Source organism: Allobosea sp. CCNWLY174 (assembly GCF_037120455.1).
GTDB lineage: Bacteria > Pseudomonadota > Alphaproteobacteria > Rhizobiales > Beijerinckiaceae > Allobosea > Allobosea lupini.
The window spans coordinates 221,936-277,407 of record NZ_JBBBBQ010000003.1; the positions used below are offsets into that span (position 1 = coordinate 221,936).

A 55,472-nucleotide genomic window follows, 5' to 3' on the forward strand; every position below is an offset into this window, starting at 1 on the left:
CGGTTCTGACGCGGCTCGTCGCCCGAGATCAATGCTCGGGCTGCCACGGCTCCATACGCAGGACGCTGCCACCCAGCCGGGCAAAGGCGCGCTGGCGACAGGAGAAGACGATGACCTGCTGGGCACTGGCCTGGCGATGCAGCGCGTCGAACATCTTCTCGATGCGATCGTCGTCGGAATAGACCAGCGCGTCGTCGAGGATGACGGGCGTCGGCTGGCCGCCCTTGGCGAGCAGCCGGGCGAAGGCCAGCCGCGTCAGGATTGCGAGCTGTTCGCGCATGCCGCCGCTGAGGACGCCGACCTGCTCGTCGAGGCCGTTGCGCAGCACCGAGCGGGGCAGCAGCGTGTCCTCGTCGAAGGTGACGCTGGCATCGTCGAACAGCAGGCCGAGGAGCGGGCGCAGCTCCTGCAGCACCGGCGCGAAATAATGGTCGCGCGCCTGCGAGCGCGCGGCTTCGAGCGCACCGCGCAGCCGGGTCAGGATAGCGACCTCGCGGGCGAGCACGGCAGTGCGCCGCTGCGCCTGCGCGAGCCTGTCGCGGGTTTCCTGCCAGGCCTCCTCGATCGCGGTCTCAGTGCGGGTCTGGATGCGGCCATCGAGGCCCGCCGCCTCCTCGCGCAGGCGGGTGATCTCCTCGCGCGCCGCGTCCATGACCGTGCGCAGGCGCAGCTGGCGGGCTTCTGCTGCCGCAAGGTCGATCCTGCGCGCCGCGAGCTCCTCGACCTGCCGCTGCGTTGCCTGCCAGGCGAGGTCCGTCTCGGCATGCTCCGCGGCAAGGCGCTCCTCGCGCCCGCGCCATTGCGTCTCCGGACCCAGGCTCTCGGCGAGCGCGGCACGGGCGGAGGACAATCCGGCGGCATGGCGTTCCGCCTCGACCAGAGCGGAGGCCGAGGTCTCGGTCCGGGCCTGCGCGGCTCGGGCCGCCTCGCGCATGGCGCCGACGCGCGCTTCGACGGTCCCAAGCTGCCGGCGTGCCGCGTCCAGATCAGCGGGCACTTCGTCCGCGCTGGCCGCTTCGGCCTCCAGGCGCGCGATCTGTTCCTGCAAGGCTGCGAGCCCGCCGGGCGCGAACAGCTGGAGGCGCCGGCGCGCCAGGTCGAGATCGGCCTTGAGGTCGCGCGCCTGCACCTCGCGCTGACGCGCTGCGGCGAGACTGTCGAGCTGAAGCTCATCGAGCAGTGTTTTCCGCTTGGCCTTCGCGCGGGCGAGGCTGCGGTCAACTTCCTCGGCTTGCGGCGCCGTCACGGTCAGGAGGCCGATCGCGGGGATCTCGATCTGCGTCGTGCCGGCAAGTGGCCGCTCCTCGGCCTGCGCCAGCACCACGCCCGCGATCGAGATTCTGCCTTCGGCGCCGGCGGCGTAGTCGATGCGCAGATGCGGTGCCCGCGCCTCGGCCCTGGCCTGCAACTGCAGGAGCTGGCCGTCGATCTCTTCCAGCTCGGCGATCTTGCCGGCAGGCAGGATGAGACTTTTGAGGGTCGCCTCCATCCGCTCGATCTGCTCGCGGGTCGCCTGCGCCTCGCGCTCGCTGTCGCGGGCCGTGGCCAGCCGGCGCGCCGCCTCCTGCGCGCGCAAGGCCCGCTCCAGGCGGGCGAGCAGGTCGCGCTGCTCGCGCTCCTCGCGTTCGGCGCTCTCGACCGCAGTCGCCGCCTCGCGCACGACGCCGGCGGCACCCTGATGGCGGGCGCGGGCGGCGTCACGCTCCTGCGCGGCGCCGGCTTCGGCGTCGCGAAGGCTGGCAAAGCGGGCGAGCGCCTGCCGAAAGCCGCTCAGGGCCTGCTCGGCAGAGACGCGCCGGTTCAGCGCCAGCGCGGCCTTGCTTTCAGCCGCCTTCAGCGATTCAGCCTGGGCCTTGGCGGCGGACAGCTCCGCCTCGGCCTCCGCGAGCGCAGCCTGGCGTTCCCGCGCCATCTCGGGCGTGTCGATCTCGGCGAGCCGCTCCCGGATCGTGCGGCGCCGGTCGAGGGCCGCGCGCAGATCGGCGACCTCGGCGCCAAGGCGGCGCTCCTGTTCCGCCAATTGCTCGCTCTCGTCGATGGCGCTGGCGTAGGGACCGCCTGTCTTGGGCCTGCCGGTCGCGGTCACCAGCCGCAGCAGCTCTTCCTCGCAGGCGGCGAGGGCTTCGGTCATGCGCCGCCCGCCGGTCAGCGCCTCGACCTCGCCCTGGACCGAGGTCAGCACGGTTTCCCGTGCGCGCCTCTCCGTCTCGTCCTCGGCCTTGGCGCGCCGCTCGATGCCGGTCACGCCCTGGCGGACCCAGAGCAGGCCGGCCGGCCCGCTGATGCCGCCCTTCACCAGAGCGGAGATGAAGCGCTCGGCTTCGTCCGCCTGCGCGATCAGGCGGCCGCTGTCGCGCTCGCGGACCTGGGCGCGGCGGCCGCCATAGAACTGCTTCGTCAGCCGGAAGGCGCCGTCGGCAGTGGTGAGGTCCGCCTCGACCAGCGGGTTGCCGCCGCTATAGGGCCGCAGCGCCTGGACAGAGCCCGGCGTGCCGGTATGCGGCTGGAAGAACAGCGCGTGCAAAGCGTCGAAGCAGGTCGACTTGCCGTGTTCGTTGGCGGCGCAGAGAACGTTGATGCCGTCGCCGATGTTCTCGATGCGCACGCCGGTGCCGGCGAAGCGGCGCACATTGTGCAGTCGCAGGGCGGTCAGCTTCATCAGGACGCCGTCGCGCAATAGGAGAACAGGCGCATCAGCGCCTCGCGCGCCACCTCGCGCTCACCGGAGGAGCGGCCGTCGTCCCGGCTCTCTGCGAGCAGCATGTCGGCCGCCTGCCGCAAGGCGCCGGCATGGTCGATCCGGTCGAGATCCTCGCTCTCGCATTCCGTGACCAGCTCCTGCGCCTCCAGCTGCAGCAGGGCGAATTCGGGCTCAATCGCCTTGATATCGGCCTCCAGCCGAGCCCGGGCCGGCGGTCGCGTCCGGCCGGTCGCGAGGATGCGAAGAAGTGTCTGGCGCCGCGCAGGACCCGCCGGCAGCAGCGCTGCCAGATGCGCGCCGGGCTCGTCGCCCGCCAGGCAGTCGAGCACGAGCGTGCGCCAGTCGAAGCATCCGGTCTCGATGGGCTCGACCACGGGCTCGGTTCCCGCCGCTGGAATCGTGACCAGCAGGGCACGGCCCGAGGCGTCGTGCTTGAACCGGTCCGGCTCCGGCGCGCCGCTGTACCAGGTGCGCGGTCCGATCCGCATCTGGCCGTGCCAATCGCCGAGGGCGAGATAGTCGAGACCGGCGCGGGTCGCCCGGTCGGGAGCGATGACGTCGCCGGCGCCGCCATCTTCCGAAAAGCTCTGCACGGCGCCGTGGGCGAACCCGATCCTGATCGTGCCCGGCGGGGTCGCTGCCCCGTCCAGCCATTCGGTGAGGTCGCGACCCGGCCGGCGCGTCGTGCAGGGCGCCGGCAGGAGGACGACGTCCTCGGCGAGCCGGACAGGAGCCGGCTCGGTCGCGAGGAAGACGTTGGCGGGCCGCGATGTCGCCAGGCCGGCCCAGAGTGCTTCCGCGGCGAGCGAATCATGATTGCCGGGCAGCAGGATCCAGCGCAGCCCGTCATGCCCTGCCATGGCGGCCAGCGCCTGGCGAAGCACGGCCGGGCTCGGCGTTTCCGTGTCGAACACGTCGCCGGCCAGCAGAATCGTCTCCGCCGCTGCAGTGCGAGCCTGGGCAGCCAGCCGGTCGAGCACGGTGTGGCGGGCCTCGCGCAGCCGCCCGCGCAGCTCGTCCGGCATCGAACCGAACGGCTTGCCGAGATGCAGGTCGGCGCTGTGAAGGAAACGGACCATCCGACGTGGTCTACCTGCCGCTTCCGGCCGTGACCAGATGCCGGCTGCCCGCCTCGCTCTGGACCGGGCCGATCGATGAAGCCGGGAGCTCCATCAGCGAGATCGCGCTCCGCGCCTGCTGAACATCATAGACTTGCACTATACTCTTACCCGGCCGGCTGGGCGAGAGCCGGCGCAGCAAGGAGACGGTGACTGAGGAAGGAGTTCGAAATGGCGCGCCCGACACGATTCGAACGTGTGACCTTTGCCTTCGGAGGGCAACGCTCTATCCAGCTGAGCTACGGGCGCTTTCCGTCGACGCTGGATAGCCGATCCCCGCTGCTTCGGCAATGCGGGAATTTGCGATGATGCGGTTCACGCTGCAGGATCGGTCCCGCACCAGACTCCCACATATCAGGTGACAGCACGGGAGGCCCGCCGATTTGGAGAACGGAGTGGACGGCTTCGAGATCGAGGAGGTCTTCACCGAGAACGGCGACCTCCTCGTGCTCTCTCTGGGGTTCGCGTCGGCGGGCGATCCGCTGGACATCCTGCATATCGCATGTGGCCGGCAGCGCGGCAGCCGTCAGCCGCCGCGGGTCGAAGACCTGCTCTACCTCGAACGCACCGATCAGGATCTGGCCTGCGATGGCCGCGAGGTGATCCGGCTGGCGGCGCGTCTCGACCATGTCGAGCTCGCGCTGAGCGAGGAAGGCGCGCGGCTGCTGCAACTGCCGCGTCTCGTCCAGTTCCGCTTCGACAGCCGTCCCGAGCTGCTTGCGATCGCGCTGGCGCAGCTGAAGGCGATGGCGGCCGCAGGACAGGATTGCATCGTCATCGACGGGCCGGCGTGACCGCCCGTCGGCGCGCGGATCCGCCTCAGGCCTGCTCCTCCTTCGGGCGCGTCGATGGCCGCAGGCGCTCGCGCAGCCCTTGGAAGACCACATAGAGCGCCGGAATCACGAAGATGCCGATGAAGGATGCCGCGAGCATGCCGCCGAAGACGGGCGTGCCGACGTCGCGCCGGGCGAGCTTCGACGGCCCTTCCGCGATCACCAGCGGCAGCAGGCCGAGGATGAAGGCGAAGGAGGTCATCATCACCGGGCGGAAGCGCAGGCGCGCGCCTTCGGTCGCCGCGTGCAGCAGCGGGTGCCCCTTCTCGCGCAGCTCCTTGGCGAACTCGACGATCAGGATGCCGTTCTTGGCGGCGAGGCCGATGAGCACGACGATGCCGATCTGGGCGTAGAGATCGAGCGTCAGCTTCGCCACGACGATCGCGATGAAGGCGCCGAGGACGCCGACCGCGACCGAGAGCAGCACCGGCACGGGGATCGTCCAGCTCTCGTAGAGCGCGACCAGGAAGAGATAGGCAAAGAGCAGCGCGAAGGCGAGGATGATCCCCGTTTGCCCCTCGGCCCGTTTCTCCTGGAAGGAGACGTCGGTCCATTCGCCGCGATAGCCCGGCGACAGGGTCTTGGCCGCGACCGCCTCCATCGCCTTCAGCGCCTGGCCGGAGGAGACGCCCGGGGCGGGCGAGCCCTGCAGCGTCACCGCCAGGCGGTTGTTGTAGCGGATCAGCGCCTGCGGGCCGACCACGACCCTGGCCTCGACGAAGGAGCGCAGCGGCACCATGTCGCCGGACTTGCTGCGGACATTGATGCGGTAGATGTCGTTGACCGAGGCGCGGTCGGTGCCCTCGGCCTGGACCTGGACCTGCCAGGTGCGGCCGAACAGGTTCATGTCGTTGACGTAGTAGCCGCCGAGCGAGGCCTGCAGCGCCTGGAAGACGTCGCTCAGGGCGACGCCGAGGATCTGGACCTTATCGCGGTCGATGTCGAGATAGATCGACGGGGCCGAATCCGAGAAGGTCGAGAACACCCGCCGCAATTGCGGGTCCTGGTTGGCGGCCACCGTCAGGCCGCGCAGCGCCTGGCCGAGCGCCTTGGCGTCGGAGGAGCCCATGTCCATCAGCACGTAGCTGAAGCCGCCGCCGCTGCCGAGGCCGATGATCGGCGGCGGCGCGACCGGGACGACATTGCCGTCGCGCACGCTGCGGAACTTCTGGGCAAGCCGGGCGATGACGGCCGAGGCCGAATCCTCCGGGCTGGTGCGCTGGTCGAACGGCTTCAGGGTCACGACGAAGAAGCCGGCATTGGGCTGGGAGTAATTGTCGATGAAGTTGAGGCCGATGATCGTGGAATAATCGGCGATCGCCCTCTCGGTCTTGAGGATGCCCTCGACCTCGGCGGCGAGCGTCGAGGTGCGGCCGATCGAGGCGCCGTCGGGCAATTGCGCGACGACGAAGAAGGCGCCCTGGTCGTCTTCCGGCAGGAAGCCGGTCGGCGTGACCCGGCCCATGGCGTAGATGCCGGCCCCGAAGGCCGCGGTCAGGGCAAGGCTGATCGCCGAGATGCGCACGAGACGCGCCACGCCGTCGCCGTAGCGGTCGCGCGTCCAGTCGATGCCGCGCATGATGTAGCCGATCGGCCCGCGCCGCGGCCCGTGATGCGGCTTCAGCAGGATGGCGCAGAGCGCCGGCGACAGGGTCAGCGCGTTGATCGCCGAGAGCACCATCGCGACCGCGACGGTGACGGCGAACTGGCGGAAGAGCTCGCCGGAAATGCCGGGAATGAAGGCGACCGGCACGAAGACCGAAAGCAGCACCAGCGTGATCGCGACGATCGGGGCGACGATCTCGCCCATGGCGCGCTTGGTCGCCTCGGCCGGCGAGAGCTCCGGATGCTCCTCCATCACGCGCTCGACATTCTCGATCACGACGATCGCGTCGTCGACGACGATGCCGATGGCGAGGACCACCGCGAGCAGCGAGACGGTGTTGGCGGAATAGCCGATGGCGTTGAGGACGATGAAGGCACCGACCAGGCTCACCGGCACGGCGATGGTCGGGATCAGCGTCGCCCTGAGATTGCCCAGGAAGATGTAGACGACGAGCACGACAAGGACGAAGGCCTCGATCAGCGTTTTCTGGACCTCGTGGATCGTGGCGGTGACGAAGGCGGTCGGGTCGTAGGTGACCTTCCAGGCCAGGCCGTCCGGGAAGGACTTCTCGAGATCGCCGATCGTCTTCTTGACCGATTCGAGGGCGGTGAGGGCGTTGGCGCCGGGCGCCTGGTAGACGCCGATCAGCACGGCCGGGCCGCCGTTCAGGCGGGTGTCGCGGTCGAGATTGGCGGCGCCGAGCTCGAGGCGCGCCACGTCCGAGAGCCGCAGCACGGAGCCGTCGGCATTGGTGCGCAGCACGATCTTGCCGAACTCCTCCGGCGACGTCAGGCGGCCCTTGGTCTGGATATTGAGCTGGAGCTGCTGGTCGTCGGAGATCGGTCGGGCGCCGATGCGACCGACCGCGGCCTGCGCGTTCTGGCCCTGGATGGCGGCGATGATGTCGCCGGTGGTGATGTTGAGGCCGGTCAGGGCGTCGGTGCGGACCCAGGCGCGGATGGCGTAGTCCTGTGCGCCGAAGAGCGATGCGTCGCCGACGCCGGCCGTGGACTTGATCGCGTCGAGCAGGTTGATGGTGACGTAGTTCGAGACGAAGAGCGTGTTGTAATTGCCCTTCGGCGCATAGACGGCGATGACGCCGAGCAGCGCCGAGGACTGCTTCTTGACGACGACGCCGCTGCGCTGGACCTCCTGCGGCAGCTTCGACAGAGCGAGCTGGACGCGGTTGTTGACGTTGACGTTGTTGATGTCGGGGTTGGTGCCGAGCTCGAAGGAGACCTGAAGCGAGTAGCTGCCGTCATTGCCGCTGACGCTCTTCATGTAGAGCATCTTGTCGGTGCCGACGATCTGGGCCTCGATCGGCTGGGCGACGGTCTGCTCGACCACCGCGGCCGAAGCGCCGGGATAGGACGCCCGCACCGAGATCTGCGGCGGCACGATGTCGGGATATTGCGCGACGGGAATCGCGAACAGGGAGATCAGGCCCGCGATCGTGGTGACGAGCGCGATGACGATCGCCAGCCGGGGCCGGTCGACGAAGACGGAGCTCAGCATGAGGTCAGCTCCGGCCGGTCGTCAGGGTCACCGGCGAGGCCAGCACCGGCACGCCGGGCCGGAGGTTCTGCAGGCCCTGGATGACGATCTGCTCGTTGCCGGAAAGGCCCTGGTCGATCGCGATATAGGAGCCGGCCTCGGCCCCGACCTTGACCCGCTTCACCACCGCCTTGCCGTCCTCGACGGCGAAGACATAGGAGCCCTGCTGGTCGGCGATCAGCGCCGATTGCGGCACCAGCACCTTCTCCTCGCTTTGAGGCGCCTGGACGCCGACGCGAACGAGCGTGCCGTCGAGGAGCTTGCCCCCCGGATTAGGCAGAGTGGCGCGGACCAGCACGGTGTCGGTGGAGCGCTCGACGGAGACGTCGACGAAATCGACCCGGCCCTTCTGGTCGTAGGTCGAGCCGTCCGAGAACTTCAGGCTGACGAGCGGGGCGGAGCCGTCCGCCGGCAGGCGGTTCGTCTTCAGCGCCAGGAATTCGCGCTGGCTGACCGGGAAGGTGACATACATCGGGTCGTCGCTGACGATCTGGGCCAGGACGCCGCTGTCGGGTCCGACGACATTGCCCTTGGTCACCTTGGTGCGGCCGATGCGGCCGGCGATCGGCGCCTTGATCTCGGTGTAGCCGAGATTGATCTGAGCGGACTTCAGATTGGCTTCGGCGACGGTCAGGTCCCCCTGCGCGCCTTTTTCCTCGGCGACGCGCTGGTCGCGGATGGCGACCGAGCCGGCATTGGTACGCAGCAGCTCCTCGGCGCGCTGGCGCTGCACCGTGGCGTTCTGGAGCGCGCCCTGGGCCTTCTCGAGCGCGCCCTGTGCCTGCTCGACCGCCGCTTCGAACGGCGCGCGCTCGATGCGGAAGAGCGGAGCCCCCTCGGCGACGGTCGCGCCGTCCTTGAACAGGACCTCTTCGAGATAGCCGGTGACGCGGGCGCGGATGTCGACACGGTTGACCGCCTCGATCCGCCCGACGAAATCGGCGGTCTGGGTGATGGCGCGCTTCTCGGCCATGACGGTGCCGACAGGGATGGCGGTGGGTGCGGGCTGCTGGGCGAGGGCGCCCGTTCCAAGCCCGAAGGCGGCCGCAAGCGCCATGACGGAGAGAGGCAAGGTCGAAGAGATCCGCTTCGTGCGTGCCATCCGGGAACGCTCAGACATCGGCCACTCCTCTTCGCCGTCTCGCTCCGCCACTGTTGTCAGCACCGGGCGCAAACCTATCCCGCGTCGATACTGTGCGTTTTCTGTCAGGAGCGCTACGGTCTTGTTACAACCGGCGGACGCGTTCGGAATGCGTGCCTTGCGACGATGCGAAGGTGCTCACGACACCCTGTCGAAGCTGTCGGCGCGGGCGAGATCCCAGTTGCGACGATAGAAGGCGTGCTCGCACAGCCCGGTCAGCAATTCGCCTGGCTGCAGGAAGACGTGCAGGTCGGAGAACAGGCGGATCTCGGTGGCGCTGACGCGGCGCACCAGATGATGCGGGCCGAGCTCTTCGGGATGGGTCAGGCCGGCCGCCGCCAGCATGTCGGCCAGCGCGTGCAGCGTGTTGGCGTGGAAGCGGTGGACGCGCTGTGCCTTGTCCGGCACGACGAGAGCCCGCTGGCGCACGGCATCCTGCGTCGCGACGCCGGTCGGGCAGCGGTTGGTGTTGCAGGACAGGGACTGGACGCAGCCGAGCGCGAACATGAAGCCGCGGGCGGCGTTGGCCCAGTCGGCGCCGATGGCGAGGACGCTGGCGATATCGAAGGCGCTGACGATGCGCCCGGCGACGCCGACCTTCACCTTGTCGCGCAGGCCGGCACCGACCAGCACATTGTGGACGAAGAGCAGGCCCTCGCGCATCGGCAGGCCGATATGGTCGCTGAACTCGACCGGGGCGGCGCCGGTGCCGCCCTCGGCGCCGTCGACGACGATGAAATCGGGCACGACCCCGCTCTCCAGCATCGCCTTGACGAGCCCCATGAACTCCCAGGGATGGCCCAGGCAGAGCTTGAAGCCGACCGGCTTGCCGCCGGAGAGTTCACGCAGCTGTGCGATGAAGGCCATCATCTCCAGCGGGGTCGCGAAGGCGCTGTGGCTCGCTGGCGAGACGCAGTCTTGCCCGACCGGGACACCGCGCGTCGCCGCGATCTCGGGGGTCACCTTCGGCGCCGGCAGGATGCCGCCATGGCCGGGCTTGGCGCCCTGGCTGAGCTTGATCTCGATCATCTTGACCTGAGGGTCGACGGCCTGTCTTGCGAAGCGCTCGGGATCGAAGCGGCCCTTGTCGTCGCGGCAGCCGAAATAGCCGCTGCCGAGTTCCCAGACGATGTCGCCACCGCCCTCGCGGTGATAGGGGCTGATGCTGCCCTCGCCGGTGTCATGGCTGAAGCGGCCGAGGCGAGCGCCGGTGTTCAGCGCCCGGATGGCATTGGCCGAGAGCGAGCCGAAGCTCATCGCCGAGATGTTGAAGACGGACGCCGAATAGGGCTGCCGGCACTGGTCGTTGCCGATGGTGATGCGAAAGCTCTCGGGATCGGAGACCGGCGCCGGCCGGGTCGAATGGCCGATGAACTCGTAGCCTTCGCGATAGACGTCGAGCAGCGTGCCGAACGGGTGATCGCCGGCGAGGTTCTTGGCGCGGCGATAGACCAGCGAGCGCTGCGACCGCGAGAACGGCGCCGCCTCCTCGTCGGCCTCGAACAGGTATTGGCGCAGCTCTGGCCGGACCAGTTCGGCGAACCAGCGGATATGGCCGATCACTGGATAGTTGCGCCGGATCGCGTGCTCGGTCTGGGAGAGGTCCCAGAGGCCGATCAGCGCCAGCGCCAGGGCCAGCAGGCCGGGCAGCCAGAGCCAGGGATGGCTGAAGGCCAGCGGGATCGCCACGAGCGCGACGAGCATGCAGAGGGTGAGGGTGCTGAAACGGCTCAGTCGCAACGTCATATTCAAGGCCCATCCGAAGGAGGACGCTATCTCCCCGTAGTCTCGAGCCGGTGTAAAGGCATCTTGGCCCGGCGCCGGGACGTGATCCGGGCTCCGGCCTGTCGTCAGCCATGGCCGTAGGCATCGGCGCCGTCTTCGCTCGCTGGCTCCTGCTTGTCGAAGGCTTCGAGCCAGCGCGACAGGCCGGGCAGCGGCGGGCCGGCCCGCAATTGCCGCAAGCTGACACGCACGGTGTGGCGGGCGAATTTGTTTGCCGGCTCGCGGAAGCTCGCGGCGTCGGAGTCGGAGCGGATCGCTGTCACCACCTGTTGCTTCAGCGCCGTCAGCTCCGGGTCGCCGGTCGCGGCGAGGAGCGCCTGGAAACGCTCATGTGCCGCGTCGTCCCAGGGCCGCGGCCGGCCCATCGCATCCTTCAGCGGATGGGCCGGGACGAGATGGGCAAAGGGGACCCAGCCCTCCGGAACCGGCTCGGTCGCCGCATGGGTGCGGCCGCTGCGCAGCAATTGCGGCAGGACATGGGTGTGCGGCCCTTCCGGGCTCTTGCCGTCGGCCGGCGGGATCGGCTGGTAGACCTCGCAGCGGCCTGGACGCGCGATGAAGACGCGATGCGGCCCCTTGGCGACGATCGCGCCCATCGCCGGAATGCCGGCCTCGAACAGGCTCCTGCCGGCGGCGGAGCGCAAGGTCGCGATCAGCGCGGGATCGCCGGTGCGGATGCAGATGTCGACCTGCAGCGTGCCAAGGCCCATGTCGAACAGGATGTCGCCGGTGTCCTGTGGCCGCAGAGCCGCTTCGTCGGGCCCGAGCTCGGTCAGGACGCTGCGCCGGTTCATCGCGCAGCAGGCTTCCGGCAGGCAGAGCGCGACGCGATGGCTCCAGCCCTGGCCGACCGCGGTCTCCGAGGCGACGAGCCTGACCTCAGAGAGATCGTCGAAGCCGATGCCGCCGCGAGCGGTGACGGCGAAGAGCCGGCCCGGCCCGTCGCCGAAATCGACCGGCTCATCGGGATCGCGCAGGAATTCGGCAATGGCGCCGAAGGTGCCGAGAGACCACTGCGTCGTCTGGGTGGCGAGTTCCTGATGGATCAGGCTGGTCACGTCGTCTGCCGTCATCGGCTGGCTTCCTCATTGGTCAGGGCCTGCCAGGGCAGGACGAAATCCTCGCCATCACGCTTGCCGCGCGCGACCGCGATGCCGAAGGCGCGAGCGAGGTAGCCGTCGTCGAGCACCGTGGCCGGCGGCCCATCGGCGAGGATGCGCCCGCTTTCGAGCAGGACGAGCCGGTCGCAGAAGCGCCCGGCCAGCGAAAGATCGTGCAGTACGACGACGACGCCGGTGCCGGCAGCGGCGATGCGCCTGAACAGCGCCATTGCCTCAAGCTGATGGCGCGGGTCGAGCCCGACCAGCGGCTCGTCGGCGAGCAGCATCTCCGCTTCGACCGCCAGTGCCCGCGCCAGCAGCACGCGCATGCGCTCGCCACCCGAGAGGCTACCCAGGCTGCGCTCGCGAAAGGCGCTGGCATCGGCCGCGGCGAAAGCGTTGGCGATCGCGGCGCGATCGGCCTCGGTGAGGTCGGCGAAGGGGCGCCGATGCGGCAGGCGGCCGAGCGCGACGACGGCTTCCGCCCACATCTGCCATTGCACGTTGCCGCCCTGAGCGAGGAAGGCGAGCCGCTGTGCCAGTGCGCGGCGTCCCAGCGTCCTGGCGGGCTTGCCGTCATAAAGGACCGTGCCTGCTGCTGGCGGCAGCAGGTCGGCTAGGATGCGCAGCAAGGTGGTCTTGCCGGCGCCATTGGCGCCGATCAGGCCGACGAGCTTGCCCGGCCGTAGCGCAAGATCGATCCCGGTGAGGATCGGCTTGCCGTCGAAGGCGATCGCGATGCCGTTCGCTTCAATACGCATCACGCCTCCCGCCGCAGGCGCTGGATCAGGCTGAACAGGAAGGGCGCGCCGATCAGCGCGGTTACGACGCCGAGCTTGAGTTCGGGCCGGATCGGCATGAGTCGCAGCGCCGTGTCGGCGGCGAGCAGCAGGATCGCGCCGCCGAAGCCGCTGACCAGCAGGAGCCGGCCGGGCTTGTGGCCGACTAGCGGGCGTAAGAGGTGCGGCACGACGAGCCCGACGAAGCCGATCGCGCCGGTGACGGCGACGGCGCTGCCGACGGCGAGGGCCGCGCCGCCGATCAATCGCACCCGCAGCCAGGTCAGGTCGAAGCCGAGGCTGCGCGCGGTGTCCTCGCCGAGCGTGAGGCCGTCCAGCGCCGGCGCGGACGAGAGCAGCAAGGCCCAGCCGACCAGCATCAGCGGCAGCACCAGCCAGACATGGACCAGGCTGCGATCGGCGAGCGAGCCCATCAGCCAGAACACGATCTCCAGCGCGGCATAGGGGTTGGGCGCGAGATTGAGGGCGAGCGAGGTCATCGCCCCGGCGAAGCTGTTGATGGCGACGCCGGCGAGGATCAGCGTCATCGTGCCGGCGCCGCGGCCATTGAGGGCAAAGAGCAAGAGGACCGCGAGCAGCGCCCCGGCGATGCCGCCAAGCGGCAAAGCGAGCGCGAAGGCTCCCGCAAAGCCGGAATAGAACACGGTGACGGCGCCGAAGGCGGCGGCGCTGGAGATGCCGACGATGCCGGGCTCGGCCAGCGGGTTGCGCAGCAGCCCCTGCATCGCAGCGCCGGCGAGGCCCAGGCTGAAGCCGACCAGCGCGCCGAGGATGGCGCGCGGCAGGCGCAGTTCGACGAGCACGAGCGCGGGCAGGCTCTGCCGGCCGGCGAGCCAGTCGCTGAGCGCGGCGACAAGGTCGAGCCGGGCATAGCCGACGGCGAGAGACAGCGCCGCCATGGCGAGCGTCGCGGCAGCGAGCAGGGCGATGAGCCGCCAATAGGACATCCGTTCGGATGTGGACGATGGCATGGCAGCGCTGCTCATGGGCTTTTCCCAGCTGTCGTCGGCGCGCTTGCGTCGAGCAGCAGTTCGATCGCGTCGATCACCGCCGGGCCGGCGCAGGTCCAGAGCTTCGAGGGCAGGGCGACGAGCTTCAGCCGGTCGCCCAGGCGGGCGAGGACCGGGTGATGCAGGATCTCGTGCGCCAGCGAGGGCGGGCCGTCCGGCGTGGTGTTGAGGATCAGGATATCGGCCTTGCCGAGCGCGACGGTTTCGAGCGCGATCTGGCCGTAACTGTCGATGCCGAGCTCGGCGGCGAGGTTGGTCAGCCCCGCTGCCATCAGGATCTCGTCGACGAGCGAGCCGCGCCCGGTTGTGAAGCCGTTCGGGCGCAGCACGATCGCACGCGGATGCGCCGGGCGAGGGCGATCCGCCAGCGCGGCGAGACGCTTGTCGATCTCCGCGATCAGGGCTTCGCCGTTCTGTTGCTCGCCGAGCAGGTTCGCCATGTCGCGGATCTGCGCGCGCATCTCGGCAAGGTTCCCCGGCACGCCGAATTCGCGGACCTGCACGCCGACGCGCTTCAGCAGCGCGACGGTCGAGCGTGTCGTATAGGCGCCGGCGATCACGAGGTCTGGCTTGTGCGCCAGCACCTCCTCGACCAGCCCGTGATTGGCCGGAATGCTGCGGGCGCGCGCAGCCATGTTGGCGCTGCGCGGGTCCTGCGACAGCCAGGTCACCGAGGCGATGTGTTCCGGCGATGCCAGCCGCAGCACCAGCTCGTCGGTGCACATGTTGAGCGAGACGATGCGCTGCGGCTTCGCGGGGATGTCGTCGGCGTGGGTGGCGGCATTCGCGACCACCAGGCAGAGAATAGCCGCACTCAGACGGAGAACGGTCTGCTGAAGAGTCGTCAGTATGCGATGGCGGCAAGAGTATCCGCGGGGAACCCCTCTCCCGGATGGGATAGGGGTGAGGGACCGCCGCTGATTATTGGCGCGCGACGGCGCCGCTGCGACTTCAATGGGCGAGGGCAGGCCCTCATCCCTGCCCTTCTCCCACACGGGAGAAGGGTTCCCCGCGTTCTTCATCGGACGACCCGCGTCATCTTTCGCCGCAAGGGCGAGCATGACTGCGGAGCTCGACAGCCTCACAGGCTCACCCTGATCCCGCCGAAGGCGCTGAGGCCCGGCACCAGGAAGCCGACCGGGTTCTCGTAGCGCTTGTCGAACAGGTTATCGACGCGGCCGAACACGGTGAGCTTCTCGTCGACCTTGTAGTCGGCGGCGAGGTTGACGATGGCGGCGCCCGGCGCGCGCATCCTGGAGATCGAGAAGTCGCGGTTCCCATCCATGCGCTCGCCGACATAGATCAGCGTCGCCGACAAGGTCAGCTTCTCGATCGGCACCCAGCTCGCGGTGATGCTGGCCTTGTGGCGTGGCCGGCGCAGCAGCTCCTGATGCGCGGTCTCATCCTTGGCGAGGGTGAAGGTGTACTCGGCGCGGACCTTGAACTGCGGCGTCAGTTCCAGCGCCGCGAAGGCCTCGACGCCCTTGGTCGTGGCGCGGCCGATATTCGTATAGGAGGTGCGCGCGGCGTTGGTCAGGATCAGGTTGTCGATGTCGTTGTGGAAGTAGGTCGCACCGACATTCACCTGCCCGTTCACCAGCGGCTGCTCGAAGCCGACATCCCAGCCGCGGCTTTCCTCCGGCTTGAGGTTCGGGTTGCCATAGAAGTTGAAGGCCGGGCGGGAATCGCTGAAGCGTTCGCTCAGCGTCGGCGCCTTGAAGCCGGTGCCGTAGCTCGCCTTCAGCTTGGTGTCGGTGCCTGGCACGATGAAGACCGGTGCGATGCGATAGGTGGTGTGGCCGCCGAACTTGTCGTCGTCATCGTAGCGGATATTGGCGGTGGTGAAGAAGCGGTCGGTCCAGTTCGACTGCAATTCGACGAAGGCGCCCCGGTTTCCGTTCGAGACGGTCTTGTTGGGCGTGTCGAAGCGTTCGTTCTCGTATTGCAGTCCCATCACCAGTGTCTGGCTCCGGGTGAGCTTCAGGTCGCCGCGCCAGTCGTATTTGATGCGCTCGCCGAGGTTCTCGGTCGGCACGTCGAGGATGCCGAAGGCGTTAGGCCGGCGATTGGAGCGATCCTGGTTGCTGTAGGAGACGCCGAAGCGGTTGACGAACTGCCCGCCCAGCGGGTCCCAGACGATCTCGCCGCGGGTGAAGGCCTGGCGATAGTTCTGGCTGGATCGGAAGCTGCTGGGCAGGCTCGGGAAGCCGGAATCGCCGGTGAACAGCAATTGCCCGTCGATATAGCGACCGACCCAGTTGACGCTCAGCGTGTCGGACAGCCTGGCGCCGAGGCGGGCGGAATAGCTCCAGTTGTCATAGGAGTTGGGATTGCGCCGCCGGCCGGCGGGAACCAGGTCCGGTGGTGTCACCGGTGTCGAATCCGCCCGGAAATGGCTGATGCCGAAGGCATAGTCGAAGCGGTCGTCGCCGCCGCTGACCCCGAGGCTCTTGTTGAAGGTGCCATAGGAGCCGGCTTCGACCGAGCCGGTCACCTTGGGCGGCCCCTCGCCGCGCTTGCTGGTGATCGAGATCACGCCGCCCAGCGCATTGGCGCCATAGAGACCGCTCTGCGGGCCGCGCAGCACCTCGATGCGCTCGATGTCGGTGGTCAGCATCTGGCCGAAGTCGAAGGAGCGGTTCGGCGTCGAGGGATCGTTCACCTCGATCCCGTCGATCAGCACCTTGACGTGGTTGGAGTTGGTGCCGCGCATGAAGACCGAGGTGAGCCCGCCCGGCCCGCCGGTCTGGACGATATTGAGGCCGGGGACGGCGGCGAGCGCCTGCGGCAGGGTGCGGCGCTGCTCGCGCTCGATCTCCTTGGCGGTGACGACGGTGACGGAGCTCGCGATCTCCCTTGCCGGGGTCGGAACGCCGGTCGGGCTGATCACGATCTCGTCGAGCGCGATCGGCTTCTCGCCCGACTGCGCCAGCGCGGAAAGCGGCGTTAGCAGGGTCGAGGCGGCGAGCAGGGGGAAGGCAACTGAGAAACGCCCGCTCCTGGCGGGCTTTGGCAAACGGAACACGGGAAACCTCGGCGGTAACGTCAGTGGCACGTCACCGCGAACGAGATGTCCCCACCCGCTCCCGAAACCGGGCGCGCGCAGTTCTACCACCCATCAGCGCACCCCGGCCGATGTGTTCGCGTGTGACCACGGCTGACGGCAGGTCTCCTGGCTCGCGGGTCGCTGCCCTTCGCCGCCTTCCCAGGGCCGAGGTCCCAGTGGCGTATGGCGAAAGGCTCGCCGCTTACAGTTGCGGGGGCAGCCGCAGCATGAGATGGCCAGGCCATCCGCACTGCGTTCCCTTTTGATCCCGTGAGGGAACCGTCACGTTCACGAGTAGGGCGGACGAGCCGCAACGTCAATTCGCTTGCCGCCTTCGCGACGAGGTCGGTTATTCAGCCGCCTTGAGCGGGCGCTTCGGACGCGGTTTGACGGCGGGTTGAGGGGCCTGCGCATAGGGCGCCAGGATCGCCATGATGTCCCGTTCGCGCGGCTTGGCCTCGGCTACCAGCGCGCGCTCCGCCACCGAATCGAGATGACTGTGCATCAGTCTCGTGACTTTTTCGACGTCGCCGGTCGTGAGGGCGTCGATCAGCAGGCGGTGCTCGTTAACGCCGCATTCCGAGGAATGCGGCCGGCTGTACAGCGACAGGATCAGGCAGCAGCGATAGGACAGCTCGCTGACATAGCGGATGAGGATCGGGCTCTCGGTCATCTCTGCGAGCAGGATGTGGAACTCGGTCGCGAGCCGGATCGAGACCGCGTCGGGCCCGCCACGCGCCTCATCCTCGGAGTCGACATGGGCCCGCAGCGTCGCAAGCTGCGCTTTGGTCAGCCGGCCGGCGAGCTGGCGCACGACGAGCCGCTCCAGCTCGATGCGGATGTCGAAGGTGTCGCGCGCCTCCTGCCAGCTCGGCGTCGCCACAACGGCGGAGCGATTGCGGCGCAGTTCGACCAGCCCTTCGGCAGCGAGCTGGGCCAGCGCATGGCGCGCCAGCGTACGGCTGACACCGAAGCGTTCGCCGAGCGCATCCTCGGGCAAGGCCGCGCCGGGCTCGAGCGCGCGCTCGATGATCGCGCGGCGCAGCGCCCGGCAGATCATCCCGGCCTTGTCCGATGCGCCGTTTCCGGCCTCTTCCCGCGCCATTGCCGATACCAGTGGTTGAACGTCCTTCGTCTTAGCGTCTGCGCCTTGCAGTTCGCAATGCAGATTGGGATGCCGGGGAACCGGGCAGCCCCTCTAACGTTCATAAGGCGACCCAATGCGGGCCGGGGGGCTTCGCCATGACAACGACACCGGCTCCGAGCCGAAGGGGGGTCCAGCCAGAGGCGGGCGCCATCGCTGCGGCCGACCTGGCCGGGGCGGACATCGTCAAGGTGGCGGCGGCGCTCGTCTCGGCTGCGGTGATCATCGCAGCACTCTACTACGGGCAGGACATCCTGATCCCGCTCGCTTTCGCCTTCCTGATCGGCTTCGCGCTCAATCCCCCGGTGCTGTGGCTGCGCCGGCGCGGGCTGCCCAAGGTGATCGCGATCGTGGCGGTGATGACCGTCGTGCTCGTCCTGCTCGCCGGCCTCTTCCTCGTGCTGGGAACGCAGGTCCGTTCGCTCGGCGAGCAACTGCCGAGCTATCAATCGACCATCCACAACAAGCTCAACGATCTCAAGGCGCAGTTCAGGGCGCCGGGGATGCTCGATGGCGCGCTCAACGCGATCGCGTCCCTGCAAAAGGAAGTCGAATCGGTGCAGGGCGCCGGTGCTCAGCGGGTCGAGATCGTGCCAGCGCCGGGCACCCAGATGCAGGTCGCGCTGGTCTGGCTCGGCCGTGTGCTCGAACCGCTGGCGACGGCCGGTATCGTCCTCGTCTTCGTGGTGCTGGCACTGCTTGACCGGACCGACCTGCGTGACCGGCTGCTGCGCATCCTTGGCGGCAACCTGCACCGCTCGACCGATGCGATCGAGGATGCCGGCAGGCGGATCAGCCGCTATCTTCTGATGCAGCTCGTGGTGAACACGACCTTCGCCATCCCGCTGGCGCTCGGCCTGTGGCTGATCGGCGTGCCCGGTGCGCTGCTCTGGGGCGTCGTCGCAGCCGTGCTGCGCTTCGTGCCTTATCTTGGCGCGCTGATTTCCGCGGTCTTTCCGCTGGCGCTGGCGTTCGCGGTCGATCCCGGCTGGCACATGGTGCTGTGGACGCTGGCGCTGATCGCGGGGCTCGAGCTCATCAGCAACAATATCGTCGAGCCGATGCTCTACGGCACCAGCACTGGCCTCTCGGCGATCTCGCTGATCGCCGCCGCGACATTCTGGACCGCGCTCTGGGGTCCGGTCGGCCTGATCCTGTCGACGCCGCTGACGGTGTGCCTATTGGTCCTCGGCAAGACCCTGCCGCAATTGCAATTCCTCGACACCCTGCTCGGCTCGGTGCCGGTGCTTAGTCCGACCGAACGCATCTACCAGCGCCTGCTCGCGGGCGATGTCGACGAAGCCATCGAGATCGCCGAAAGCGAGATCGAGACGCTGGCGGTGGTGCCCTTCTATGACGCCGTCGGCGTCGCGGTCCTGCGCCTCGCCAGCGACGATTACGGTCGGCAGGCTACTGCGGCGCACCGGCTGCGCATCGCGGAGGGGATGGAGGCGCTGCTGGAGGAGTTGCGCGAGGCTCATCCCGCCGCGGCTGCCGAGGGCTTGGCCCCCAAGGTGGTCTGCATCGGCGGCAAATGGGAGATCGACGGGATCGCCGCGCAGATGCTGGCCCATGCACTCGATCTCGAAGGCATCCCGGCGCAGGTGCGCAGGATCGCCCATGTCACGACGGGCGCAGTCGCCAGGCTCGATCTCGACGGGGTGCCGATCGTCTGCCTCAACTATTTCAGCGGCGAGCCCGACAATGCCGCCCGGCAGTTCTGCCGGCGCCTGCGGCAGCGCTGGCCGGAGTTGAAGATCGTCGTGGTTCTCTGGACCGTGCCGCCCGAGAGGCTGGCAGGGCAGGCGAGCAAGGGGATCGGTGCAGACGAGATTGCGGCCTCGATCCAGGAGACGATCGGCCGGGTCCAGCGCCTATTGCCAGAGACAGCGAGCGAACCGGCTGTGGCAGCGATGCCGGCCGACGATGCCGAGCGCGTGGCGGCGCTCCAGGGCACGGCGTTTCTCGACGAGGCGCTGCGCGACGATCTCGATGCGATCGCCAAGCGCGCGGCCGATGCCTTCGACGTCGACGTGGCGATGATCTCGGCGATCGATGCCGAGCAGGAGATCGTCATCGGCGGCAGCAGGGAGCTCTCCGGTTTCGGCCGGGACAAGACCGGACGGCCGACCCTGCCACGCCGGGCGGCGATCTGCGACCATGTCGTGGCCAGCGGCGAGACGTTGGTCGTCGCCGATACCGAGCGCGATGCCCGCTTCACCGACAATCCCGTCGCCAAGGCTTGGGGGTTGCGCTTCTACGCCGGGGCACCGCTGCGCTCGTCCGACGGCCATGTGCTGGGAGCGCTCTGCATCCTCGATGCGGAAGCCCGCAATCTCGACCAGCGCGAACGCGAGCTGCTTGAGAAGCTCGCGGCCGATGTCGTCGAGACGATCAGCCGCGCTCGTGCCGGCAGCTCGCGACAGCAGTCCGGCGAGCCGGAAACCGAGGCAAGCGCGACCGTCGCGCAGCAGGTCCCGGACTGATCGCTGCCGCGTGCCTCAGAAGCTGTAGGCCGCCTTCACCTTCAGCAGATGCTGGCTGAAATTAGTGATGTCGAGATCGCCCGGCACGCCCTTGGCCTTTCCGGCAATCTGGACGTTGTAGGCGGCCGAGATGGCGAGCTGCTTGCTCGCCTGCCAGAAGATGCCGGGGCCGGCGAAGGTGGCGTAGCCGGCTTCCTTGCCGAAGCCGAGTTCGTTGTGGCGGCGCTGATGGCGCACTTCGCCGCTGAGATAGAGGCCGTCGAGCACTTGCCAGGCGAGCGAGCCGCCGACCGTGAAGGTCGAGGAGCGCAGATAGGGGCTCGGCCCCGTCCAGGTCAGGTCGTGCGAGAGGTTGAGCGCGGCGTAGAGCTTGCCGGGGACGAGCGTCTTGTCGGCGAAAATGCGCAGGCCGGTGTTGTAGGTGGTGAAGTTGCCTGCGCCGGTCGGATCGGTGCGGTTGAAGCTGGGATCGACGATGACGGTGAGGCCGATGCCGTGCAGGTCGCGGCCGAGCAGGCGGTATTTCATCTCGACGCCGGCACCGGCGCTGCGGCTGTCGGCCTTGGCGCCGGCGATGGTGGCGTCGGTGTACCCGCCGAGGAGGTAGGGGCCGACCTCGAAGCAGGGGAAGAGCCCGTAGGAGCCCTGCAGCTGCAGGCCATGCGCGGCCTGGCGGCCGTCGCGGACGCCGAAGCCGCCATTATAGGTCAGGCTGGCGCCGAAGGAGCCGACCTCGGCGACATCCGAGCCGGTGGTGAAGCCGAAGGCATCGGTCGGGATGCCCTCGCTCTCGCTGCAGGCCGAGAGCACCGGCGGCGCGGCCGGGGCGCCCTTGCGCGAGGGCAGGTCGGCCGCGAAGGCGGGCGAGAACAGGCTCGCAGCGGCGAGAGCGACGACGGCGGGCTTCAGCATGGCTGGCGATCCTGTTGACGAACCCACTGTCGAGTAAATGCGAATGAGTCGCAATATGCACTCTTCGGTGACTGCGCTATACCGGCGTATTGTTGCTGCAATGCAACAGGCGCTGGCGGCTCAGCCTGGGACGCCCACTGTGCGCAGCCGTGCGAACGCCACCGGCGCGATCTCCGCCAGAGCTGCGATGGGCTTCCAGGCGGCGGCATGGACTTCCTCTTCCTGGGCGATCAGCGGCAGGGCGGGATCGGCGACGAAGAGATATTGCAGGTCGTGATGGATATGCGGCGGCTCGCTGCGGCGCGGATTGCCCGGCACCTCATGGCTGTCGATGGCGAAGGGCAGATCGCCGTCGCGATGCCAGGAATGCAGGACGGCAGCGGCGACGCCGGTCTCCTCCACCGCCTCGCGCAGTGCCGAGTCGTGGAAGCTCGCGGCCGGCTCGTAATGGCCGCCGGGCTGGAGCCAGCGGCCGATCACGACATGGTCGATCAGCAGCACCTGCGCATGGTCGGGCGAGAGCACGAAGGCGCTGGTGGTGACATGGCCCGGCATGGTCTCGCGCCGGTCGAGGATATGGCGCTCGGAGATCTGCCAACGCAGCAGTGCCAGCCGTTCGCGCGGGCCTGCGACCTCGGCGAGATAGCGGGAGACGGTCGAATCGAGGCGCGCAAGGAAGCTCATGGCCATGCGCATCGCATGTCCCGGGCCAGCCGGAAAGGCTGCATTCCGATCAGGGCAGCTTCAGCCGGTATTCCTCGAAGCCGCCGTTCTTCACGCTGTCATAGCCGACGAGGACGCGCAGTTCGCCGCGCTCCTGGGCCAGCACGGCGAGCGCCTCCGCCTTGCCGTCCTTGCGCCGGGGCAGCTGGCCGAGCTCGCTGGCGCCGGCTGAGTCAGCGGGGTCGAGCAGCATGATCGCATAGGGTACGTCCTGCTCCTGCGCCGGGCCGACCAGGACGAGCAGGCGGCCATCGGCGAGCGGGGCGAGATCGCGCACGCCGCGGTGAGCTCCGGCGGCAAAGGCGAGGAGCTGCGGCTTGCTCGTTCCCGGCTCGCTGCCCGGCTTGAACAGTTCGGCGACGCTGCCGCCGACGAGGAAGGCGCGCCCGCCAAGTGCTGGCGCGCGCAGGCCGAGCCAGAGCCGGTCGCCGACCACCGCGAGGCCTTCGATGTTGAGCCCGTTGCTCGTCTCGTCGAGCGCCTTGCCGACGAAGGGGGCGACCTCGTCGGCCGCGCCGAGCAGATCGGCGACGCGCCAGCTCAGCTCGGGCGTGCCCGCCTCGCCGTTGCCGGCAGCGATCCGGGCCAGCAGGAAGGATGAAGGCCGGTATTCGCCGCTGCGCCGCGAGCAGCCATGCGAGCCGACGACATAGAAATGGCGGTCGGCAAAGGCGACGCCCTCGCCGTCGAAATCCTCGAAATCGCCCTGCTGCGGGCAGCCGATCGTCGGCTGGCGCCCGCTTGCGCCGGCGGGGGCGCTATCCTTGATCAACGGCAGGCTCGGGCCTGGGACGATCCCGCCCTGCTTCAGCGTCGCGAACTGGGCGGCCTTGTTCTCGTCATTGATCACGAGGCAGCGATAGTCGCCGCCGGCAGGCGGGCGGCAGGCGATGCCGCTGATGTCCTTGGCGGCCTTGCGCGGCTTCTTGCCGGCGAAGTCGGAGGTGGCCTCGACCTTGCGCTCGGGCTTCAGAGCCTCGGCGCGAGCGGCATCGGTTGCGAAGAGGCCGAGCGCGAAGGCGGACAGGATCACGAGCCGCATGGTCTTGCTCCGATGGAAAGAGCGGAAATAGGGGGGACAGGGGCGGTTGCAAAGGCCGGAGCGTCAATTCTTGCGCCGGGCGAGGACGGCTGATTGGAGGAGCGATTTTCGCCTTTCGAGATGAGCGCGCGGTCAGTTCCGCTGCCCACGTCCAAGCGCTGTCCCCACCCGAGGCGATCCCGCAGGCGTTGTACCGATTGAGCGGCCGCGAGGCTTGGCAGGCGCGTGCGCTGCTCGCTATCGTGGGGAATGGGCCAGGAAGCGGCAGGCGAGGATGCTCGAGCCGCTATCTTCCGCGCTTGTAGTCGAACGAGGTGGCGGTGGCGAATGTCGAGCCCGGCGGCAGCTCATTCTTCGGCAGGGCGCCTTGGCTGCTTCTCATGCTGTCGGCCGGGCTCGCCGCCTATTTCGGGCTGTCTTCGCTGCTGCTGCCGTTCTTCGGGGCGCCGGACCTCTACACGGGAATCGAGCGCTGGATCGTTCCGGCAGCAGGCGCGCTCCAGCTCGCAGCCGCTGCGGTGGCCTTCATGTTCATCGCCCGGCGCGATCTGCGCGGCGCAACCCTCGCCGTGGCCGCGTGCTGGATGCTGGGGTGCCTGGGGGCTCTGCCAGCCGTCATCTGCAGCGGGTTCGACGTCAACGCCGAACCGCGGCTCACATTGGCCTACTTCCTCGCATTGCCCGTGATCGCGGTCTCGGCCGCGGCGCTGGCGTGGGGGAACCGCCATCCGATCCTGGCCGCCTTCATCGTGACCGCGCCGACATTGGCCGGCCTCCTGTTCACCATCGCCTTCGCGATCATGATCGCGCTGCACGGCTTTTGAACCGCGACGCCGGCTCCGCTTGCGCGCATGACCGGACCTCCGCAGCAGATTGAACAACTGCGCGGAGGCCCGCCGTCATCACGGCCAGACAGGTGCGCCGTCCAGCCCCGCGGTTTCCGGCAGGCCGCAGATCAGGTTCGCATTCTGCACCGCCTGGCCGGCCGCCCCCTTGCCGAGATTGTCGACCACGCCCATCGCGATCACCAGATTGCGCTCGGGATCGGCCGCATAGCTGACGAAAGCGAGGTTCGAGCCGGTCGCCCATTTGGTCTGCGGCGGCCTGTCGGTCACGCGGACGAAGGAACGCCCGGCAAAGAAGCGCCGGGCCGCGTCCAGGCACTGCTCCGTGGTGGCGCGCCCGCGGCAATAGATGGTGGCGAGTATGCCGCGGGTCATCGGCACCAGATGCGGCGTGAACACCAGCCCGGCCGCGCTGCCGCCACTCAGCCGCTCGATCGACCTGGCGATCTCGGGCATGTGGGTGTGCTTCAGCAGCCCGTAGGGCACCAGGTTCTCGTTGCTCTCGGCATAGCCGAACTTGCTGTCGCCGCCGCGGCCGGCACCGGAGATGCCGGTCTTGACGTCGATAACGATGTTGCCGGGCTCGATCAGCTTGTTGGCCAGCAGCGGCGCCAGCGCGGTCAGTGTTGCGGCGGGAAAGCAGCCGGGATTGGCGACGCGGGTCTGCCCCTCGATCTGGGCCGGCCAGATATCGGCGAGGCCATAGGCCCAACCCTCGACATAGCGATGGTCGCCGCCGATATCGACGATCTTCACGTGCCCAGGGACGCGCGCCAGCGCTTCGGCCGAGGCGCCCGTGGGCAGCGACGCGAACAGCACGTCGAGCTTCGGCAGGGTCGCAGGATCCCATTTCTCGATCACCAGTTCGGCCAGCTTGGCCGGCATGCCGGGGAAACGGTCGACCAGACGGCTGCCGGCGCTGCTCTCGCCGGCGGCGTAGACCAGCTCGAAAGACGGGTGGCTCGCGATCAGGCGCAGCGCCTCGCCGCCGCCAAAACCGCTGATCCCGACAATGCCGACGCGAATGCTCATGGTGATGTCCTCTTGGGGGTCGGGCAAAGAAAAACCCCCGGAGCCGAGGGCTGCGGGGGTTCAGGAATGCGGGTCGAAGTCGCTTCGGCTGTGGCCTATGGTGAGGCCTTCACGCGGAAGGACGCTGATCGACGCGCAGCCAAGAAGCCGCCGCTCGGATGAAGCGGCGTCGGCGTCGGTCGCAAATGGTCCGGTTCCTGAACATGCCTTGCGACACTGTCGGCACCGATAGTCGTCGTCAAGTGGGATGTCTGCTGGCGACCCATCTCGGGACATACAAGCCGGGAGGTACCGGCGGCCGGAGTTGGCCCATTGCCGACGTCTGGAGTGTCCGCTCTCGGGCAGTGTAGTTTGCAGGTCTAGGTTGGGCGTTTGCCGGACGTCGAACGCGTCGCGGCGCAGTAGGGAGGTCCCCATGAGAAGCTTCGCAGTGTCGATCCTCGGGCTCGGGTTAGTGATGGGCGCCCCCGCCTTTGCCCAGGCGCCCGTGCCTGTAACGGTCGACAACTTTGTGCGGGCTGAAACCGATCGCTATTTCACCAATTCGGTCAATGGCGGTGGATTTGGTGCCTGGCACCACATCCGGGATCTCATCCCGATCGATCATCAACCCGTCATCCGTGGAAACCGGGATACATTGTATTCCTCGCGTGTCTTCGATCTTGATGCCGGTCCGGTCACCATCACGCTGCCCGATGCCGGGCAGCGGTACATGTCCTTGCAGATCATCACTGAGGACCAATACACGTGGACCGAATACGGTCTTGATGAACGCACCATCGATAAGGCGAAAGTCGGAACACGCTACGTGCTCGCTGGCGTTCGCACCCTGGTTGACCCGAATGACGCGGAGGATTTGAAGCGCGTTCATGCGCTTCAGGATGCGATCAAGGTTTCTCAGCCGGGCGGGCCGGGGAAATTCGAAATCCCGAACTGGGACAAGACCAGTCAGACGAAGGTTCGGGACGCGCTTCTGGTTCTTGCGACAACCGTTGCTGATACGCGCCGCGCCTTCGGCAGGAAGGGTGACGTCGATCCGGTTCAGTATCTGATTGGCGCCGCCTCGGCCTGGGGCGCCAACGCGCCTCAAGATGCCATCTATCTCAATGTAGTCCCGCCGAAGAACGATGGCGGCACGAACTATACGCTGAAAGTGAAGGACGTGCCGGTCGACGGTTTCTGGTCAGTCAGCCTTTATAACGGCGAGGGATATTATCAAAAGAACCCATATAACGCCTACACCCTGAACAACATCACCGCAAAGGCCGATCAGGAGGGCGCGGTGTTGGTCCGGTTCGGTGGATGTGACGGCAAGGTGCCGAATTGCCTGCCCATCATGAAGGACTGGAACTACATGGTACGGCTCTACCGGCCGCGCTCAGCTGTCCTCGACGGGACTTGGAAATTCCCTGAGGCACAGCCGGTGAACTGATCTCCTCCACGCGTTCGCCCGTGGGAGGCGGCAGAAAGGCCGCCTCCCACCCGTTGCGGACAAATGCTGACATCTATGATCAGAAAAAGAAAGCAAACTCGCGCCGCCCATATGAGCGGCGCGAGACGTCAACTCAGCCGAGCTTGCTATAAGCCGGCACGGTCAGAAACTCCTCGAACTCCGGCGCCAGCGAGAGCTTCGAGAACAGGTCGATCGCCTCGGGGAAGCGGCCCTTGTCATAGGCCTCGGCGCCGAGCTCGCTCTTCACCCGCGCCATTTCCTCGGGCAGGCAGCGCTTGAAGAGGTCGGCATCGACCTTGGCGCCGCCTTCGAGCGCGACGCCGTATTGGACGAACTGCCAGATCTGGGCGCGGCTGATCTCGGCGGTCGCGGCGTCCTCCATCATGTTGTAGATCGGCACCGCGCCGCGGCCGCGCAGCCAGGCTTCGAGATACTGCACGCCGACGCGGATGTTCTCGCGGAAGCCCTCCTCGGTGCGGGTGCCCTCGTGCACTTCGAGGAGGTCTTCGCGCCCGACCTGCACATCTTCGCGCAGCTTGCCGAGCTGGTTCGCCTGCGGCATCAGCCGATCGAACACCGCCATCGCGACGGGAACGAGGTCGGGATGGGCGACCCAGGTGCCGTCATGGCCGTCGCCGGCCTCGCGCTCCTTGTCGGCCTTGACCTTGGCGAAGGCGGCGGCATTGGCCTCGGGATTGTTCTTGACCGGGATCTGCGCCGCCATGCCGCCCATGGCGAAGGCTCCGCGGCGGTGGCAGGTCTTGATCAGCAAGAGCGAATAGGCGCGCAGGAAGGCCTTGGTCATCACCACCTGCAAGCGGTCGGGCAGGACGAAGGCCTTGTTGCGGGCGAGCTTCTTGATGAAGGAGAAGATGTAGTCCCAGCGGCCGCAGTTCAGGCCGGCCATGTGCTCGCGCAATTCGTAGAGGATCTCGTCCATCTCGAAGGCGGCGGGCAGGGTCTCGATCAGCACCGTCGCCTTGATCGTGCCGGTCTTCAGACCGAGCGCGGTCTGGGCGGCGACGAAGACGTCGTTCCAGAGGCGCGCCTCGAGATGGCTCTCGAGCTTGGGCAGGTAGAAATAGGGGCCCGAGCCCTGCGCCAGCGCCGCCTTGGCGTTGTGGAAGAGATAGAGGCCGAAATCGACCAGCGAGCCCGAGGCGATCTCGCCGTCGATCTCGATATGGCGCTCGGGCAGGTGCCAGCCGCGCGGGCGGATGATCAGGACGGCGGGCTTGTCCTTGAGCTTGTAGGCCTTGCCCGAGGTCGCATCGGTGAAGTCGATCTTGCCGGCCCAGCGGTCTTTGAGGTTGATCTGGCCCTCGACCATGTTGGCCCAGACCGGCGAGGAGGCATCCTCGAAATCGGCCATGAAGACCTTGGCGCCGGAGTTCAGCGCGTTGACGATCATCTTGCGGTCGACCGGACCGGTGATCTCGACGCGGCGGTCCTGCAGATCGGCCGGGATGGCCGCAACCTTCCAGTCGCCCTCGCGGATGTGCCTAGTCTCAGGCAGGAAGTCCGGGGTCTCGCCGGCATCGAAGCGCTTCTGGCGCTCCTTGCGCAGAGCGAGCAGGCGCTTGCGGGTCTCGTTGAAGCGGCGCTGCAGATCGGCGACGAAAGCGAGCGCATCATGGCTCAGGACCTCGTCATAGCGCTCGGCGAGCGCGCCCTTCACGACGACGCCGGCAGGAAGCTTCAGGCTGGTCGGGGCGGTCATGGCTGTCATCTCCCAGAGCTGCGATCGGATGAATGCATTATGGGGCTTCATGATTATTGCTGGAACCGCAGAGAATGTCAGATGATCTGATCAGGAATGGAAACAATCCGTAGCGGACGCGAAAGCGGCCCTGACGTCGCCATTGCAAATGCGTGTCACGGCGCGGGGCGTGCCGGTTGACGATCAGGGGATATGTTCATGACCGCCATCCGCCTCGGCCTTCTGACTGCCGCATTCGCCGCGTGCCTATCGGCTGCGCCGGCCTTCGCCCAGAACCGTTGCGCCGTCACCGACCCGACGGGCACGCCGCTCAACATCCGCGAGACGCCGAATGGCGAGATCATCGGCCGCGTCAGCAATGGCGCCGGCATCCGCGTGATGAATACGTCCTTCGACGAGCGCGGCCGACCCTGGGCCCTGATCAGCCCGCGCGGGCGGAATCATGTGGTGGGCTGGGTCTACCGGGAATTCGTGTCCTGTTATTGAGCAAAGAGCGTCATGCTGGGGCTTGACCCGAGCATCTTGGAAACCAGTGCCTTCTCGTCCTGAGATTCTCGGCTCTTCGCTGCGCTCCGGCCGAGAATGACGTGTGGAATTACTGCCCTGTTAGCTCCGTAAACCGCTTCAGAAACGCCCCCTGCGCCACTTCCGTCGCCTGCGGCTCGATCAGCGCCAGCACCTCGCGCGGCAAAGCCTGAGGCCGCCCGAAGAAGCGCAAGGCCTCTTCGCGCTCGAAGCCGGCGAGCTCGGTCGCTTCCAGGAAGGCCGAGATCTTGTCGGCGTCCTTGGTCTTGCGCTTGACGATCGCCGGCGTTGCCGCCGGCAGGCCGAAGCGCAGATGGATCGCCGCCAGCAAGCGCAGTTCGACGCCCTTGTAGGCATCGCCCATCACTGCCTTGAACGGCGAGATCATGTCGCCGATGACGTATTCCGGCGCGTCGTGCAGCAGCGCCATCAAGCGCCAGTCCCGCGGCCAGTCCGGATTGAGATGGCCGGCGATCGCCTCGACCAGCAGGCAATGCTGCGCAACCGAGAAGGAATGCGCGCCGCGCGTCTGGCCGTTCCAGCGGGCGACGCGCGCAAGGCCATGGGCGATATCCTCGATCTCGACATCGAGCGGCGAGGGATCGAGCAGATCGAGCCGCCGGCCCGAGAGCATGCGCTGCCAGGCGCGCGGCGGAGCGGGTGGTTTGGCCATCAGGCGGCGGGGCGCGTGTCGCGGGCGAGCGCCGCGCATTCCTGCCAGCGGAAGCAGCCGGTGAGGTGGTCGTTGACCATGCCGCAGGCCTGCATCACCGCATAGACGATGGTCGGGCCGCAGAAGGTGAAGCCGGCCGCCTTGAGCTCCTTGGAAATCGCCTTGGAGACGGCGGTCTCGGCCGGAACCTGCTCATGGGTGCGGAAGGCGTTCTGGATCACGCGTCCGTCGAGATGCTTCCAGAGGAAGTCGGCGAAGGGGCCCTTTTCGCTCAGCCTGAGATAGGCCTGCGCATTGCGGATCGTGCCCTCGATCTTGCCGCGATGGCGCACGATGCCGGCATCGGCCAGCAGCCTTTGGACATCGGTCTCGCCGAAGCGGGCGACCGTCTCGGGCGCGAAACCGGCAAAGCCGGCGCGGAAGGCGTCGCGCTTACGCAGGATGGTGATCCAGGACAGGCCGGCCTGGAAGCCGTCGAGCATCAGCTTTTCCCAGAGCGTGCGGGAATCGTATTCCGGCACGCCCCATTCGGTGTCGTGATAGGCAAGATAGAGCGGATCGCTCCCCGGCCAGATGCAGCGATATCGGCCGTCGGGTCCCTCAACCGCCGCCCGCCCGCCGGTGACGTCGGTCATGCCGCAGCTCCGAATTCAGGCTCGCCCGGATAGGGGAAGCGGATGAAGGACGGCTTGGGCGCCAGCGTGAAGGCAAGGCCACCTGCGTCTAGTTCGTGGCCGGCGGCGAGCGCATCCGCCACCCGGTCGAGCCGCAACAGGGCAAGGCCGCGGCCGTTGGCGCAGGAGCCGACGCGGCCGAGCGTCTTGCCGCCGGCGCTGGCCTCGACGCCGTCATCCGGGTTGAGGCCCTCGCTGAAGACGACCGGCACGACGCGCGAGCGGGCGGTGCCGCGGTGCTGCATGCGCGAGACCACCTCCTGGCCGATATAGCAGCCCTTCCTGAAGGACACGCCGCCGAGCTGGTCGAACAGCGCTTCATGCGGGAAGGTGTCGCCATAGAGGAAATCGCGCCCGCCATCGGGAATGCCGAGGCCGATGCGACGGGCGTGGTAGTCGTCCATCGACGCATCGACGAGCTCGTCGGCGCCATCCAGATCGACGATGGCGCGCTCGCCGAGCTCGGGGAGGCGCGGATCGGCATAGACCAGCCCGGCATCGGCCGGCAACCTGCCGCCATCGGTCGCGGCGATCACCGTCGCTCGCTCGCTGAGATCGTCGAGCGCGACCTTGGCGCGCAGCTTGTAGAGCTTCAGCTTCTTCATCAGGTCGGGGATCTGGAGCAAGGGCGTATCGAGCAGGAAGCCGCCGCCTTCCGCGTCCGGCACGGCGACAACCAGAAAATCGCCGATGATCTTGCCTTGCGGTGTCAGCAGCCCGCCGTATCCGGCGCGCTCGGGCGTGACGGTCTCCATCGCGTTGGTGACGATGTTGTCGAGGAAGTCGCGGGCGTCGTCGCCGCTGACGCGGATGACGCCGCGGTCGACCAGTCTGGTTACCGGCATGGTGGGGCTCTCTGAGCGATCGCTGTTTCGGCATGGGGCGCCGTTCGCCCCGATAGTTAGGGTGCTTCGGCCAAAGGCTCAACCGATGCGATCGGGGTGACAGGAAACGGGTGCCGTACGCCGCGCGGCCGCCCCGGTGAAATTTTTTCCGAGGACCTGTCGATCCGGCGTTTTTCCATTCGACGTGTCAGCAAGAAGCAGCGGAGGCCGCTGGTCATTGCGGCGCCCGCCCGAGCTTCGAAAGACGCAATGCGGGACCAGGCTCCCGCGCGTTCGGGAGAGATCAGATGAGACAAGTCGTTGCTGCCACCTTCGTGTCCCTCGATGGCGTCATGCAGGCGCCGGGCGGCCCGCAGGAGGATCCGCAGGGCGGCTTCGGCCATGGCGGCTGGACCTTCCATTACTGGGATGAGGCGATGGGCAAGGTGATGGACAAGGCCCTGTCCGACGAGTTCGACCTGCTGCTCGGCCGCCGGACCTACGACATCTTCGCGGCGCACTGGCCCTATGCCGGCGACGATCCGATCGCGGTCAAGTTCAACGCCATCACAAAATATGTCGCGACCTCGGAGCCGCAGACGCTGAGCTGGCAGAACAGCGTCGCGCTCCATGGCGATGTCGCGGCGGAAGTCGCGGCGCTGAAGCGCCAGGATGGGCGCAAGCTCTTGCTGCAGGGTTCGAGCGAATTGATCCAGGCGCTGCTGGCGAAGGACCTGATCGACGAGATCACGCTGCTGACCTTCCCGGTGGTGCTCGGCAAGGGCAAGCGGCTGTTCGGCAAGGGCGCCATGCCCGCCGCCTTCAAGCTCACCGAGAGCAGCGCGTCCAGCACCGGCGTCCTCATGGCGACCTATCGCCGCGAGGGCGAGGTCACCACCGGCTCCTTCGAGTTCGCCGAGCCGAGCGCCGCCGAAATCGCCCGCCGCGAAAAATATGCGGCCAGGGGCTGAAAAAAATTCGCAGGCCTGTCGATCGGGGCGCGCCTCGTTCGACGTGACGACAGAGGGCGGGAATTCTCCCGCCCCATACCGAAGCGAAATCAACCAAGACAGAGAGGAGAAGACCGATGCGTGTGATGGTTCTGGTCAAGGCCGACAAGGACAGCGAAGCGGGCGTGATGCCGAGCGAGGACATCCTCACCAGGATGGGCGCCTATAACGAGGAACTGGTGAAGGCCGGCGTGATGCTGGCGGGCGACGGTCTGCATCCGAGTTCGAGGGGGGTGCGCATGCGCTTCTCAGGATCGCAGAGGGTGATCACCGACGGCCCCTTCGCCGAGACCAAGGAGCTGCTCGCCGGTTTCTGGATCTGGCAGGTCCGCTCTTTCGACGAGGCGGTCGAGTGGCTGAAGCGCGCGCCCTTCGACGGCGGCACCGAGATCGAGCTGCGCCCGATCTTCGAGATGGAGGATTTCGGCGAGGCCCTGACGCCGGAGCTGCGCGAGCAGGAAGAACGCCTGCGTGCCGAGACGGAGAAGCGCGCCGGCTGACATTCTCAGAATGTCATTCAACCAGACCGGTGCGAGGCGAGGCCCGCGCCGCTCCAACCAAGCGGAGAAGACAGATGCGTTTCATGGTTCTGGTCAAGGCGACCAAGGACAGCGAAGCCGGCGCCCCGCCGACCCGCGAGCTGGTCGACGCCATGATGGCCTATAACGAAGAGCTGGTGAAAGCCGGCATCATGAAGGGCGGTGACGGGCTGCAGCCGAGCGCTAAGGGCGCACGCGTGCAGTTCGATGGCGAGAAGCGCGCTGTGGTCGACGGGCCGTTCGCGGAGACCAAGGAACTGGTCGCCGGCTACTGGCTCTGGGAGTGCAAGTCGCTCGACGAGGCGATCGCCTGGGTCAAGCGCTGCCCCAACCCGATGCCTGGGCCGTCCGAGATCGAGATCCGCCCGGTCGTCGACCTCGCCGATTTCGGCGATGCTGTCTCGCCCGAGGCCGACGCGGCCTGGAAGCGTCTCAAGAAGGAAGTCGGCGACAACGGCTGAGCCGCTTGCCAGCTTCCATGCTGATGGTGTGTATCGCAGGCCATGACGGCAAGTGATGCACACCCCGCCATCGAGGCGGTCTTCCGGATCGAGGCCCCGAGACTGATCGCGGGCCTCGCCCGCGTCACCCGCGATGTCGGCCGGGCCGAGGAGCTGGCGCAGGACGCGCTCGTCGCCGCGCTGCAGCAATGGCCGAGCGAGGGCGTACCGCGCAATCCCGGCGCCTGGCTGATGCAGGTGGCCAAGCACCGCGCGCTCGACGACCTCCGGCGCGCCAGGATGCTGAAGCGCAAGCATGAGGAGATCGGCCGCGACCTCGACGAGGACGATGACCCGGTCGCCGGGATCGAGGACGCGCTCGACGACGAAGTCGGCGACGATCTCCTGCGCCTGATCTTCACCGCCTGCCATCCCGTCCTCTCGGTCGAGGCGCGCCTGGCGCTGACGCTGCGCCTGATCGGCGGCCTCACCACCGAGGAGATCGCTCGCGCCTTCCTGGTGCCGGAACCGACCATGGCGCAGCGCCTGGTCCGGGCGAAGAAGGCGCTGGCCGAGGCCAAGGTGCCCTATGAGGTGCCGCATGGTCCCGAGCTGGCGAACCGCCTCGCCTCGGTGCTGGAGGTGGTCTACCTGATATTCAACGAGGGCTATGCCGCGACTGGCGGCGAGGACTGGGTCCGCCCGGCTCTGTGCCAGGAGGCGATGCGGCTCGGGCGCATCCTTGCCGGGCTTGCGCCGCAGGAGCCGGAGGTGCACGGCCTCGTCGCGCTGATGGAGTTGCAGGCTTCGCGCCTGCGCGCGCGGATCGGCCCGGATGGCGAGCCGGTGCTGCTGCTCGACCAGAACCGGGCGCGCTGGGACCGTCTGCTGATCAATCACGGCCTCAAGGCGCTGGAGACCGCGCGGCGGCTGTCGACCGAGCCCAGCCCTTATGTCCTGCAGGCCGAACTCGCCGCCTGCCATGCCCGCGCCAATACCGCCGAAGAGACCGATTGGCGCAGGATCGCTTCGCTTTATGGCGCTCTCTTTGCGCTGACGCCCTCGCCGGTGATCGAACTCAATCGCGCCGTCGCAGTCTCGATGGCGGAGGGGCCGGCGGCGGGACTGGTGCTGGTCGATGCGCTCGCCTCGGCGCCTGCGCTGAAGAACTACCACCTGCTGCCGAGCGTGCGCGCCGATTTCCTGGTCAAGCTCGGCCGGCATGATGAGGCGCAGGCCGAGTTCACCCGGGCCGCCGGGATGACCCGGAACCGGCGCGAGCGCGATTTGCTGCTCGGACGGGCGGAGACGGCGCGACAGGCGCAAGGCGTGAATTGAATGCGCCGGTCGTCATTCTCGGCCGGAGCGTAGCGCAGAGCCGAGAATCTCAGTACGGTCAGGCACTCGTTTCCGAGATGCTCGGGTCAAGCCCGAGCCAGGCGCTCAGTGGCGGGTGCCGGTTGTGAAGTTGCCGCAGCGGATCTTCTCCGGCAGGGCCTCGGCGAAGACGGCGGTCGCCTCCTCGCCATAGGTCTCGACCAGCGTGCGCATCGCCGCGAACAGCGCCGCATGGGCCAGCGAGTCGGAGTCGAGCCCGTCCTGGCGCGCCTCGATGAAGGCGTCTTCGACATAGCAATAGGCAACGCGGCGGGCGTCCTTAACGTCCTCGGCGAGGGTCGGGTCGAGCGGCAGGTCGTCGGAGAGAGCGGACATGAAGGCAGCGGTATCCGGCGTCTGAAGGAACCTGTCGGACGGAACGGGCGCGCATGGACCGCGACTGTTCCAGTGATTTGCCCGGTCAGGATACGATCCGTCGACGGCCGGCGCCATCACGGTCTTTAAGAAAGGTTAATTCTCGGGGGACAATTCTGCTTAAGAATGGCGCAAGCCCGTGCCGAAACCGCATCGCCAAGCCTCCCGGACGATGCAAAACGGGAGGTCATCCTGCGCCAAAATCGTTGATTGTCCCGAAAACGGGCATCCTGCTTCAGCCGCCGAAGCGGCTCGCCAGCGCCTTGGCCAGCTTCTCGCCCTCCTGCGCCAGACGGGCGGAGGCCTCCTGGGTGCCGTCGCTGCAGGTGCGGTGCGTCGCCGAATAGGCGCGGTAGCCGCGGTTATAGGCGCTGGCCAGCCGCTCGCGCCGCTGGGGCGAGCGGCCTTCCGATTCGAGCAGGGTTGCCATGCGTTCGCGCCAGTCCTGCGCCTCGCGGGCCTCGCAGAGCGTGCGCAGGTAGGAGAGTGAGCCGATGATCTCGGCGAGCTGCAGCAATTGCGGCTCATAGGGCGGGGCGGGCGATTCAGGTTCCGGCGGGGCCGGCTCGGCGGGACGTTGCTGCTGCTGTTGCGGCTGGGCCGGCCGCCGGGCCTGCGCCAGGAGCGCATGCGGGCTCGCGGCCAGCGCGGCGAGCATCACGGCTGCGAGCGCGCCTTTCGTCATGCGCCGGCCTTGCCAGCTACAATGGCGGCAGCGCGGCGCAGCACGTCGCCGAGCTCGCGCGTCGTCGGCAGGCCGCCGAGCTTGAGGGGATCTGCCCACATCACGGCGCCGGCTTCGGGACCCGGCCGCGGCTCGCCGGAGAGCCATTCGCCGACGAAGGAAGCGATGACGAAATGATGGGTCACCGCGCCCTTGGGGTCGCGGCCGACGATCTCGACATGGCGGTTGAAGCCGATGATCCGGGCGCTGACGCGGACCTCCTCTTCGAGCTCGCGCAGCGCCGCCTCCTCCAGGCTCTCGCCGGCCTCGACCTTGCCGCCCGGCAGCGACCAGAGCTGATCGGCCGGAGGCTTGGTCCGCGTCGCCAGCAGGACCTTGCCGTCGCGGAAGACGGCGATCGAGGCGGCCAGCACCGGGCGCGCCGCGGCGCGGGCGGGATTGGGAAAGGGGATGACCCGGTTGTTGTCCTGGCCGTTGTCCTGCCCGCTCACACGTGCTGCCCGCCATTGATATGGAGCTCGGCGCCGGTGACGTAGCTCGAGGCATCGGTGCAGAGGAAATGGATCGCCTTGGCGACCTCCTCGGTCTTGCCGAGGCGCTGCATCGGCAGTTTCTCGACGATCTTGTCGGTGCCGGGTGAGAGGATGGCGGTGTCGATCTCGCCAGGCGAGATCGCATTGACGCGGATGCCGAGCGGGCCGAAATCGGCGGCCATCTCGCGGGTCAGGCTGGCGAGCGCCGCTTTCGACGTCGCATAGGCCGCCCCGGCGAAGGGGTGGACGCGCGAGCCGGCGATCGAGGTGACGTTGACGATCGCGCCCTTCGCGACGGTCAGCTCGTCGAGCAGACCGCGCGCCAGCATGATCGGCGCGAAGAAGTTGACCTGGAAGACCTGATGCCAGTCGTTGAACGAGGTCGTCGCAGCGCCGAGCCGGCCGCCCTTCGGCCCCTTCGGCGAGATGCCGGCATTGTTGACGAGCGCGTTGAGCTTGCCGCCCTCGGCGGCGAGACGCTTCTTGATCTCGGCGATGCCGCGCATCGTGTCCTCGGGGTCGCCGAGGTCGATCTGGACATGGTCGTCGGCGCCCGAGGGCCAGGGGCACTTGTCCGAGAAGGCCTGGCGCGAGCAGGACAGGATGCGCCAGCCTGCCATGGCGAACTGCATCACCGTGGCATGGCCGATGCCGCGGCTGGCGCCGGTCAGCAGCATGACCGGGCGCTTGCCCGCTTCAGTCTTCGGGAAGTCGAACTTGGGCATGGCCATGTGGTTGTGACTTTCCCTCAGGGGTAGAGCCGCGCCTTCGTCCAGGCGTCGGCCGGCGTGGCGCGGCGGAAGACGATGCGGTCATGCAGGCGGAAGGCACCGTCGCGCCAGAACTCCATGTAGACCGGGGCGATGCGGAAGCCGGTCCAGTGTGGTGGGCGCGGCACCTCGCCGACGCCGAATTTCAGCGCGTAGCTCGCCACCGCCTTTTCAAGCGCGAACCGGCTTTCAAGCGGCCTGGACTGCTGCGAGGCCCAGGCGCCGATCCGGCTGTCGCGCGGGCGCGACTGGAAATAGGCGTCGGCCTCGGCGTCGCTGACGCGGCTGACCGTGCCGCGGAGGCGCACCTGCCGGCGCAGGCTCTTCCAATGGAACAGCGCGGCCGCCTTGGGCTGGCCGGCGAGCTCCTCGCCCTTCTGGCTCTGGGTGTTGGTGTAGAAGACGAAGCCCTCGGGGCTGCGCCCGTTGAGCAGGACCATGCGGGAATTGGGCATGCCGTCGGCATCGACCGTCGAGAGAGCCATGCCGTTCGGGTCGTTCGGCTCGGAGGCCTTGGCCTCCTCCAGCCAGCTCTCGAACAGGGCGAAGGGCTCCTGAGCCTCGGTGAAGTCACCGCTCGTTAACGGATTCACGTCTTAAATCCTCGCAAGTTTTGGAAGCGTCGGGCGAGCGCGATCCGTAATGCGGTTTGAGTTGGCAGTCATATATAAGCCCCGCGCGCAGCGGAGCCAGAGGCCGCGTGAGCGCAGTCCCCTTGCATCAGGGGCATCGCTCCTCGGCGTGCTCCTGCTCGGGCTGGCCTCGGCGGGCTGCTCGATCTCCTTCCCGATCATGGGTTTGTCGAGCAAGGCCGAGGACGAGGTCGCGATGACCACCGCCTCGGTGCTGCCGGCACGCGCGGTCGAGGGCAAGAGCCCGCTCGCCACGCTCGCGCCCGATCTCGGTCCCGAGGACTGGCGCCGGGCGGATGGCGCCATGGCGCTGGCGCTCGATCCGCAGGGCAACGGCGCGCCGGTCTCCTGGGACAACGCCCAGAGCGGCATGAAAGGTACGTTCACGCCGGTCGGCGGGCCGTTCCTGAGATCGGACGAGATCTGTCGCGCCTTCCTGGCCTCGATGAGCCTGCAGACCGGCCCCGTGAAACTGCAGGGCACCGCCTGCCGGCCGTCCGGCGGTGAATGGGTGGTCAAGGACGCAAAACCGTGGAAAGGCGCCGCCTGAGCCTGTTGCAACAGCGCCACAGTCTTCCCATCTAGGGGTCGGTTCCGCTACGCCGGAACACAAATCCTCCCGAGGTGGTGTGAATGCGTGATCCGTATCAGGTTCTGGGCGTGGCGAAATCGGCCGACGAGGCCGAGATCAAGAAGGCTTATCGCCGCCGCGCCAAGGACCTGCATCCCGACCGCAACCAGGGCGACCCGAAGGCGCAGGAGAAATTCTCCGAGCTGAACACGGCTTATGAGGTCCTCGGCGACGCCGACAAGCGCAAGCAGTTCGATCGCGGCGAGATCGACGCCGAGGGCAAGCCGCGCTTTTCCGGCTTCGAGGGCATGGGTGCCGGGCGGCGCGGTGCGCAGCATGGCGGCTTCGATTTCCATTTCGACGGCGGCGGCCCTGGCCGCGGCGGCGATCCCGGCTTCGATCCGGCCGATATTTTTGGCTCGCTCTTCGGCGAGGCGGCCAGACGCGGTGGCGGGCGTGGCCGGCAGAGCCAGCCGCAGAAGCCGCCGGAGCAGAGCTTCACCCTCGAGGTCGGGCTGGCCGAGGCGGTCAATGGCGGCACGCGCCGGGTGAAGCTGCCCGGCGGGCGCGAGGTCGAGGTGACGATCCCCGAGGGCGTCGCCGACGGCAAGGTCATGCGCCTGCGCGGCCTCGGCCAGACCCATCCGCTCACCGGCGAGGCCGGCGACGTGCTGATGACGATCAAGGTGAAGCCCGATTCCCGCTTTACCGTCGACGGCATCAATCTGCGTGCGCGCGTTGCGGTGCCGCTGGCGACCGCGGTGCTGGGCGGGCCGATCCATGTGCCGACGCTGTCGGGGGCCGTAGAGATGAAAGTGCCGCCGCTGACCGGCACGGCGCGCCAGTTCCGCCTGCGCGGCAAGGGCCTGCCCGGCACCAAGAAGGGCGAGCATGGCGACCTCTTCGTCTCCATCGACATCGAGATGCCCAGCGAGGATGCCGAGCTGACAGCGCTGATGAAGGCGCGGGCCGGCGGAGACGCCTGAACAGGATTTCGGCACAGGGCGCTTCCACCCTTCGGCCGCCTCGGTTATGAGACCGTCCGGTTCTCTTTTGCCGGTTCGTCCAGTTCGAAGGTCTCAGATGCCTGAATCCAGCAGCGCCGCCCCGACCGCCAACCTCCTGCGGGGCAAGCGCGGTCTCGTCATGGGCGTCGCCAACAACCGCTCGATCGCCTGGGGCATCGCCAAGGCTGCGGCGGATGCCGGCGCCGAGCTCGCCTTCACCTATCAGGGCGATGCGCTGAAGAAGCGGGTCGAGCCGCTGGCGCAGCAGCTCGGCGGCCATGTCGTCGGCCATTGCGACGTCACCGACGGGGCGACGATCGACGCGGTCTTCGCCGAAATTGAGAAGCTCTGGGGCAAGCTCGACTTCGTCGTCCACTGCATCGCCTTCTCCGACAAGGACGAGCTGACCGGCCGCTATGTCGATACGACCGAGGCAAACTTCTCGAAGTCGCTGCTGATCTCCGCCTATTCGTTCACCGCGATCACCCAGCGTGCCGAGAAGCTGATGCCGGATGGCGGCTCGCTGCTGACGCTGACCTATTACGGCGCCGAGAAATGGATGCCGCACTATAACGTCATGGGCGTCGCCAAGGCCGCGCTGGAATCGAGCGTGCAGTATCTCGCCGCCGATCTCGGCCCATCGAAGATTCGCGTCAATGCGATCTCGGCCGGGCCGATCAAGACATTGGCGGCCTCGGGCATCGGCGATTTCCGCTATATCCTGCGCTGGAACGAGTACAACTCGCCGCTGCGCCGCACGGTCACGATCGAAGAGGTCGGCGAGACCGCGGTGTTCCTGGTCTCCGACATGTCGCGCGGCATCACCGGCGAGGTGATGCATGTCGATGCCGGCTACCATGTCGTCGGCATGAAGGTGCCGACCGCGCCGGACATCTCGCTCGACAAGGGTGAGTGAGGCTGAGGCGCGCCCGCAACGGCGTGTTGCAGGGGTCTATTCTGTAGCTACTTTGTTGTAACGGAATGGCATATCGCCTATCTTGCTCGCGAGAGCGGGAGCGAGCGATGCTGAGTGCAGTCAAGAAATTCGGGAACTCTGCCGGCATCCTGATCCCCAAGCCCTTGCTGGCCGAGATCGGCGCCAAGGCCGGCGACAGCGTCGAACTCAAGGTCGAGGGCGGGCGCCTCGTGATCGAGCCCGTTATCCGCCCGGCGCGTGCTGGCTGGGCCGAGGACTCGCAGCGGCTCGCACGGGAACAGGACGACGGACTCGTCTGGCCGGAATTCGGCAACAGCGAGGATGAGACCCTGACATGGTGAAGCGCGGCGAGATCTGGCTGGCCGCGCTCGATCCGACGATCGGCAGCGAAATCCAGAAGACACGGCCTTGCCTCGTCATCTCGCCGCCGGAAATCCACGATCATCTGCGGACTGTCATCGTCGCACCGATGACGTCGGGCAGTCGCCCTGCTGGCTTTCGTGTGCCGGTGCAGTTTCAGGGCGTCGACGGGCTGATCCTGCTCGAGCAGAGTCGCGCGCTCGACAAGCAAAGGCTCCGAAGGAAGCTCGGCAGCGTTGCCGACGTGACCCTCGGGCAGGTATTGCAAACCTTGCGGGAGCTCTACGCGGACTGAGCCGGTGAGACGGAGTGCAGCCGGCGTGTTCCGTCCTCGTCCCGGTTGACATCCTGGCTCGCGATCACCGCCAGCAGATCAACGACGCTGCGTTCCCCTATCGTGATCCCCGGCGCGATCTCCGCCAGCGGCGCCAGCACGAAGGCGCGTTCGGCGATGCGTGGATGCGGGACCTGCAGGCCGGGCCGATCGATCGTCTGCCCGCCATAGGTCAGGATGTCGATGTCGAGCGTGCGCGGTCCCCAGCGCTCGCGACGCTCGCGGCCGCTCTCGCGCTCGATGGCGAGGCAGAGCGACAGCAGGTCCTCGGCCGGAAGCGTGGTCTCGATCAGAACCGCCATGTTACGGAATTCCGGCTGGTCGAGCTTGCCCCAGGGCGCCGTGCGCCAGACCGAGGACACGGCCTTCACCTCGACGGCGGCGTGCGCGCGCAGCCGCGACAGGGCCGCAGCGAAGGCCGCCACGGGATCGCCGAGATTGCCGCCGAAGCCGAGCGTCGCCTCGACGATCACCGCGTGAAGTCCAGCTTGACCCCGACCGAATCCATGCGGCCCGGGATGGGCGGGGCGGGCTTGCGCAGCGTGACCGCGACCTTGGTCACGGCGGGGTATCCGGCCAGGATCGCCTCGGCCAGAGCCCGCGCCGCCGCCTCCAGCAGCTTGAAGCGCTTGCCCGAGAAGGTGCGCGTCACCAGGCCGACGACCTCGCCATAATCGACGGTGTCGGCGATGTCATCGCTGAGCGAGGATGCGCGCAGGTCGCAGTCCAGCACGAGGTCCATCGAGAAGCGCTGGCCGAGACGGCCCTCCTCGGCGAAATGGCCGTGATAGGCGTAGAGGTCGAGCGCCTCGATGAATATCTGTCCGGTCGCGCTCATTGTGCTGCTCCGATCGCCGCCCAGATCTTCAAGGCGTCGACATGCTCGTCGACGTCGTGGGCGCGGATGATGGCGGCGCCTTGGGTGACGCCGTAGAGATGCGCGGCGATGCTGGCGGCGACGCGCTGCGCCGGCACCGCCTTGCCGATGACATGGCCGAGCACCGATTTGCGGGAGGCGCCGAGCAGGACCGGGCAGCCGAGCTCGCCGAGCCGGCGAAGCTCTCTCATCAGCAGCAACGACTGCTCCGCGGTCTTACCGAAGCGGCCGATGCCGGGATCGACGACGATCTGGCTGCGCGGCACGCCGGCTTCGATGGCGATTTCGATCGAGCGCTCGAGGAAGCGCATGACGTCGCTGAGGATATCGAGTTCGGGGTCGATCTCCTCACGGTTGTGCATCAGGACGATCGGGGCGCCATGGCTGGCCGCGACGCCGGCGATGGCAGGCTCGCGTTGCGCACCCCAGACATCGTTGACGATCGAGGCACCCGCCTTGAGTGCGGCCTCGGCGACCTCAGCCTTGTAGGTGTCGATCGACATCGGGATGCCGCTTTGGGCGGCAATGCCGGTGATCACCGGCAGGACACGCGCGAGTTCGCTTGCCGCATCGAGGCGGGTATGGTCCGGCCGCGTCGACTCGCCGCCGACATCGACGATGTCGGCGCCCTGCCGCGCCAGCGTCAGCCCATGCGCGACCGCCACGGCGGGGTCGGCGAAGAGGCCGCCATCCGAAAAGGAATCCGGGGTGACGTTGACCACGCCCATCAGCAGGGGCCTGGCGCCGAGGTCGAGCCTGCGGCCATCCGGCAATGTCAGCGTGGCGCTCATGCGGCGATCGGGTTGATGCTGGAGGCTGCCTCTTACACATGGCGGCGGGGCGCGGCCACCACAAAGCTCACGAGGCGGTGAGGATGCGGCCTGCGGCGGTTTCGCCGCTTTGACGAGCCGGCCTGCAGCGTGCATGAGGCGAGGCATGATCCCGCTGACGATTCCCGGCCGCCTCTTCCTCGTTCGCCACGGCGAAACCGACTGGAATCGAGAGGGCCGGTTGCAGGGCGGGAAGGACATTCCGCTCAACGGGCTTGGTCGCATGCAGGCCGAGGAGGCGGCGCGCCGGCTCAAGGCGCTGACGCCGAACTACGCCACCGTCGACTATGTCTGCTCGCCGATGGAGCGGGCGCGCGAGACGATGACGATCCTGCGCCGCGAACTCGAGCTGCCACCGGACGGTTTCCGCATCGACGAGCGCTTGCGCGAGCTGACCTTCGGCGACTGGGAAGGCTTCACCTGGCGCGAGATCCGCAAGAGCGCGAAGGCCAGCGAGCGCGAGCTCGCACGGGCGCGCGAGAACGACAAATGGGGCTTCGTGCCGCCTGGTGGCGAAAGCTACCGCATGCTGGCCGAGCGGATCCGGCCTGTCCTCGAAGGGCTGGCGCCGGACACGGTTATGGTCAGCCATGGGGGCGTGGCGCGGGCGGTGCTGGCGCTGATCGGCGCCGTCGGCACGGCGGATGCGGCGCGTGTCGAGATCTGGCAGGGCAAGATCCTGGTGGTCGAAGGCGGCAAGGCGACCTGGATGTGAAAGGCGGCCGCAGGTGCGGCGCCGACGCTTGATACCATGCCGTCTTCAGGCTTGCCGTTCAGCCGCGGTTAAGCCAAATCTGCTCAGATACGGCCGGCAGGCGAGTTTCCGCGCGGCTGCGGGTGTCCGGCCTTGGATTCGATGGACGCGTCGTCGCGGGGAGGCGGGGCGTTCGACGTGAGGTGCAGGCCGGGCGATCAGGCCGGGACCTGCGGCGGGGCAGAATGAACGACATCACCACGGTTTCGGCGGGCGGCGCCGATACAGGCGCGACCGCGCTTGCGATGCTGGCGGGCGAGAAGCGGCCGGAGCTGCTGCGCGACGAGGTGCTCGCCGAGATCTTCGCGGCGAGCGTCTCCGCGCGCCCCGATCACCCGGCGCTGATCTGCGGCGAGCGGCGGCTGAGCTATGCCGAGGTTTGGGCGGAGGCGCAGAAGCAGGCACGCGGGCTCGCGCTGTCCGGCGTCGGGCCGGGCGACATGGTCGGCCTGTGGATGCCGCGCGGCATCGAGCTCCTTGTGGCGCAGATCGCGATCACGCTGTCGGGTGCCGCCTGGCTGCCCTTCGACGCCGAGGCGCCGGTCGAACGCATCGCGATCTGCCTCAACGATGCCAGCGCCAAGGGGCTGGTGACGCAGACCGACTGGAAGGCGCGTGCCGCTGCGACCGAACGCACCATCTGGTGTCCGCAGCAGCTCGCCGAGGCGAGCGACGGCAAGCCGATGCCGGCTCGTCCTGTCGGGCTGACGCCGGACCACCCGGCCTATCTGATCTACACCTCGGGCTCGACCGGCACGCCCAAGGCGATCGTCATCAGCCAGCGCAACATCTGCCATTTCCTGCGCTCCGGGAATGCGCTCTACGGGATGGGTCCGGAGGACATCGTCTTCCAGGGCGCCTCGGTCGCCTTCGACCTGTCGATGGAGGAGATCTGGACGCCCTATCTCGTCGGCGCGACCCTGTTCGTGGCGACGCCGCAGATGATGGGCGATGCCGAGAAGCTGCCCGCGATCCTGACCGATGCCGGCGTCACCGTGATCGACACGGTGCCGACCCTGCTCGGCATCCTGCCGGCCGACGTGCCCTCGCTGACATTGATCCTTCTAGGCGGTGAGGCGCTGCCGCCCTCGATCGTGCAGAAATGGTCGAAGCCCGGCCGGCGCATCTTCAACACCTACGGGCCGACGGAGGCGACGGTGGTCGCGACCGCCGCGCCGGTCGAGCCGGGCGAGACGGTCACCATCGGCCGGCCGATCCCGAACTACACCGCCTATATCGTCGACGACGAGATGAAGCTGACCGGCGTCGGCCAGCAGGGCGAACTGCTGATCGGTGGTCCCGGCGTCGCCAAGGGCTACCACTTGAGGCCGGAGCTGACGGCCGAGAAGTTCATCGCCAATCCGTTCGGCGGCAGCGGCGGCGACCCGGTGCTCTATCGCTCCGGCGATGCCGTCAGCCTCGACGAGAACGGTAACATCGTCTTCCACGGCCGGATCGACGACCAGGTCAAGATCCGCGGCTTCCGCGTCGAGCTCGGCGAGATCGAGACGGCCTTGTCCGACGAGGCCGGCATCAGCCAGGCCGCGGTGGTGCTGCGGACCGATGACGGCATCGAACGCCTCGTCGCCTTCCTGGTCGGCGAGCCAGGCGTGCAGATCGAGGGCAAGGTACTGCGGGCGTCGCTGCGCGAGAAGCTGCCGCCCTACATGATCCCGGCGCATTTCGAGCCGGTCGGCTCGCTGCCGCGCATGATCTCCGGCAAGGTCGACCGCAAGATGCTGAAAGCCGCGCCGCTAACGGCGCCGGCCGCCAGCGGCGAGCAGGAGCCGCCGCGCAACGAGACCGAAGCGGCCCTGCTCGACGCGGCCAAGCGCGTGCTCGGGGCGCAGGCACTGCCGCTGGAAGCCGACTTCTTCGTCGATCTCGGCGGGCATTCGCTGCTGGCGGCGCGCTTCATCTCGATCGTGCGCGAGACGCCGGCCTATGCCGGCATCACCCTGCAGGACGTCTATGGCGCGCGCACCTTGCGAGCGATGGCGGAGCTGCTCGATTCGCGCGGTATCCGGGCCGAAGAGGACCTCTCCTTCACGCCGCCGCCGCTGCGCCGCCGCTTTCTCTGCGGGCTGGCTCAGGCGATCGCGCTGCCGATCATCATCAGCCTGTCGACGGCGCAATGGCTCGGCATCTTCGTCAGCTATATGCTGCTTTCGGGCGAAGAATTGTCGGCGATGGCGCAGGTTTTTGCGCTGCTCGGCATCTATGTCGCGATCACGCTCGTCACCGGCTTCATCGCGATCGGCCTGAAATGGCTGGTGCTCGGCCGGACCAAGCCCGGCACCTATCCGCTCTGGGGCGTCTATTATTTCCGCTGGTGGTTCGCCTCGCGCGTCGCCGGGCTCGTGCACATCAAATGGCTGCAGGGCACGCCGGTGATGCGCTTCTACTGGCGCCTGCTCGGCGCCAAGGTCGGGCGCGACGTCATCATCTCCGATTACGAGGCCGGCGCGGTCGACCTGGTCACGCTCGGCGACGGCACGACGCTGGGATCGAAGACCACCTTCGCCAATGCCGAGGCTGTTGGCGCCGACTTCATCATCGGCCGCATCACCATCGGCAAGGACGTCTATGCCGGCTCCTCCGTGGTGTTCGGCCATGGCTGCACCGTCGGCGACCATGCCGAGATCGGCGATCTCACGGCGATCGCGCCGGGCGCCACCATCGGCACGGCCGAAATCTGGGACGGCTCGCCGGCGCGCAAGACCGGCATGGTCGATGTCGAGGCCCTGCCGCCGCAAGCAGAGGCCAGCGCCGGGCGCCGGGCGGCGATGACCCTGTTCTACATCGTCATGCTGATCGTGCTGCCGCCGATCAGCCTGTTGCCGATCTTCCCGGCCTTCTGGCTGTTCGACAGGATCGACAACTGGGTCGCGACCTGGTCAGACGTCAGCTATCTCTGGTATCTGCCGATCCTGACCTGGCCGACGGCGATCGGGCTCATCACCGTCACGGTCTTCCTGATCTGCGCGCTGCGCTGGGCGATCCTGCCGCGGGTCTCGTCGGGCACCTATTCGATCCACTCGGGCTTCTACGCCCGTAAATGGACGGTGGCGCTGGCGACCGAGGTGACCCTGGAGACGCTGTCCTCGCTGTTCGCGACGATCTATATGCGCTTCTGGTACCGGATGATGGGCGCGCGCATCGGCAACGGGGCCGAGATCTCGACCAATCTCTCCGGCCGCTACGACATCACCGGGATCGGCGCCGGCAACTTCATCGCCGACGAGGTGATCTTCGGTGACGAGGACATGCGGCGCGGCTATATGCGCCTTGACATGACCCGCACCGGCGAGCAGGTCTTCGTCGGCAACGATGCGGTGGTGCCGCCGGGTGCGGTGATCCCCGACAAGGTGCTGATCGGCATCAAGTCGAAGCCGCCGGCGAACGAGCTGATGAGCCCAGGCGACACCTGGTTCGGCTCGCCGCCGATCAGGCTACCGACGCGGCAGAAGGTCGATCTCGGTGCCGACTGGACCTACAAGCCCTCGACGGGCAAGAAGCTGGCGCGCGCTGTCTTCGAGGCACTGCACACCTCGTTCCCGGCGATGCTGTTCATCTCCTTCGGCACGCTCGCCGTCGATCTCGTGCTGCAGCAGAAGATCTTCGACCGCGACTGGGTCGGCCTCTTATTCGCCTTCATGGGCTGCGCGGTGCTGATCGCCGTCACCCAGGCGCTGATCTGCGCGCTGATGAAATGGCTGCTGATGGGCGTCTACAAGCCGGTGATGAAGCCGATGTGGTCGTTCTGGGCGATGCGCACCGAGGCGATCGCCGTGCTGTACTGGGGCCTGGGCGGCAAGGTGCTGTTCGACTATCTGCGCGGCACGCCGTTCCTGCCCTGGTTCCTGCGCCTGTTCGGCGCGCAGTATGGGCAGGGAGTCTGGCTGGATTCGACCGATATCACCGAGTTCGACTGCATCAAGGTCGGCGACTTCTGCACCGTCAACGCCCATTCGGCGCTGCAGACCCATCTCTACGAGGACCGGGTGATGAAGGTCGGCAAGGTCACCCTCGGCAAGGGCGTCTGCGTCGGCGCCGGCGCGACCGTGCTCTACGACACCCATGTCGGCGATTACGCCCAGATCGGCCTGCTCACCGTGATCATGAAGGGCGAGAACCTGCCGGCGAACACCCGCTGGGAAGGCGCGCCGGCGGTGCCGGCGGCGGGGCATTGACCCGCGGTGTTTGCCAGCCTTCCGCCATGGGACTAAGAGCCTGACGTAAAGCAGCGTCGGGCTCCCATGTCGCACAACACTTTCGGCCATCTCTTCCGCGTCACCACCTTCGGCGAGAGCCATGGTCCTGCGATCGGCTGTGTCGTCGACGGCTGCCCGCCGCTGATCCCGCTGAACGAGGCCGAGCTCCAGCGCGACCTCGACAAGCGCCGGCCCGGCCAGTCGCGCTACACCACGCAGCGCCAGGAGCCCGACCAGGTCCGCATCGTCTCCGGCGTCTTCGCGCGCGAGGCCGATGGCGAGCAGGTCACGACCGGGACCTCGATCGGGCTGCTGATCGACAATGTCGACCAGCGCTCGAAGGATTATTCCGAGATCAAGGACAAGTATCGGCCCGGCCATGCCGATTTCACCTACGACGTGAAATACGGCATCCGTGACTATCGCGGCGGTGGCCGCTCCTCGGCGCGCGAGACGGCGATGCGGGTCGCGGCCGGGGCGATCGCCCGCAAGGTCGTGCCGGGCATGGTGGTGCGCGGCGCCCTCGTCCAGATGGGACCGCACAAGATCGATCGCGGCAACTGGGACTGGGACGAGGTCGGCAACAACCCGTTCTTCTGCCCGGATGCGAAGGCGGCCGAGCGCTTCGCCGATTATCTCGACGGCATCCGCAAGAGCGGCTCCTCGATCGGGGCCGTGCTGGAGGTCGTCGCCGAGGGCGTGCCGGCGGGGCTGGGCGCGCCGATCTACGGCAAGCTCGACGCCGAGATCGCCGCGGCGCTGATGAGCATCAACGCGGTCAAGGGCGTCGAGATCGGCGACGGTTTCGCCGCAGCCGAGCTCTCCGGCGAAGAAAACGCCGACGAGATGCGCGCCGGCAATGACGGCAAGCCGCTGTTCCTGTCGAACCATGCCGGCGGTATCCTCGGCGGCATCTCGACCGGCCAGCCGATCGTGGCGCGCTTTGCGGTCAAGCCGACCTCGTCGATCCTCTCGACGCGCGCCACTGTGAACCGCACCGGCGGCGAGACCGAGATGTTCACCAAGGGCCGGCACGACCCCTGCGTCGGCATCCGCGCCGTGCCGGTCGGCGAGGCCATGGTCGCCTGCGTGCTCGCCGATCAGTTCTTACGCCACCGCGCCCAGGTCGGCGTGATCGAGCCGCGCTGGCCGTTCGAAAGCTGACCGATCAGCGCCGGGCGCTTGCGATCGTGGTGACGGCGAGCTCCGCGACGGCGTCGAGTTCGCCTGCAGCCGCGCCGTCATTGGCCTGGATCGAGAGCCCTTGCAGGATCGCTCCGAGATAACGGGCCAGCGCCGCGCAATCGGTCCCGTCCTTGAGCTGGTGCTCGGCGACGGCGCGCTCCAGCCGGGCCTGGAAGAGGGCGATGCTTGCGGCGCGGTAGCCCGCAACCTCCCTGGCGATATCGCCGTGCTCGCTGCCGCAGTTCACTAGCGCCGCTGACAGCATGCAGCCCCTCGGCTGCCCCTCGCTGCAGAACTGGCGCACGGATGCGGCGTAGAACTGCCTGAAGGCCTCGACGATATCCGGCTCGTCGAGCGCCGCACGCGCCGCCGAGCCGACCTCGCCGAGATACCAGCCGAGCGACTCGCGGAAGAGGTCTGCCTTCGATTTGAAGGCGGCATAGAGGCTCTGCGGCGTGATCCCCATCGCCTCGGTGAGATCGACGAGCGAAGCACCCTCATAGCCGAGTTTCCAGAAGGTCTCGCCGGCGGCGGCCAGCGCCTTCTCCCGATCGAAGGCGCGCGGCCGGCCGCGCGGCCGGCGATCCGTCTCATCCTTATTTATCACAGTGACCACTCTGGAATTCATTCTGGAAGCGCGATATCAGGAGCGATCGCTCCTTATATCGAAAGTCGATCGCCATGCGTAGCCTTCCCATTCTGCTGGTCGGACTCATGCTCTCGCTGCAAGCCATGGCGCAGCCGGCCCCCGATCCGGCGCTCTCGGCCCGAATCGAGCGCGTCGTCGCGCAGGCCATTGCGGAGAAGCGGCTCGTCGGGGCCGTCGTGCTCGTCTGTCGCGGCGGCAAGCTCATCCATCACCAGGCCGCCGGGTTCGCCGATCGCGAGGCGGGCCGGCCGATGCAGGAAGATGCGATCTTCCGCTTCGCCTCTGTGACGAAGCCGATCGTCTCTGCGGCAGCGATGAAGCTGGTGGAGGAGGGCAAGCTTCGCCTGGATGATCCGGTGACGCGCTTCCTGCCGGATTTCCGGCCTGCCCTCCCGGACCGGACGCAGCCGACGATCACGGTGCGCCAACTCCTGACCCACACATCGGGGTTGAGCTATCGCTTCTTCGAGCCGTCGGGCAGCGCCTATCACACGCTCAACGTGTCGGACGGAATGGACCAACCCGGGTTGAGCCTGAAGGAGAATCTGCGCCGCCTCGGCCAGGCGCCGCTCGGATTCGCTCCCGGGACGAAATGGAGTTATTCGCTGGGCATCGACGTGCTCGGCGGTGTGCTCGAAGCTGCCTCGGGCGAACCGCTGCCCGCGATCGTCCAGCGCTTGGTTACCGGCCCGCTCGGCATGAAGGACACCGGCTTTGCGGTGGCGGATTCGACGAGGCTCGCCGTGCCCTACGCCGACGGAAGGCCCGCCCCCGTGAAGATCACGGACGACATGGCGGTGCCTTTTGGGACGGGCAGTGTTCTCTTTACCCCGAGCCGCGTCCTCGATCCGGCCTCATTTCCCTCGGGCGGCGCCGGAATGGTCGGCACCGCCGGGGACCTGCTGCGGTTCCTGGAGGCGATCAGGACGGGCGGTGCGCCGATTTTGAAGCGCGAAACGGTGGCGGCGATGATGCAGGATCAGGTCGGAGTCCAGGCGGCGACGCAGGGGCCGGGCTGGGGCTTCGGCTATGGCTGGGCGGTACTCGACGACCCGAAGGCGGCCGCGACCCCGCAGGCCCGGGGCACGCTGCAATGGGGCGGCGCCTACGGCCACAGCTGGTTCGTCGATCCAACCAATGAGCTCATCGTGGTCGCGCTGACCAACACGGCCTTCGAGGGCATGGTGGGGCCGTTCGTGACGCAGTTGCGCGATGCCGTTTATGGCACGGCCAGATGACGCCAGATCGCGCTTTTCAGTAATACTGAAATAAGCCGATCCGATTCATTGAAATCGAAGGGTGGCAGTGCTAGCTATCATGCCATGAAGCTCGACGCCTGGCTCCAGCAAACCAAGACCGCCCGCAGCGCCTTTGCGCGGCAGGTCGGCCTGTCTCCGGCCAGCGTCACGGCGCTCTGCAACGATCCCACTTCCTGGATCTCGCGCGAGAGCGCCGAGCGTATCGCCGCCGCGACCGGAGGCGCCGTCACCCCCAACGACTTTCTGGGCCTGCAGAGCCCGCGCGAGGCTGCCATGACCGCAAGCAATGTCGCCGAGACCGTCGAAGCCTTCGCGCGCGGCGAGATCGTCATCGTCACCGATGACGACGATCGTGAGAACGAGGGCGATCTCATCGTCGCCGCCTCGCTCTGCACGCCGGAGAAGATGGCCTTCATCATCCGCAACACCTGCGGCATCGTCTGCGCGCCGCTGACGTCGGGCGAGGCGCGCCGCCTGCGGCTCGACCCGATGGTCTCCTCCAACGATGCCCCGCTCGGCACCGCCTTCACCATCACCGTCGACGTCAAGCATGGGTTGACCACCGGCATCTCGGCCGAGCAGCGCACTAATACGGTGCGCGCGCTCGCCAACGGCAATATGGGCGCCGCCGATTTCGTCCGGCCCGGCCATGTCTTCCCGCTGATCGCGAAAGACGGCGGCGTGCTGATGCGCTCGGGCCATACCGAAGCCGCCGTCGATCTCTGCAAGCTGGCCGATCTGCCGCCGGTCGGCGTGATCTGCGAACTCGCCAACGACGACGGCACGGTGATGAAGGGCGCGCAGATCACCGCCTTCGCCCAGAAGCACAATCTCAAGCAGATCACCGTCGCCGACCTGATCGCCTATCGCCAGGCGCGCGAGAAGCTGGTCGAGCGCGTGCATTCCTTCCCGGTCAAGACTGATTTCGGCGAGATGACCGGCCATGTCTATGTGACGCCTTTCGACGACACCCAGCATTTCGCCTTCGTGATGGGCAAGCTCGGCGACGGCGAGAAGGTGCCGGCCCGGCTGCACCGCGCCAATGTCGTTGCGGACGTGCTCGGCGGCGCGTCCTCGATCCAGTGCGTGCTGCGCCGCTTCCAGCAGGAGGGCAAGGGCGTGCTGGTCTATCTGCGCGACGGTTCGGCCGGCGTGCCGATCAAGAGTGTCGAGGGCGAGGACGGCTCGGACGCGCTGCGCTCGCAGCAATGGCGCGAGGTCGGTCTCGGCGCCCAGATCCTGCGCGATCTAGGCGTCGCCTCGATCGTCAACCTGGCGTCCTCGACCCGCGCCTTCGTCGGCCTCTCCGGCTTCGGCATCGAGATCGCCGAGACGGCGCCGCTGGAGTGAGCGGCGCCGGTTAGCCGCGCATCAGCGCCATGACATGGGCGGCGGTCGATTTCGACAGGCCTTCGAGGTCGTAGCCGCCCTCCAGGATCGAGACGAGCCGCCCGTCGGCATGACGGTCGGCGATCTCCATCAGCTTCTGCGTCGCCCAGGCGAAATCCGCTTCCTTCAGGTTGATGTTGGCGAGCGGGTCGCGCCAATGCGCGTCGAAGCCGGCCGAGATGATCACGAGGTCGGGCGCGAAGGCCGCGAGCCGCGGCAGGATCGCGCTCTCGAAGGCATCGCGGAAGACGTCCGTGCCGTCGCCGGCCCGAAGCGGGGCATTGACGATCGTGCCGTGCTCACCGCGCTCGGACGGCGCGCCGGTGCCGGGGTAGAGCGGCATCTCATGGGTCGAGGCGTAGAGCACGCTGGCATCGCCCCAGAAGATCTCCTGCGTGCCGTTGCCGTGATGGACGTCCCAGTCGACGATGGCGACCCGCTCGGCGCCATGGGCCCTCTGCGCATGGCGGGCGGCGATGGCGGCGTTGTTGAAGAAGCAGAAGCCCATCGCCTTGTCGCTCTCGGCATGATGGCCAGGCGGGCGCATCGCGCTGAAGGCGTTGGTCGCGCGTCGGCTCATGACCTCGTCGACGGCGTGGACGGCCGCCCCGACGCCGTGAAGCGCCGCAGCGAGTGTCCCCGGCGACATGATGGTGTCGGCGTCGACCTGGACCATGCCCTCCTGGGGCGCGGCTTCCACGATCGCCTGCGCATAGGCGGCGGGATGGCAGAGCGCGACCTGGGCGAGCGTGCCTTCCGGGGCCTCGACGCGCTGCAGGAGTGCGAATCGCTCATCCTCAAGGGCCTGCTGGACGGCGCGGATGCGGTCGGCGCGTTCGGGATGGCCCGGCGGCGTGACATGGCGGAGGCTGGAAGGATGGCTGATCAGCAGCGTCGGCACGCGCAAGTCTCCGATGGTCGCGAAGCTTTCCAAACGGGGTAGCCCGCAAGCGTGACCATATTGTCACTGCAATGCAGCAAGACGCCAGAGCAGGTGCCGAACTTCATTGCCTGTGAGTCATTTGCGCCGTAAGACCAGCCTGTGTTCGACCCGGGCCGTCTCTCGTCGGGTCACCGTTTTTTAACGATGCATTCATCATAACGAGCACCGTCTCGGTGCCGGCGGTGGACCCCATGAAGCAGACTCTCGTTACGGTGCTCGGCCTGTCGGTGCTTCTCGGAGCCTGCCAGTACAAGACGGTGCATGCACCGTCGCTGTCGGCGCGCGATGCCGAATACATGGCGCTCGTCCCGAATTTCGAGACGCAGATCACGCATCTGCCTTACGAGATCACCGACCCGACCGGCGAAGAGCCCGGCACGATCGTGGTCGATACCACCGAGAAGTTCCTCTACTTCGTCCTGCCGAACAAGAAGGCGATCCGCTACGGTGTCGCAACCGGCGACGAGGCCTTCGGCTGGACCGGCACGGCCGTGATGCAGCGCAAGGCCGAGTGGCCGCGCTGGACGCCGCCGGCCGAGATGATCGCGCGCTGGCCGCATCTGGCGCCGCGCGCCGGCGGCATGGAGGGCGGGCCGGACAATCCGCTCGGCGCCCGCGCGCTTTATCTCTACCAGAACGGCAAGGACACGCTCTACCGCATTCACGGCACCAATGAGCCGGAGACGATCGGTCGCTCGGCCTCGTCCGGCTGCATCCGGATGCGCAACATCGATGCGATCGACCTCTACAACCGCGCCGCTGTCGGCGGGAAGGTCATCGTTCGCTGACCCGGAGCGACGCTGCGGCGTCGCCCATCATCCCAATTCGATCAGCACGATCTCCGGCGGCGCGCCCAGCCGGATCGGCAGCTTGCTGGTGCCGAGCCCGGCCGAGACCACGAGGTCGCGGCCATTCTCCCGGACATGGCCGTAGGCATAGCGGTTGCCGTAGCGCGAGGGCACGATCGGCGACCAGCCGAACAGCCTGACCTGGCCACCGTGGGTATGGCCCGAAAGGGTCAGCGCGACGCGAGAGGGCACCCTGGCGAAGATGTCGGGCTCATGCGCCATCAGGATCACAGGCGCGTCGTCGCGGATCATGGCGAGCGTGGCCGGCAGGTCGTCGAGGCCGTAGGGCAGCCCGCGCGGACGACGGCGCAGGACGAAGGCCTCCTGGTCGCCGAGCCCGGCGATCCAGAGCGGTCCGGCGCCAGTTTGGAGCCTGACCGCCCGGTTCTCCAGGACGGGAATGCCCACCGCTTCGAGCGCGACCGTGGACTGGGTTGGTCCGCGGAGCTCCTTCTGAGCGCGCTCGTCCTGCCACCAGTCGTGATTGCCGAGCACGGCGAAACAGCCGGCAGGCGCTTCCAGGCGGGCGAGCTCGGCTGCCCATTCAGCCGGTGCGGGGTCGCTCGGCTTGCGGGTTCGGCTGGCGACGAAATCACCGACCAGCAAGGTCAGGTCCGGCTTCAGCGCATTGGTCTGCTCGACGATCTGGCGAACGCGCGCGACCGGCATATGCGGGCCGCCGACATGCAGGTCCGTGATCACGGCGAGCCGCAGCCGGCGCCCTTCGGGCCAGCGGGCGGGCTTCAGCCGGTAGCGGGTCACGCCCTGATGCGCGGGTTCCCAGGCATAGGCGTAACCGCCCAGGCCGAAGCTGGACAGAAAAAGACCGGCGAGAGTCTGAAGAACTCTGCGCCGGTCAAGCATTTGGGGTCTCAGTCGGAGGTCGTCGTATCAATCTTCGAAACCGTTGCGCAGGAGCGCCGGAACGTCCCTGTGCTGCGAGGTCAACGCGGCCGGGGTCCAGCGGGTTCCCGCGAGAATGGCGGGAATCGCGATCGGACGAAAGCGCGATGCATAGGCCTCACGCGCGCTGGCGTCATGAAAGCTGGCGGAGCGGTGCGCGGGGTGGCGCGGCTTATGCGTAGACATGATCCTCGGTTTCCGGTTGTGGCGCCGACGGTTCCTGGCCGTCAGCACCGCAAATGTCGCTGCCGATCGGGTCGGGCCGGCGGCGGCATTTTGAAATTGTCGTGACATTTTTCGTGTCACACCGAGGCTTTGGTCAGCTTTGGCACAGTTTCGCGGGGCGGCAGGCAAAATTCACTGCCAGCCGCCGTTTCACGTCATGGTCGGGCTTGTCCCGACCATCCACGTCTTCCTTCACCAGATGCGGTGTTCAAGACGTGGATGCTCGCCACAAGGGCGAGCATGACGTCGTGGTTCCAGAGTGCGCCTTCAGCCCGCGATCAGGCCTTCGGCCTTGACCCAGTCGAGCGTCTTGGCGAGCGCCCGCTCGTAACGGTCGAACAATTCGTCGATCTCGGCTTCGCTGATCACCAGCGGCGGACAGAAGGCGACGCGGTCGCCGCCCAGAGCGCGCAGGATCAGGCCTTCCTCCTGGGCAAAGCTGGTCGACTTCAGGGCGACGCCCTTCTTGGCCTCGAACTGTGCCTTGCTCGCCTTGTCCTTGACGAACTCGATGCCGCCGATCAGGCCGACGCCGCGGGCTTCGCCGATCAGCGGATGCTCGGCGAGCTTGGTCAGGCGCTGCAGGAATTTCGGCGCGACCTTGCGGACGTGATCGATGATCTTGTCGCGCTTGTAGATCTCCAGCGTCTTGACCGCGACCGCGCAGCCGACCGGATGGCCGGCATAGGTGTTGCCATGGCCGAAGGTGCCGATCTTCTTGCTCTGGTCGACGAGCACCTCATAGACCGGCTCGTTGATCAGCACGGCGCTGAGCGGGAAATAGGCCGAGGTCAGGGCCTTGGCGCAGGAAAGCGTGTCGGCCTTCATCTTGTAGGTGGTCGTGCCGAACATCTCGCCGGTGCGGCCGAAGCCGGTGATGACCTCGTCGGCGATGAACAGGATGTCGTATTTGGCGAGGACGGCGTTGATGGCCTCGAAATAGCCCTCGGGCGGGGTGACCGCGCCGCCGGCGCCCATCACCGGCTCGGCGATGAAGGCTGCGACCGTGTCCGGCCCCTCGCGCTGGATCATCTCGTCGAGCTCGGCGGCGAGCCGCGCCGAGAAGTCGAGCTCGCTCT

General features: G+C 67.7%; 51 protein-coding genes, 1 tRNA gene and 1 riboswitch (1 of these 53 cut by a window edge). Of the genes, 20 read left to right on the forward strand and 32 right to left on the reverse strand.

What is annotated here, in order from left to right; translation table 11 throughout:
- Positions 1-28: 28 nt before the first annotated feature.
- The 3 genes from V7S63_RS12040 to V7S63_RS12050 all read right to left on the reverse strand — a co-directional run bounded on the left by V7S63_RS12040 (position 29) and on the right by V7S63_RS12050 (position 4,068).
- Entirely contained in the window at positions 29-2,659 is a 2,631-nt protein-coding gene (locus V7S63_RS12040) for an AAA family ATPase (protein ID WP_336530386.1), read from the reverse strand.
- Positions 2,659-3,780, reverse strand: coding sequence for a metallophosphoesterase family protein (locus V7S63_RS12045; protein WP_336530387.1), 1,122 nt, complete (start codon positions 3,778-3,780; stop codon positions 2,659-2,661). The genes V7S63_RS12040 and V7S63_RS12045 overlap by 1 nt, the downstream gene beginning before the upstream one ends.
- A 211-nt stretch (positions 3,781-3,991) precedes the next feature.
- A tRNA-Arg gene (locus V7S63_RS12050) sits at positions 3,992-4,068 on the reverse strand.
- Between the two features lie 146 nt (positions 4,069-4,214).
- Between V7S63_RS12050 and V7S63_RS12055 the strand changes: the two genes are divergently transcribed.
- A complete protein-coding gene (locus V7S63_RS12055) occupies positions 4,215-4,613 on the forward strand; it encodes a hypothetical protein (RefSeq protein WP_336530388.1) in 399 nt (132 codons plus the stop codon).
- A 25-nt stretch (positions 4,614-4,638) separates the two neighbouring features.
- Here the strand turns inward: V7S63_RS12055 and V7S63_RS12060 are convergent, their stop codons facing one another.
- The 9 genes from V7S63_RS12060 to V7S63_RS12100 all read right to left on the reverse strand — a co-directional run bounded on the left by V7S63_RS12060 (position 4,639) and on the right by V7S63_RS12100 (position 17,799).
- Positions 4,639-7,773 carry an efflux RND transporter permease subunit gene (locus V7S63_RS12060; RefSeq protein WP_336530389.1) on the reverse strand — a complete coding sequence of 1,045 codons (3,135 nt, stop codon included), beginning with the start codon at positions 7,771-7,773 and terminating at the stop codon, positions 4,639-4,641.
- Positions 7,774-7,777: 4 nt separating this feature from the next.
- The gene (locus V7S63_RS12065) at positions 7,778-8,932 is read right to left on the reverse strand and encodes an efflux RND transporter periplasmic adaptor subunit (protein ID WP_336530390.1); all 1,155 of its coding nucleotides are present in this window, start codon (positions 8,930-8,932) and stop codon (positions 7,778-7,780) included.
- Positions 8,933-9,091: 159 nt separating this feature from the next.
- Positions 9,092-10,699 carry an FMN-binding glutamate synthase family protein gene (locus tag V7S63_RS12070; RefSeq protein WP_336530391.1) on the reverse strand — a complete coding sequence of 536 codons (1,608 nt, stop codon included), beginning with the start codon at positions 10,697-10,699 and terminating at the stop codon, positions 9,092-9,094.
- Positions 10,700-10,803: 104 nt separating this feature from the next.
- On the reverse strand, positions 10,804-11,811 hold the full coding sequence (locus V7S63_RS12075) for a DUF6925 family protein (RefSeq protein WP_336530392.1): 1,008 nt from the start codon (positions 11,809-11,811) through the stop codon (positions 10,804-10,806).
- Positions 11,808-12,599 carry an ABC transporter ATP-binding protein gene (locus V7S63_RS12080; protein ID WP_336530393.1) on the reverse strand — a complete coding sequence of 264 codons (792 nt, stop codon included), beginning with the start codon at positions 12,597-12,599 and terminating at the stop codon, positions 11,808-11,810. The genes V7S63_RS12075 and V7S63_RS12080 overlap by 4 nt, the downstream gene beginning before the upstream one ends.
- Positions 12,599-13,624 (reverse strand): FecCD family ABC transporter permease, encoded by a 1,026-nt coding sequence (locus V7S63_RS12085; protein WP_442896458.1) that lies wholly within the window; start codon positions 13,622-13,624, stop codon positions 12,599-12,601. Before V7S63_RS12085 ends, V7S63_RS12080 begins: the two co-directional genes overlap by 1 nt.
- Positions 13,621-14,442 (reverse strand): ABC transporter substrate-binding protein, encoded by an 822-nt coding sequence (locus tag V7S63_RS12090; RefSeq protein ID WP_336530394.1) that lies wholly within the window; start codon positions 14,440-14,442, stop codon positions 13,621-13,623. Before V7S63_RS12090 ends, V7S63_RS12085 begins: the two co-directional genes overlap by 4 nt.
- Before the next feature lie 287 nt (positions 14,443-14,729).
- Positions 14,730-16,673, reverse strand: a complete 1,944-nt coding sequence (locus V7S63_RS12095) for a TonB-dependent receptor plug domain-containing protein (RefSeq protein ID WP_336530395.1) — start codon at positions 16,671-16,673, stop codon at positions 14,730-14,732.
- A gap of 120 nt (positions 16,674-16,793) precedes the next feature.
- Positions 16,794-16,993, reverse strand: a riboswitch (cobalamin riboswitch).
- Positions 16,994-17,043: 50 nt separating this feature from the next.
- Positions 17,044-17,799, reverse strand: coding sequence for a GntR family transcriptional regulator (locus tag V7S63_RS12100; RefSeq protein WP_336530396.1), 756 nt, complete (start codon positions 17,797-17,799; stop codon positions 17,044-17,046).
- A 137-nt stretch (positions 17,800-17,936) separates the two neighbouring features.
- Between V7S63_RS12100 and V7S63_RS12105 the strand changes: the two genes are divergently transcribed.
- A complete protein-coding gene (locus V7S63_RS12105; protein WP_100961863.1) occupies positions 17,937-20,324 on the forward strand; it encodes an AI-2E family transporter in 2,388 nt (795 codons plus the stop codon).
- Between the two features lie 15 nt (positions 20,325-20,339).
- On the opposite strand, the gene V7S63_RS12110 is transcribed toward V7S63_RS12105, so the two are convergent.
- From V7S63_RS12110 to V7S63_RS12120, 3 genes are all read right to left on the reverse strand, one after another.
- The gene (locus tag V7S63_RS12110; protein WP_336530397.1) at positions 20,340-21,236 is read right to left on the reverse strand and encodes a hypothetical protein; all 897 of its coding nucleotides are present in this window, start codon (positions 21,234-21,236) and stop codon (positions 20,340-20,342) included.
- 120 nt (positions 21,237-21,356) lie between these two features.
- Positions 21,357-21,926, reverse strand: coding sequence for an NUDIX hydrolase (locus tag V7S63_RS12115; protein WP_336530398.1), 570 nt, complete (start codon positions 21,924-21,926; stop codon positions 21,357-21,359).
- 43 nt (positions 21,927-21,969) lie between these two features.
- On the reverse strand, positions 21,970-23,001 hold the full coding sequence (locus V7S63_RS12120; protein ID WP_336530399.1) for a DUF3616 domain-containing protein: 1,032 nt from the start codon (positions 22,999-23,001) through the stop codon (positions 21,970-21,972).
- A 320-nt stretch (positions 23,002-23,321) separates the two neighbouring features.
- Between V7S63_RS12120 and V7S63_RS12125 the strand changes: the two genes are divergently transcribed.
- Positions 23,322-23,825, forward strand: coding sequence for a hypothetical protein (locus tag V7S63_RS12125; RefSeq protein WP_091837699.1), 504 nt, complete (start codon positions 23,322-23,324; stop codon positions 23,823-23,825).
- A 78-nt stretch (positions 23,826-23,903) separates the two neighbouring features.
- Here V7S63_RS12125 and argC read toward each other — a convergent pair whose 3' ends face one another.
- Positions 23,904-24,878: an N-acetyl-gamma-glutamyl-phosphate reductase gene (gene argC / locus V7S63_RS12130; RefSeq protein WP_336530400.1), complete on the reverse strand. Its 975-nt coding sequence runs from the start codon at positions 24,876-24,878 to the stop codon at positions 23,904-23,906.
- Positions 24,879-25,293: 415 nt separating this feature from the next.
- Between argC and V7S63_RS12135 the strand changes: the two genes are divergently transcribed.
- Positions 25,294-26,310 (forward strand): DUF1254 domain-containing protein, encoded by a 1,017-nt coding sequence (locus V7S63_RS12135; protein WP_199777422.1) that lies wholly within the window; start codon positions 25,294-25,296, stop codon positions 26,308-26,310.
- Between the two features lie 133 nt (positions 26,311-26,443).
- Here the strand turns inward: V7S63_RS12135 and aceB are convergent, their stop codons facing one another.
- Complete coding sequence (gene aceB / locus V7S63_RS12140; RefSeq protein ID WP_336530401.1) at positions 26,444-28,051, reverse strand: malate synthase A; 1,608 nt, start codon at positions 28,049-28,051, stop codon at positions 26,444-26,446.
- 198 nt (positions 28,052-28,249) lie between these two features.
- Between aceB and V7S63_RS12145 the strand changes: the two genes are divergently transcribed.
- Positions 28,250-28,537 (forward strand): SH3 domain-containing protein, encoded by a 288-nt coding sequence (locus V7S63_RS12145; protein WP_244543909.1) that lies wholly within the window; start codon positions 28,250-28,252, stop codon positions 28,535-28,537.
- 109 nt (positions 28,538-28,646) lie between these two features.
- Here the strand turns inward: V7S63_RS12145 and V7S63_RS12150 are convergent, their stop codons facing one another.
- From V7S63_RS12150 to ygfZ, 3 genes are read right to left on the reverse strand one after another with little or no spacing between them, the layout of a single operon-like run.
- Positions 28,647-29,249 carry an HD family hydrolase gene (locus tag V7S63_RS12150; RefSeq protein ID WP_336530402.1) on the reverse strand — a complete coding sequence of 201 codons (603 nt, stop codon included), beginning with the start codon at positions 29,247-29,249 and terminating at the stop codon, positions 28,647-28,649.
- On the reverse strand, positions 29,249-29,884 hold the full coding sequence (locus V7S63_RS12155; protein ID WP_336530403.1) for a DNA-3-methyladenine glycosylase I: 636 nt from the start codon (positions 29,882-29,884) through the stop codon (positions 29,249-29,251). Before V7S63_RS12155 ends, V7S63_RS12150 begins: the two co-directional genes overlap by 1 nt.
- Positions 29,881-30,768, reverse strand: coding sequence for a CAF17-like 4Fe-4S cluster assembly/insertion protein YgfZ (ygfZ, locus tag V7S63_RS12160; RefSeq protein ID WP_336530404.1), 888 nt, complete (start codon positions 30,766-30,768; stop codon positions 29,881-29,883). Before ygfZ ends, V7S63_RS12155 begins: the two co-directional genes overlap by 4 nt.
- Before the next feature lie 287 nt (positions 30,769-31,055).
- Here ygfZ and V7S63_RS12165 point away from each other — a divergent pair, with 287 nt between their 5' ends.
- From V7S63_RS12165 to V7S63_RS12180, 4 genes are all read left to right on the forward strand, one after another.
- Positions 31,056-31,718, forward strand: coding sequence for a dihydrofolate reductase family protein (locus V7S63_RS12165; RefSeq protein WP_336530405.1), 663 nt, complete (start codon positions 31,056-31,058; stop codon positions 31,716-31,718).
- Positions 31,719-31,834: 116 nt separating this feature from the next.
- Positions 31,835-32,257 (forward strand): YciI family protein, encoded by a 423-nt coding sequence (locus tag V7S63_RS12170; RefSeq protein ID WP_091837674.1) that lies wholly within the window; start codon positions 31,835-31,837, stop codon positions 32,255-32,257.
- A 74-nt stretch (positions 32,258-32,331) separates the two neighbouring features.
- Entirely contained in the window at positions 32,332-32,757 is a 426-nt protein-coding gene (locus V7S63_RS12175) for a YciI family protein (protein WP_091837672.1), read from the forward strand.
- Between the two features lie 42 nt (positions 32,758-32,799).
- A complete protein-coding gene (locus tag V7S63_RS12180) occupies positions 32,800-34,074 on the forward strand; it encodes an RNA polymerase sigma factor (protein WP_100961850.1) in 1,275 nt (424 codons plus the stop codon).
- 105 nt (positions 34,075-34,179) lie between these two features.
- Here the strand turns inward: V7S63_RS12180 and V7S63_RS12185 are convergent, their stop codons facing one another.
- The 5 genes from V7S63_RS12185 to pdxH form a co-directional block, all read right to left on the reverse strand.
- Positions 34,180-34,449, reverse strand: a complete 270-nt coding sequence (locus V7S63_RS12185) for a hypothetical protein (RefSeq protein WP_244543908.1) — start codon at positions 34,447-34,449, stop codon at positions 34,180-34,182.
- 274 nt (positions 34,450-34,723) lie between these two features.
- Complete coding sequence (locus V7S63_RS12190; protein ID WP_336530406.1) at positions 34,724-35,173, reverse strand: TIGR02301 family protein; 450 nt, start codon at positions 35,171-35,173, stop codon at positions 34,724-34,726.
- Positions 35,170-35,664: an NUDIX hydrolase gene (locus V7S63_RS12195; protein ID WP_336530407.1), complete on the reverse strand. Its 495-nt coding sequence runs from the start codon at positions 35,662-35,664 to the stop codon at positions 35,170-35,172. Before V7S63_RS12195 ends, V7S63_RS12190 begins: the two co-directional genes overlap by 4 nt.
- Positions 35,661-36,383, reverse strand: coding sequence for an SDR family NAD(P)-dependent oxidoreductase (locus tag V7S63_RS12200; RefSeq protein WP_091838316.1), 723 nt, complete (start codon positions 36,381-36,383; stop codon positions 35,661-35,663). Before V7S63_RS12200 ends, V7S63_RS12195 begins: the two co-directional genes overlap by 4 nt.
- 71 nt (positions 36,384-36,454) lie before the next feature.
- Positions 36,455-37,069: a pyridoxamine 5'-phosphate oxidase gene (gene pdxH, locus V7S63_RS12205; protein ID WP_336530408.1), complete on the reverse strand. Its 615-nt coding sequence runs from the start codon at positions 37,067-37,069 to the stop codon at positions 36,455-36,457.
- Between the two features lie 148 nt (positions 37,070-37,217).
- Between pdxH and V7S63_RS12210 the strand changes: the two genes are divergently transcribed.
- The 5 genes from V7S63_RS12210 to V7S63_RS12230 all read left to right on the forward strand — a co-directional run bounded on the left by V7S63_RS12210 (position 37,218) and on the right by V7S63_RS12230 (position 40,278).
- Positions 37,218-37,658, forward strand: a complete 441-nt coding sequence (locus V7S63_RS12210) for an RT0821/Lpp0805 family surface protein (protein WP_336530409.1) — start codon at positions 37,218-37,220, stop codon at positions 37,656-37,658.
- A gap of 83 nt (positions 37,659-37,741) precedes the next feature.
- Positions 37,742-38,665, forward strand: coding sequence for a J domain-containing protein (locus V7S63_RS12215; RefSeq protein WP_336530410.1), 924 nt, complete (start codon positions 37,742-37,744; stop codon positions 38,663-38,665).
- 97 nt (positions 38,666-38,762) lie between these two features.
- The gene (fabI, locus tag V7S63_RS12220) at positions 38,763-39,602 is read left to right on the forward strand and encodes an enoyl-ACP reductase FabI (RefSeq protein WP_091837658.1); all 840 of its coding nucleotides are present in this window, start codon (positions 38,763-38,765) and stop codon (positions 39,600-39,602) included.
- A 107-nt stretch (positions 39,603-39,709) separates the two neighbouring features.
- Positions 39,710-39,964: an AbrB/MazE/SpoVT family DNA-binding domain-containing protein gene (locus V7S63_RS12225; RefSeq protein WP_091837655.1), complete on the forward strand. Its 255-nt coding sequence runs from the start codon at positions 39,710-39,712 to the stop codon at positions 39,962-39,964.
- Positions 39,958-40,278, forward strand: a complete 321-nt coding sequence (locus V7S63_RS12230; protein ID WP_336530411.1) for a type II toxin-antitoxin system PemK/MazF family toxin — start codon at positions 39,958-39,960, stop codon at positions 40,276-40,278. The genes V7S63_RS12225 and V7S63_RS12230 overlap by 7 nt, the downstream gene beginning before the upstream one ends.
- On the opposite strand, the gene folK is transcribed toward V7S63_RS12230, so the two are convergent.
- From folK to folP, 3 genes are read right to left on the reverse strand one after another with little or no spacing between them, the layout of a single operon-like run.
- The gene (gene folK, locus V7S63_RS12235) at positions 40,266-40,790 is read right to left on the reverse strand and encodes a 2-amino-4-hydroxy-6-hydroxymethyldihydropteridine diphosphokinase (RefSeq protein ID WP_091837646.1); all 525 of its coding nucleotides are present in this window, start codon (positions 40,788-40,790) and stop codon (positions 40,266-40,268) included. The genes V7S63_RS12230 and folK overlap by 13 nt on opposite strands.
- Positions 40,787-41,155 (reverse strand): dihydroneopterin aldolase, encoded by a 369-nt coding sequence (gene folB / locus V7S63_RS12240; RefSeq protein WP_091837644.1) that lies wholly within the window; start codon positions 41,153-41,155, stop codon positions 40,787-40,789. Before folB ends, folK begins: the two co-directional genes overlap by 4 nt.
- Positions 41,152-41,985 carry a dihydropteroate synthase gene (folP, locus tag V7S63_RS12245; RefSeq protein WP_336530412.1) on the reverse strand — a complete coding sequence of 278 codons (834 nt, stop codon included), beginning with the start codon at positions 41,983-41,985 and terminating at the stop codon, positions 41,152-41,154. The genes folB and folP overlap by 4 nt, the downstream gene beginning before the upstream one ends.
- Before the next feature lie 145 nt (positions 41,986-42,130).
- Here folP and V7S63_RS12250 point away from each other — a divergent pair, with 145 nt between their 5' ends.
- From V7S63_RS12250 to aroC, 3 genes are all read left to right on the forward strand, one after another.
- Positions 42,131-42,739 carry a histidine phosphatase family protein gene (locus V7S63_RS12250; protein ID WP_336530413.1) on the forward strand — a complete coding sequence of 203 codons (609 nt, stop codon included), beginning with the start codon at positions 42,131-42,133 and terminating at the stop codon, positions 42,737-42,739.
- Positions 42,740-42,963: 224 nt separating this feature from the next.
- Positions 42,964-46,971 (forward strand): Pls/PosA family non-ribosomal peptide synthetase, encoded by a 4,008-nt coding sequence (locus V7S63_RS12255; RefSeq protein ID WP_336530414.1) that lies wholly within the window; start codon positions 42,964-42,966, stop codon positions 46,969-46,971.
- 66 nt (positions 46,972-47,037) lie between these two features.
- Positions 47,038-48,156: a chorismate synthase gene (gene aroC, locus V7S63_RS12260; RefSeq protein WP_336530415.1), complete on the forward strand. Its 1,119-nt coding sequence runs from the start codon at positions 47,038-47,040 to the stop codon at positions 48,154-48,156.
- Between the two features lie 4 nt (positions 48,157-48,160).
- Here aroC and V7S63_RS12265 read toward each other — a convergent pair whose 3' ends face one another.
- Positions 48,161-48,784, reverse strand: coding sequence for a TetR/AcrR family transcriptional regulator (locus V7S63_RS12265; protein ID WP_336530416.1), 624 nt, complete (start codon positions 48,782-48,784; stop codon positions 48,161-48,163).
- Between the two features lie 107 nt (positions 48,785-48,891).
- On the opposite strand from V7S63_RS12265, the gene V7S63_RS12270 reads away from it, so the two are divergent.
- Together V7S63_RS12270 and ribB are read left to right on the forward strand one after the other, a co-directional pair.
- Entirely contained in the window at positions 48,892-50,064 is a 1,173-nt protein-coding gene (locus tag V7S63_RS12270; protein ID WP_336530417.1) for a serine hydrolase domain-containing protein, read from the forward strand.
- Between the two features lie 84 nt (positions 50,065-50,148).
- Positions 50,149-51,435, forward strand: coding sequence for a 3,4-dihydroxy-2-butanone-4-phosphate synthase (gene ribB / locus V7S63_RS12275; RefSeq protein WP_336530418.1), 1,287 nt, complete (start codon positions 50,149-50,151; stop codon positions 51,433-51,435).
- A gap of 10 nt (positions 51,436-51,445) precedes the next feature.
- Here the strand turns inward: ribB and V7S63_RS12280 are convergent, their stop codons facing one another.
- A complete protein-coding gene (locus V7S63_RS12280) occupies positions 51,446-52,381 on the reverse strand; it encodes a histone deacetylase family protein (RefSeq protein WP_442896466.1) in 936 nt (311 codons plus the stop codon).
- A gap of 227 nt (positions 52,382-52,608) precedes the next feature.
- Between V7S63_RS12280 and V7S63_RS12285 the strand changes: the two genes are divergently transcribed.
- Entirely contained in the window at positions 52,609-53,205 is a 597-nt protein-coding gene (locus V7S63_RS12285) for a L,D-transpeptidase (RefSeq protein ID WP_100961839.1), read from the forward strand.
- A 27-nt stretch (positions 53,206-53,232) separates the two neighbouring features.
- Here the strand turns inward: V7S63_RS12285 and V7S63_RS12290 are convergent, their stop codons facing one another.
- Complete coding sequence (locus V7S63_RS12290) at positions 53,233-54,129, reverse strand: metallophosphoesterase (RefSeq protein ID WP_336530420.1); 897 nt, start codon at positions 54,127-54,129, stop codon at positions 53,233-53,235.
- A 531-nt stretch (positions 54,130-54,660) separates the two neighbouring features.
- A protein-coding gene (locus tag V7S63_RS12295) for an aminotransferase (RefSeq protein WP_336530421.1) crosses the window boundary here: on the reverse strand, positions 54,661-55,472 show its 3' portion. The gene runs 571 nt beyond the window's last position; only the last 812 of its 1,383 coding nucleotides appear in the window; the start codon falls outside the window, past its right edge; its stop codon occupies positions 54,661-54,663.

What these genes read in the sequence shown, in the direction of transcription:
- folB (WP_091837644.1), bottom strand. Translation starts at nt 41,155, where the DNA reads ATGAGCGCGACCGGACAGATATTCATCGAGGCGCTCGACCTCTACGCC.
- V7S63_RS12060 (WP_336530389.1), bottom strand. Translation starts at nt 7,773, where the DNA reads ATGCTGAGCTCCGTCTTCGTCGACCGGCCCCGGCTGGCGATCGTCATC.
- V7S63_RS12230 (WP_336530411.1), top strand. Translation starts at nt 39,958, where the DNA reads ATGGTGAAGCGCGGCGAGATCTGGCTGGCCGCGCTCGATCCGACGATC.
- V7S63_RS12175 (WP_091837672.1), top strand. Translation starts at nt 32,332, where the DNA reads ATGCGTTTCATGGTTCTGGTCAAGGCGACCAAGGACAGCGAAGCCGGC.
- V7S63_RS12200 (WP_091838316.1), bottom strand. Translation starts at nt 36,383, where the DNA reads ATGCTGCTGACCGGCGCCAGCCGCGGCATCGGCCATGCCACGGTGATG.
- V7S63_RS12070 (WP_336530391.1), bottom strand. Translation starts at nt 10,699, where the DNA reads ATGACGTTGCGACTGAGCCGTTTCAGCACCCTCACCCTCTGCATGCTC.
- V7S63_RS12225 (WP_091837655.1), top strand. Translation starts at nt 39,710, where the DNA reads ATGCTGAGTGCAGTCAAGAAATTCGGGAACTCTGCCGGCATCCTGATC.
- argC (WP_336530400.1), bottom strand. Translation starts at nt 24,878, where the DNA reads ATGAGCATTCGCGTCGGCATTGTCGGGATCAGCGGTTTTGGCGGCGGC.
- V7S63_RS12270 (WP_336530417.1), top strand. Translation starts at nt 48,892, where the DNA reads ATGCTCTCGCTGCAAGCCATGGCGCAGCCGGCCCCCGATCCGGCGCTC.
- V7S63_RS12180 (WP_100961850.1), top strand. Translation starts at nt 32,800, where the DNA reads ATGACGGCAAGTGATGCACACCCCGCCATCGAGGCGGTCTTCCGGATC.
- V7S63_RS12045 (WP_336530387.1), bottom strand. Translation starts at nt 3,780, where the DNA reads ATGGTCCGTTTCCTTCACAGCGCCGACCTGCATCTCGGCAAGCCGTTC.
- V7S63_RS12255 (WP_336530414.1), top strand. Translation starts at nt 42,964, where the DNA reads ATGAACGACATCACCACGGTTTCGGCGGGCGGCGCCGATACAGGCGCG.
- V7S63_RS12215 (WP_336530410.1), top strand. Translation starts at nt 37,742, where the DNA reads ATGCGTGATCCGTATCAGGTTCTGGGCGTGGCGAAATCGGCCGACGAG.
- ribB (WP_336530418.1), top strand. Translation starts at nt 50,149, where the DNA reads ATGAAGCTCGACGCCTGGCTCCAGCAAACCAAGACCGCCCGCAGCGCC.
- V7S63_RS12080 (WP_336530393.1), bottom strand. Translation starts at nt 12,599, where the DNA reads ATGCGTATTGAAGCGAACGGCATCGCGATCGCCTTCGACGGCAAGCCG.
- V7S63_RS12285 (WP_100961839.1), top strand. Translation starts at nt 52,609, where the DNA reads ATGAAGCAGACTCTCGTTACGGTGCTCGGCCTGTCGGTGCTTCTCGGA.
- V7S63_RS12250 (WP_336530413.1), top strand. Translation starts at nt 42,131, where the DNA reads ATGATCCCGCTGACGATTCCCGGCCGCCTCTTCCTCGTTCGCCACGGC.
- V7S63_RS12040 (WP_336530386.1), bottom strand. Translation starts at nt 2,659, where the DNA reads ATGAAGCTGACCGCCCTGCGACTGCACAATGTGCGCCGCTTCGCCGGC.
- V7S63_RS12150 (WP_336530402.1), bottom strand. Translation starts at nt 29,249, where the DNA reads ATGGCCAAACCACCCGCTCCGCCGCGCGCCTGGCAGCGCATGCTCTCG.
- ygfZ (WP_336530404.1), bottom strand. Translation starts at nt 30,768, where the DNA reads ATGCCGGTAACCAGACTGGTCGACCGCGGCGTCATCCGCGTCAGCGGC.
- V7S63_RS12120 (WP_336530399.1), bottom strand. Translation starts at nt 23,001, where the DNA reads ATGCGGCTCGTGATCCTGTCCGCCTTCGCGCTCGGCCTCTTCGCAACC.
- aroC (WP_336530415.1), top strand. Translation starts at nt 47,038, where the DNA reads ATGTCGCACAACACTTTCGGCCATCTCTTCCGCGTCACCACCTTCGGC.
- V7S63_RS12190 (WP_336530406.1), bottom strand. Translation starts at nt 35,173, where the DNA reads ATGACGAAAGGCGCGCTCGCAGCCGTGATGCTCGCCGCGCTGGCCGCG.
- V7S63_RS12135 (WP_199777422.1), top strand. Translation starts at nt 25,294, where the DNA reads ATGAGAAGCTTCGCAGTGTCGATCCTCGGGCTCGGGTTAGTGATGGGC.
- aceB (WP_336530401.1), bottom strand. Translation starts at nt 28,051, where the DNA reads ATGACCGCCCCGACCAGCCTGAAGCTTCCTGCCGGCGTCGTCGTGAAG.
- V7S63_RS12165 (WP_336530405.1), top strand. Translation starts at nt 31,056, where the DNA reads ATGAGACAAGTCGTTGCTGCCACCTTCGTGTCCCTCGATGGCGTCATG.
- folP (WP_336530412.1), bottom strand. Translation starts at nt 41,985, where the DNA reads ATGAGCGCCACGCTGACATTGCCGGATGGCCGCAGGCTCGACCTCGGC.
- V7S63_RS12290 (WP_336530420.1), bottom strand. Translation starts at nt 54,129, where the DNA reads ATGCTTGACCGGCGCAGAGTTCTTCAGACTCTCGCCGGTCTTTTTCTG.
- V7S63_RS12065 (WP_336530390.1), bottom strand. Translation starts at nt 8,932, where the DNA reads ATGTCTGAGCGTTCCCGGATGGCACGCACGAAGCGGATCTCTTCGACC.
- V7S63_RS12185 (WP_244543908.1), bottom strand. Translation starts at nt 34,449, where the DNA reads ATGTCCGCTCTCTCCGACGACCTGCCGCTCGACCCGACCCTCGCCGAG.
- V7S63_RS12100 (WP_336530396.1), bottom strand. Translation starts at nt 17,799, where the DNA reads ATGGCGCGGGAAGAGGCCGGAAACGGCGCATCGGACAAGGCCGGGATG.
- V7S63_RS12155 (WP_336530403.1), bottom strand. Translation starts at nt 29,884, where the DNA reads ATGACCGACGTCACCGGCGGGCGGGCGGCGGTTGAGGGACCCGACGGC.
- V7S63_RS12085 (WP_442896458.1), bottom strand. Translation starts at nt 13,624, where the DNA reads ATGAGCAGCGCTGCCATGCCATCGTCCACATCCGAACGGATGTCCTAT.
- V7S63_RS12170 (WP_091837674.1), top strand. Translation starts at nt 31,835, where the DNA reads ATGCGTGTGATGGTTCTGGTCAAGGCCGACAAGGACAGCGAAGCGGGC.
- V7S63_RS12105 (WP_100961863.1), top strand. Translation starts at nt 17,937, where the DNA reads ATGACAACGACACCGGCTCCGAGCCGAAGGGGGGTCCAGCCAGAGGCG.
- fabI (WP_091837658.1), top strand. Translation starts at nt 38,763, where the DNA reads ATGCCTGAATCCAGCAGCGCCGCCCCGACCGCCAACCTCCTGCGGGGC.
- V7S63_RS12145 (WP_244543909.1), top strand. Translation starts at nt 28,250, where the DNA reads ATGACCGCCATCCGCCTCGGCCTTCTGACTGCCGCATTCGCCGCGTGC.
- V7S63_RS12115 (WP_336530398.1), bottom strand. Translation starts at nt 21,926, where the DNA reads ATGGCCATGAGCTTCCTTGCGCGCCTCGATTCGACCGTCTCCCGCTAT.
- V7S63_RS12075 (WP_336530392.1), bottom strand. Translation starts at nt 11,811, where the DNA reads ATGACGGCAGACGACGTGACCAGCCTGATCCATCAGGAACTCGCCACC.
- V7S63_RS12110 (WP_336530397.1), bottom strand. Translation starts at nt 21,236, where the DNA reads ATGCTGAAGCCCGCCGTCGTCGCTCTCGCCGCTGCGAGCCTGTTCTCG.